Here is a 53,106-nt window from a genome sequence, read left to right on the forward strand (position 1 = left end):
TCCAGCCCTTCACGTTTTGCTCGAAGTGCTGGCGTCGCAGCGCCTTGCGCTCGTGGTAGTCCATGCTCGATCTCCCAGCGATTGGTCCGCCAGTACAGATCGGACTCGGACCAGAGACGGTCGCTAACCCGCACGCGGGCCAGCATCTCTTCGTGCTCCCTGCTCATCGCTCCAGCTCCGCCAGCTCGACTTCGAGCGGGTGATAGTCCTCGAACCTGGTGTTGGCCCAGCCGCCGCGGGACAGGTCCGACAGGACGCGGATGATCGCCAGCCGGCGCCGCCTGCGCTGCTTTGCACTCATCACAGCCGCCAATGGTTCATGCGGGCGCGGATGTCCTCGCGCTCGTTGCTGTTGGCCGGAAGCGGTGAGGGTCGCTCCGCTCCGGCAAACTCGGCGCCGGCAACGAACGCCGCACGCATGGCGCGGTGCTCGACCGTATCCAGGTTCCAGCGGCGGGCCGCCGCTTCCTCGGCCTCGGACAGGAGGATGCTCATGCTCGCCCCATCTCGCACCAGGGCAGATCGAGAGCGTGGACCATGTACGCCGAGGTGAAGGCGACGAAGGCGTCGAACTCCATGCAGCGCATGGCCTGCGCCCGGTTGACGACGTAGTGCCGGCCGCCGTCGTCCTTGAACTCGAAGGCGTCCATGCCGCTCTCGCAGAATGTCCGCGTCGTCCTGGCCGCCCGGTGCTGGCTCTCGATGATGGCCGGATCGCTCTGGAAGGGATCGGCCGGGTGGAATGGAAGTGACGTCAACATCAGCGCCTCCCGACGTGCAGGGTGGTGGTTTCAGGGGTGAGGATCGAGCGAATGCCGTTGACCAGCTCGGTGTCGTCGCAGCCGTTGGCGATCAGCTTCTCGGCATGGGCGTAGACTCGAGGGATCGAGGTCATGGGGATCAGGATGCCGGTCACGGCGCGCTGGATCCGAGCGGCGTCGGCCGCCTGCTGTTTCTTGGTGCGCTTCACGGCTCAAGCCTCGACGAAGGCCCAGCCGCGGGGGACGCGGGGAGCGGGCGGTTGGAGGCGAGCGAACACGGCGCGGTAGTTGCCGCCATCGTTCAGGACGTGGGCGGCTTCACGGGCGATGCGGAGCGAGCGCATGCAGACCTGTGCGACTGAGCCGTCCTTGGTGACGACGGTCAGGGTGGGTTGAGGACGTGGGACGAGTCTGGTCACGAACGTTGCTCCTTGAGCGGTGGGGAAGGCATTTGCACGAATGCTAAAGCAAATGCAAGAGCAAATTCGCCCTAACAAAGCCAAACTTTCATGCGAAAAGATGAGGGTCCGGAAGGCGCTCAGCGCCCGCCCGGAAATTCGAGAATATTTCCCGAATAAATGGGCCGCCGACGAATTTCGGACCGCCCCGGGGTATTTTCGAAGGCCGCCTCTAGGGCCTCGATCGTGGCTTGGATCACCTGGTCCTGGACACGGGGAGAGAGGACCACGGAGCCGGCTTCCATCAGGATCGCCGACTGGCTCGGGGTCCGATTGGTGCGGGTAGAGTACGCACAGAACAGAGCGCGCAGACGCTCACGCATTGGGTTCCTCCATGCGGTTCAGTTTCACGTTTCAGCTGGAAATCACGGGATATCGGGGCCGCCGCCATTCGCGGGCCGCCGGACCTCCACCACCTCAAGCAAGAGGCACAGGAGGAGGAGCAGCAGGGACAGGAGACACAGCCAGTAGGGATGGCTCAGGGGAGGGTGCAGACACACGAGGAGTCCACACCGGCCTGTTTCTGGCACTCACCAGCACGCAAACACACGGATTTCGAGCGTAGACACGTACGGGCCGTCGTCTCGAAACTTCGCTCGCCATAAAAGAGCGGATTAATTTTCACGTCGAAATGGGACAAACGGCCCCCTCGGACACAAGATATAGTGCCCGAGGGGGCCAAAATGATCACGAAAGCGGGGTCCAGACCCTGTTTTGGAGGGGTCACCTACCAGATCTTGTTATCTGGTCAGCTGCGCTATGTGCGCCTCCAGCCCTGAGGCTGCGACTTTGCCTGCCAGTGTCCAGCCGGCGTATGCAAATGCACACAGGAAGGCAAATGCGACGGGGACGGGGATGACGAGTGCGGAGAGTCTTCTCATGGGATTTCCTTTCAGGGGTTTTGGTCAGGGACCGCCAGTGCGCCGGGACGTCGACGGGGCGCACGCCGCCAATTCGGGGTTAGCGAGCGCGGATCTGGAGCGCGGCATCGAGCGGAGGGGTGGCGCGCATCCGGGCGCCGGTCAGCACGGCGTCTTCCAGATCGTCGGTGTAGTAGGCGGAGGGCTCAGCCTTGGAGTAGGGCAGCTCGGCGAAGGCGACGCGGAACTCGCGGTCACGGCGAGTGAGGCGCATGCCGGACAAAGCGAGGCGCTGACGGGCTTCGGTGATGGTGAACATGGGACGGATTCCTGGCGTGTGGTGAATCGGTGTTGCGGGGATGGGGTGGAGGCGTGCTCAGCCGGCCATGATGCGGCCGACGATCGGCGAGTGGCCGGAGCGCAGGAGGCGATTGGGGCGCGGGTAGACGATGGGCGCGAACCACTCAGCCGGCTTCTTGCGGATGAGCGGGCGCACGGGTGGCGTGGCCTCGACCGGCTCATGTCCGAGCATGGTGCGGACCTGCCGCACGGTGGCTTTGGTGACGAGCGTACGCCCGGTGCGGACGCACACGAGGCGTGCGTTGGCTGGCGAGGTCTCGATCTGGCGGAGCGTGGCGCGGGACAGCACGAACTCAAGGCGCTGGCCGGAGCTGTCGCGTGGGGTGACCCATGACCCGTCGTGTTGGGTCTGGAGGTAGCCGATGGGTGGTCTCATGGCGTGTGGTCCAAATAGAAACCCCGCCCGGAGACGGACTCCGAGCGGGGGTTGAGGAGGGACGGCAGTGGTGGGGTGGGGTTACGCGGCCTGCGCAACCGGGGCGGACGCTGCCGGAGCGGTGGCGGGGGTTGCCTTGGCTTCCTTCGGAGCCTTGGCGCCGCGCGCAGCGGTGGCGTTCTGCTTCTGGCGCTCGACCGCGGTCTCGTCGCCTTCCGGGCGAATGGCGAGGAGCTTGGCGATCATGCTGGTATGGTCGCGGCCGGTCTCCTTGTGGTCGCGTTCCATCTTCTTGACGAGCGAGTCGATGGACTTGGCGATGTCCATGGGCACGTAGTCCGCCTCCGGCTTGAAGGCGTAGAACGGCTTGGCCATGGCGTCGCCCAGCTTGACCGGGTTGGCGCCATTGAACTTGATGTCGCCACCTTCCGCGAACGTGACGGGACCGAAAAATTCGAACCACGCCTTGACGGCATTCTTGCGCGTCATGTCGGGCAGCGACGAAAGCAGTTCCGTCACGAGGCGGATGTCGGAATGCTTGCCGACATGGGCGAGCACGGAGCAGCAAGCGACATGGATGTCGCGTTGCAGGGTCGCACCTCGAGTCTTGATCGAAGCGAGCGCCTTCTTGATGGCGGTTTCGCCGTCAATGAGCTTGATGACGGACGGAGTAGCAGCCTTAACGGTCGTGGTCTTGGACATAGTCGGACTCCTGATTGACTTGGGGTTTAGATGGGGGTCACGCCCATCGGAAAACGCGAGCGTTAAGCAGCGCTTTGCGAGAGGCATGCAGACACACTCCGAGCGCAGACAGAGTCGGCGCCCGGAGCGGTTCGGTTTTGGGGAATTTCGAGAGTTGTTAGCCGGGGGAAAGGCTAGGCCTAGTTCCTCGCAAGTCCGGCCAAGCAAAAACCGCGGTTAGAATTTCGTCGCGGTCCGTCACTTGGCTAACCTTGAAAGGCTATTGAAAAGCTTCACTGTCCCGGCGGACCGTTGCGCCTCAAAGCATGCCATTGCGGATAGAGGCGGACTCAACGGTCCCGGTTGAACCACGCTACCAGAGGCCGCAGCATTGCGTTATGTCATGGAGTCGGACCGTGACGGCGCAACGTGTCCCGGATTATGTGCCGTTGTTTGGCTTTAGTCCCGGGCATTGGGCTTGCATTTGAGAGTCGCGCATTGTCCGATTACTAGCCGGGCAATGCGCCATTCCCGCAAACGTACAGGGTTGATAGCGTAATTTCCGATACTCTCATATGCCGGGTTACCTAACTTAATAGGCCTTCCCATGTGACAGGTCCGTCACTTGAGCGAGAGGCGTTGCCATGAACGCGGGAAACTTGCCGGACCATATCGCCACTTAAGGCCGCTACTGTGAAACCCGCTTAGAGCATGCTGGCAAGCCGCGCATATCTCTAGACCGTTTCACCTAACCAAGCCGCCAAGCTTGGCCGGTAACTTCCTTTCCCTCACAACCCGCGATCTAGTGGCACAATGCCAAGCCCGACTAAGGGGACTCTAGATCGCCGATTGCTACCGGTAACCCTGTTAGGGTTAGGGCTTTCGGCCCTACTTGGAAGCGGTAGCTATGTCCCGAAAGTTTCTCGCCTAGCTTTGCTGCCGGTTCCTACCCGGGCAAGCCCGGGACCAAACCATATTGCAAACGCGGTGCAAGAAACCAAAAGCGAAAGGACTTTGAAGGTAAGTCCGAAGTCCGTTTCGTTTCGGTCCCGAAGCTTCATTGCTTCAGTGACAACAACGTAGCATCAAAAACATGGTTGGAAAGCGAAAAAAATATTCAATGAAATCAGCAAGTTAGAAGCCCGAAAATTGCATCTCTTGCATTCTCAGAGCAAAAATCGTGCAACAAAAATGCAAGCAAATCAAAGACTTAGCAGAGTGAAACGACGAGTCGGCAAGTCTGATTTGCATTCCCTTTGGAAAGTCCCCTGAAATGAATACGAAATGAGAACAAACCTTAGACTTTGGTCTAGTCTCTGATCATTTCGAGTATTCATCCGGGCGAGAAAAAGATTTCAAAGTTTCGAAAAGAAGAGGATTTTTTTTATTGACATGGCCCCCTCGTGTGGCCGTCCGCTCCAAACTTCCCACGCCCAAAAGGCCATTTATCACAAGCGCTTGGACCCCACCCGCCCAAACGGCAGCCCCGTGCTACAGCTGCGGCCCGCCATGCGTTAAATCGCTCCCCGAGCTGGCTCAGTGCCCCCGATCTGGGAGGCCGCTCCTGGGGCTTCTCTGGCCGTTTGCATTCTAGGGGTGGCCTGCAAAAAGACCCCACCCCGTTTTGGGGCCCCATCGGGGCGGCCCGCGTCCCAAAAGGCCGATTTCCGAGTGTAGCGAGGGCTTCGCCCTGATACATGAGACCGAACGCCCGCCGCCCATGGGTAGCGAGCGCTCCGCGCTGATAGGGAGAACCATGGCCGGCCTCGGGCAACACGACACCATCATCGGCTACCGCGTCGACGAGCTGCGCCGGCTCCTCGCCCTGCGGGACGAGGTGATGCATGTGCTCAGGCCTGGCGCCGATCGGCCGCGCCGCATCGCGGAGTATCTGTCGCAGCGGCACCTCGCCAGGCGCTTCAAGAGCGTCGAGCCGGCCAACGATCCGTAGCTGGGTGGCGAGCGCTCCGCGCTAACCGGAAGAGGTTGGTCCCGGCCGCGTGGCCCCGGGGAAGGGGACCACATCGCCGTCCGCTGCGCGTATCACCGCCTTGGCCATCCGCATCGGGTCGAACCCGAGATCTGCGACCGCGTCGGCTACGCCCTGGCGCTCCAGCTCGGCGACGATCGCCTCGCTCACCTTCATCAGCCTGGCCAGCTCGGCGGAGCTGTCGGTCATGATCATGCCCTCGGTAAAGCCGAGACCATGGTATCACGCCGGCCGTGGGTAGCGAGCGCTCCGCGCTGATGGTATCGAGCCGGCATGTGGCAGACCAGGCAATGCGAACACTGCGAGACCCCGTTCACCCGTCGAGACCGGCCGAACCAGCGCTTCTGCTCGCACGACTGCTCGGTGGCCTTCAAGATTAAGGGCCGCCCGACGAGCCGCCGCTGCGAGTGCTGTCCGACCGTCTTCCCGATCGGTGCCCGGCAGAAGAACAAGCGCTTCTGCTCGATGCACTGCGTCGGTCTCTGGCGCGAGCGCGAGAAGCGCCTGAACCGGAAACCGGAGCCGCCGAGGATCCGCCGCAAGCCTGGCCGCCTCGAATGGAAGATCTCCGGCGGCCAGAACAGCCGTGGCATGGCGCCGAGCCCGCGGTCACCGTCGTCGTCGCCGCCCCGCTGGGCTGACCTTCTGACCAGGCTCGGCTACGCCCGGGTCAGAACCGGGCATGGGTAGCGAGTGCTCCGCGCTGGACTATTGCAACACTGTCGCGGCGCTGGCAGGAATGCGTCCATCGTTTTCGGGAGGGGGCAATGGCATCCAGCGACGAACGCGCCAAATTACTCCGAATAAGCCGAGGGCTCGACCGACTAAACAACCCATGTCAATTGTGTAAGCAACGGGGAGCTATTTCGTCGAAAACACACTTTGCTGCAAATTTCGGATTGGCGTTTACGCGGACTGAAAACCATCTGGAGGGCTACTTTTGCGGGCCATGCATCCATAAGAAATTTCTGCTTTTTACTTTTATCAATTTGATTGGTTGGTTCGGAATAGTGTCCATCATCAAGGTTCCCATGTTTTTGCTGTCCAATATTGCGGAGTATGAATTTGCGATCAGGGCTATGCTACGAAAGCGCAAGCAGCGCCTCGCCCTGATTGAGGACTTGCTTGAGAAAGACGCGCAAGCCCGTCGGAATTTGAGTTCTCGAGGATCCTGAATCCGATGACGAAACCACCCAAAGAATTGCGCGATCTCGACAAGCAATTTGAGGCGACCCTAATTGCTGTTCGAGACCTCTATACTAGAGCGATGGAGCTTGGTGTCAGAGACATCGAACGAGCCTCTGAAGTTGCCCACGATGCCCTTGTAGTTTGCAAGCTAGCTCGATTACCCACGTCGTGCCGGACGCCCAGAAGTCGAGGGCATGGGTAGCGAGCGCTCCGCGCTGATCTAACCGAACTGATCCGCCACCCGGCTGAACGCTGGGTGCTTCCGGTTCTTCACCTTGAACCAGTTGCACGTCGGCGGCCGGTATCGCCGCTCGCCGTGCTTGGAGACAAAGAAAGGCCCTTGAAACTATCGGGCAATCCGTAGATCAGTGTGGCCATGGAAGACTCCTCGCCCGAAATAATTATTTGTGCTGCTGTTCGTGCTTCCAATGGAAAGGTCATCAGGGGCCATCGACACATTGATGCTGTTCGCGCACTTCAAGCGATGGACGGATATCAGGGTGAACAACCGCATGGTGACGACCAGGGCTTCGTCACGTCAACTAACAGGTTCGTAGATCGACGGGAGGCCTATCGGCTACATTTTCCAGACAGAGAAGAACCAGACGAGCTTCGCAGCGACGACCTGTACTGACTGGGGAAAGAACGCAAAGATGAAAACTCCAAGACTAAACCTTGTCGTTATTGCTGGCTTGCTCGCAAGCATTTCAGGGGTGAATGCCGGTGATGTGGCTGATAAGCCCGCTGTTTTGTCTGTCACTTGGTTTGTGGAGGGGCAGCCTCCAGCGACAACCAACACTCCCATGAGCAGCTTAAAGGCGTGCTTGCTGGCGAAGGCTCATGCCGAAGCTGCCGGTGAGCAGGCTCACAACGAGCGTATTCGTTTGAACGAACAAGATAAGGCTGATGTTTTAGAAGGCCGAGTTTCTAAAGCAGATGAAAAAGGATATTGGCAAGAAGCCCCCGGCGTTTATGCAGTTGACAAAGAAGGTCAACCGCTCAAACCGAGACCTCCTAAGAAATGGGTAGTCACTGAACTTTCGTCAGAAGCAAAGCGAAAACTCAAGGGTGTTGCCCCACCTCAACTGAGTGCGTTTTGTATAGAGCAGTGATCTGGGATCGCAAAGGACTGGCAAGTCAGGCGCCGCTTCAGAACTGGTCGGCCACGCGGCTGTAAGCCGGATGCTTTCGGTTCTTCACCTTGATCCAGTCGCAGGTGCGTGATCGGTAGCGCCGCTCGCGGTGCTTCGAGACGATCCCCTCCAGCTCCATGCGGCAGGCAGCCTCGAACAGCTGCGGGCCGATCTCGCCCTGTTCGAACGGTGCCACAAAGATACCCTCGGGCCGGCGGTGCAGGACTTTGGCAAGCTTTCCCTTGCGCTCGAACAGCGGCAGTTCCCGCAGGTCATCGCCTTCGAGCGCCACGATGTCGAAGGTGTAGAACTGCGCCTCGTCATTGTGACGGTTGGAGTGCAGCGCGTTGAAGTCCGAGACCCCCCGCACGTCGAGCACGCAGATCTCGCCGTCGATCACGAAGCTCTTCTGCTTGATCTTCAGCGCGGCCTCGACGATGAACGGGTAGCGCCAGGTCCAGTCGAGGCCCGACCTGGAGAACACCTTCACGTCCTTGCCATCGCGGACCACGCGCCCGCGGTAGCCGTCGTACTTGATCTCGTGGATCCAGTCCGGCCCGCTCGGCACCACCTTGCGCATTACAGGTTTGCAATACTCAAATCTAAACATGCGCGGCAGATATGCATGATCGCCGGAGAGTCGAGTCTGTCCGAAAAACGTACCCAATTTTCTGACAGTCACAGCTGCAGCGGCAGCGGCAGCTGCACGCCGATTCTCCGGCCGACCTGGCTCTCGATGAAGTCCTGCAGCGCGTCGGATATCTCCCGGCCCTCGGTGCCTATCCGGCGCTCCAGCTCGCGGGCGACGTCCTCGCTGGCATCCCTCGACCAGCCCTCAGCCGGATTGAAGGCGACGACCCGAAGCACCTGGTCGTACTCGCCCCGGAGGAGGTCTTCGATCAGCGTGGAATAGTCGATCCCTTCGTCGGTCTCGCGGAAGGCCGCGCCGCTCCTGAAGTCCTCCAGCACAAGGTAGAAATCCTTGTCGAGGCGATCGTTCGGCACGATTGACGGCGAGGCCATACGCATGAACTCCACTGACCGGAGTCCAAGGTATGGGACCGTTAACCCGAACGCGAGTCGTTGCTGTCGAGAATCCGCACGTAGGTTCCGCTCTCGTGCATCTCCAGGAACTTGCGCCCGATCAGGAAGTCGAGGCCGGCCTTGTACTCAGCCGGGCTGGCGCCGTCGCGGAACAGGAAGGGGTAGTTGATCTTCTCGATGTGCAGCCGGCCGTCCTGCACGGGCTCGACCTCGCGACAGATATGCATCAGCCGTTTCGCCGCGGCCTCTGGCTTGGCGTAGGGCCGGTCCTCTGCGAGCTTCATGCGCCAATCCCCCGGTGGGCACAGTGAATGTGCTCGTCCTGAGACGCGATGGTGATGAACTCGCCGCAGAAGCACCTGGCCGGCGCTCCTCGTGTCTGCGTCGGCAAGAACAGCTTCTCCTCGTGCATCTTGTCCTTCCAGGCGTGAAAATCTCGAGACCGTCGCCACTCCTCGAAGTGTTCTTCGGTGCGGGTGGCGAGCAGCTTCTCCCAGTCCCTCTCGAACCCGGCTCTGGCTTCCTCGAAGCTCTCAGCTGTCCCGGTCGTCGACTGGCCCGGCTCGCATCCGGGGTAGAAGCCGCAGCTCCAGCCCCACTGCGGAGTGTGGTTAGGGATGCCGGCTCGCTTTGCGATGTGACCGACCCGCACGTCACCCCAGTAGACGAACCAGCCGCCGGCTCGGTGTGGGTCCTTGTCGGGCTTGCGATGCAGATGGCTCATGATTTCTCAGGTGTGATCGGCATTCACAGGTGTGATCCTCGTTCACAGGGGGGGTGTGATCCTTGTTCACACCCGATGTGAACCTGGTTCACACCTTTAACCTCCCTATAGAACCTTCCACCATAAGAACCATATCCCCTACCCCTTACGGGGCAGGGCGCTGGCTGGTCATTCCGGTTCCTTGATGTAGAGCTGGCCGCCGGCCTCGTAGACCATCGCTTGGTCGTTCTTCACCAGCTCGGCCGCGGCGACGAAGCTCTCGATCGTGACCCGAACGCCATGCCGGTTCCTGCCAATGGCAGCCAGCAGGGTGGTCTTCAGCTTCTCGAATGCGATCTCGTCCTCGGTCATGACCAGTTCCTATTCCTGCCGGCCGGCGGTTTCAACAGATCGGCCGGAAATACCTCCGAGGTGTTGAAACCGGTCCCCATTTGCATTTTCATTTGCCGGACTTGACAAACAGGGGGAGGGTGCTGTACCAGATCAGCTACCGTTAGCATTCGTGCAAACGGGAAACAAGCCCCAGGACATGGCCCGGAACATACGCCGGGACGTTGGGCGGCGTCCGGACCCACAAACCCCATGCTGCCGCCGCGATGGCGCCCGGCGAGGCGACACGAGTTCGGCATGTCCAGGCGCTTGCATGAATGCAAACGGAGGAGGACATCGTGACGGCAGACATCGAGTTCCTGATGGTTCTCAGCAGAACCATCCTGCAGCTGATGCTGCTCTCGGGCAGTGCCATCGTCACGGTCCTGGTCGTCACCCTCGTCGTCTGGCTGTTCGGAGGTCTGCGTGGCTGACCTCCTGCGCGGCGTGTCGCCCGAGCGCAAGGAGAAGATCCTGGCGCGGGCCGAGGAACTCATCCGCGAAGAGCGGATGCGGCGAGGGCGCTTCGCGCCCCCAGACGAAATCCAAAACGCCGCCGACCCGTTCGAGCTGCGCCCCGCCAACTGGGTGCTGGCCTCGATGCTCGCCATGGGCGCCGCCACCATCATTGCGCTGATCGCTACCGCCCTGCGTGCGGCAGGCTCCAAAGTTTAACCAGAGCCCGCGGCCTGCCCCAGGCAGCCCGGGTCACCATTTGAGGCGTGCATGTCTGTGCCTGACGAACTCGTCGATCTCGCGCTCGAAGCGCTGGAGGCCGAAGTCGCGTGCTGGCGCAAGGTGCCATGGCGCCCAGACTACACCCGCCTGATGCGCTTCTCGGACACCTGCCGCGGTCCCGTTGGACCTGCGGAGGTTACCGAGGAGGAGGCGACCATCACCTGCCACGACGTGCCAACGCACATGGCTGACGACATGATCGTCCGCTTCGCGATGGAGAAGGTCGTAGAGGCCGTCATCGGCGCCATCTCGGTCGGAGGTGAGTGATGGCGCGATCGTCTTACGTCTACGTGGTCATGACCAACGGCTCGCCCGAGGCGGCCTTCACGGTCAAGCACGAGCTGGCCACCTACCTGAACAAGCGCGACCCCATGAAGCCGCCGTACACCATCTGGCGGCTGCGCGATGGCGGCAAAGAACCCGAACTCACGCAGATCATCGAGCTATGACCACAATCGCCTACAAGGACGGAGTGCTCGCTGGCGACACCCTGATGATCAAGGGCTCGACCATCACGGGGCACATCACCAAGATCGTTCGCCGCGAGAGCGACGGCGCGCTGTGCGGCGGCTCCGGCAATCTCAACTGGCTCCAGGCCTTCCATCGCTGGTTCCTGGACGGCGAGAAGGACGACGAGATGCCCGAGCCGAGCGAGTATGACAATGCCATCATCGCTCGCAAAGACGATCCCGAAGTCGAGATATTCGAGTTCGGCGGCTCCTTCGTCTTCGAGCCCAACTTCACTGCGATCGGCTCCGGCAAGGAATACGCATTCGGCGCCATGAGCGCTGGCGCGGACGCCGAGGAAGCCATCCGGATCGCATGCCTCTACGACCCGGGCACGGGCGGCGAGGTCCAGGTGGTCCGCCATGACGGCTGACAGCTGCGGATACTGCGAGACCAAGCCGGCCAAGGACACCTGTTCGAAGTGCGGCAAGACACAGGGCGGCATCGACTGGTTCGGCGCCGCCTTCCGCAAGCTGCGGCTCCGGAAGGGTCATCCCGACCCGGGCATCCTGTGCGGATCATGTGCCGGCGCAATCACCGGCAAGGAAATTGGGGAGAAGGTCCTTGGCGGAAAAGATTGATCCGATCTCGACCAGCCCCAAGGCGATGCAAGCCTACCAGCTCATGAAGATCCTCGACCCGCTGGTCGGGGTGGCTGAGGCCGCGTTCTTCATGCAGCGTGCAAACGACCTATGCGGCGGCGTCACGCCCGTCACGGCAATCAAAGAAGGCCGGATCGACGAGGTTACGCGAGCCGTGCAGGCGGTCGCCTGCGAGAAGGGCGTCTTCGCCGACCCGTGGCTGCCGCCGAAGACGCGACGCTGAATTGCTGGGGTAGCTCAACGGTAGAGCGCCTGGCTTCCAACCAGGTGGTTGTGGGTTCGAGCCCCACCCCTCGCTCCAAAGGATCAGAAAATGAGGAACGTCAAACCGTGGTGCGCGATCATCGCCGCCTCGGAGGATATCGCTGCGCAGTACCGCGCCGCCTTCGGTCTCTCGGACGAGATCTGGGCTGTGATCCGCCACGACGCGGACACCCGCGGTCAGCAGTTCGACCGCGTCGTCGTCATCCGGCCGCACTGGCAGATCGACGCCGAAGAGGCTGCTCGCTTCGAAGAACAGATCACGACGCAGTGGCGGACGATTGTACGCCCCGGCGGCTGGCTCACCATCATCTGAGGACACCATGGGCTTCTGGGAAGCAATCATCATCGGCATCGCGCTCTACGCGGGCCTCAACTCCATCGCCGAAGCGTTCGACAACATCGCTGTCGGCATTGAACAGGCGGGTCTCCACCTCGCCGCGGCTCTCGAAGAGCCGGTCGCAGAAGAGGACGAGGACTGATGCCATTTCCGTTCTCGATCCTGATGTTCAGCTACGCCATATGGCAGGCGTCCATCGAGCGGGCTTTCCACCCGTTCGAGGTGCGCCATGTGGAGCCGAAGCACATTTGACGATCTAATCATCCTGGCGCCTCTGCTGTTCGTCTTCTTCCTCGTCGCGATGGCGCACCTCTTCAGCTGACGAATAGCCGGCTCCCAAAAACCCGAGCACAACAATGAAGGCTCTAGCACTGGCCCTTGCGGGCCTGGTGATGACTGCTGCCGTGTCGCCATCCCACGCGCTGCTCATCGAGAAAGACCCCGGTGGGGTGATCGTGGACTTCGTCAAGAAGTATTCGAAAATTCGGGACAGCGGCGAGAAGATCGTGATCAACGGCGAGTGCGATTCGTCCTGCACCATCTTCCTCGGCATCGTCCCCAAGAAGAACGTTTGCATCACGTCGAATGCCAAGCTCGGATTTCATACGGCTTCGCTCCGTACCGTCGACCCTGATGGCTCCGTGACTTGGTCGCACGCCGAAGAGTTCTCGGCGCTCATGTGGAATCTCTATCCAGGCAAGTTCCGCGCTTACCTCAAGCGCGTCGGCTGGAATGGTGATGACCCCAAGATCGCACATCCCGACATCGTCTATGTCGGACCGCGCGCTCTGCATGCGCTCGGCATCCGCTACTGCGGCCTGGAGAGCTTGCTGTGAGCCGGTCCCGAAAGCTTCCCGATCGCCGGAAGCTGCCGTCGATCATCAAGATCGGCATCTTCGTCTACACGCTGGTGCATTGGGATCCAGCCGAGGCTGAGGAGAAGGAATGCCTCGGTCTGTGCGACCGTCTCAACTTTATCATCTACGTGCGCGACGACCTGCCTGACAGCGGTTTCGCTGAGGTCCTTGAGCACGAGATCAACCACGCCTGCTGGCACGCAGCAGCGCTCAAGTCCCGGGCAAACGAAGAGACGGTCGTGAACCGTCTGACGCCGGTCATGATCATGGCTCGCCGGGACAACCCGGAGATCTACGCCTGGATCGACCGCGCCGTCGCCCAGAAAGCCTGATCCATGCTGAACGCAATGGTCGCCTCTACGAAGAGGCAGGCAGAAGCGATGATTGCTCTGCTGAAACTCAACCCCAACGAATGGGAGCCCGTCATCTACGGGCAGCCCATCAAGAAGCTCATCGGGCACGCCAAGCTCGTGCGGCCCAGCGAGGGCGTCGAACGGTCTCACTGCGACTGGGTGCTCGGAGTGCTCGTCCCGAACCTGTGCCTGTCGGTGACTACCGTGCCGCCGCACTGGAAGATCCCTCAGGAGCACGTCGCCTAGTTAAGAAAGAAAAATGGCCAAGAAGCACGTCAAAAAGGTGTCTAAGAACACCAAGCTCACGGAGCTGCGCATCGAGCGTAAGCGCCGCCGTCGTCGCCAGAAAGCTGGCGGCTAACCGAACCACCATCCCCGGAGTCGCAGACAGGGAGCAGGGATTATAGAAGCCCTGACCGTCTGCTCGTGGCCCGGCCTGCGGCGGGGGTTTCTCCTCCTTTACCCCGCCGCGCCCGAGGACAAATCAGCTTACTGCAAAACCTCGGGCACCCAACCGTTTCAACCATCGAAGGATCTGTCATGGACGCCGTGAAGTCCGTCTACAACTATGCGACCGCCTGGGTCGCAGCGCATCCGGTCGCGACCGTCAACGCCATCCTGGCGGTTGTCGTGCTCAAGACCGTTCTCGTCATTCTCTGATCTCGCTTCGTTCGATTTCGGAAATAAGTTGCCCGTTTCTGGAAAGACCTTTCCGGTCGCGAAACGTCTCAAGAACACAGGTGGTCTACCGCACCGGCAACGGTGTCGGCTCTAACGGGTAAGCCAGTAGCCCCGCAGCCCTCGTAATTCCTCAAAGCGGCCCCTGAGGGGGAACACTGATCCTGTTAAAACGCGATGCGGTCGAGGCAAGATCGATCGACTTCTGGATTGGATCGATCCCACCTGGAGAGGCCTCCGGCTCGCGCGCACGTCGGGTTAAATCCATCTGCCGTAAAACACGGTGGAGCCTCTCATACATTTCCCTCGGTGCCAGCCGATCGTCACCTGAAGACATAGGGGTGGCTGGTTAAATGCAGGCCATGCGTCAAGCCGAGCGCTCGCGTTGTCGAGCACAGCCCGTCGCCCATCGGCGGCGGGCATCGCCTGGGTAGCTCAGCGGTAGAGCAGCGGGGTCATAATCCGCTTGTCGTAGGTTCGATCCCTGCCCCCGGCACCAAATTCAAGCCGCAAGGCGCACGCTCCCCCGCGTACCGACGACTGGTCACTCCGTCGCGTGAAGAAATCGGAGAGGGGGATCAACACACACGCCATTGAAAATTCATGCATCGGGGTCCTCCGGCGTAGGCGGCCGGTCTCCAAAACTGCGCTGCGAGAGTTCGAGTCTCTCCCCCGGTGCCAATAAAAAAACAAGAAGAGCCATGGCCACGAACAACTCATCGGAAGTGCAGGATGCGACTGTCAGCGACACGTCGGCGTCCAATCCGGCGACTGCCGGAACGTCGCGCTACCGCGTCATCGCCCCGCACGGAATCCACCTCGGGCTCGATTTCTTCGGCGTAAATTCGATCATCAATCTGACGGCAGGCGGCGCCAAATATCTGCTCCTGAACAGCCAGATTGCGCTCGCATCCGAGCAGGCCCCTGTGGGCGTGCCGGATGGTCCAAGCGAAGACGACGTCAAGATCGATATCTACGTCAACAGTGCGGCGAAGACCGTTTCGCTCACGAAGCTCCGGGAGATGTTCCCGAACATCCAGGGTCCTGCTGGCGATCCCGGTCTGCCGGGACCACGCGGCGCCCGTGGTGAGAAGGGCGACAAGGGCAGCGACGGTCACAGCATCTACCTGAAGGGCGTTGTCTGGAGCGTGGACCTTCTCCCGGCGGGCGCGAGCCAGGGCGACGTTTATCTTGTGCAAACCACGAGCCATTGGTGGGCGTGGCTGGACTCCAGCTGGGTCGACCTGGGCTCGTTCAGGGGAGAGCAAGGCCCGCAAGGTCTGCGCGGACCTGAGGGCGAGCGCGGAGAAAAGGGCGAGCGAGGTCCACTCGGCGCAGTCGATCCCGCCGACATGCTGACGATCGCAAACAATGTTCTGTCGGCGCAAGCCTACGCCGATTCTGCTCATACGTCTGAGACGAATGCGGCTTCGTTCAAGAATGGCGCGGCAAGCTCGGCGACGGCGGCGGCTACGTCCGCGACGAATGCCAGCGACAGCGCAGCAGCGTCTGCCGGATCGGCATCCGCCTCGGCCATGAGTGCCTCGGCAGCTAGTTTGAGCGAGACCAATGCTGCCGTCAGCGCATCAAATGCGGCAACCAGCGAAGTCAATGCTGCGGCTTCTGCCGCCGCGGCTGCGTCGTCCAAAGGCGATGTAGAAACCGCACTGGCGGAAATGACCACCCTGGCTGCGGATGCGTCAACGAGCGCCTCCAACGCTCATACCTCGGAGACGAACGCGGCTGCGTCAAAGAGCGCTGCTGCTGCTTCGGCTTCGGCGGCGGCTACGTCCGAGACCAATGCGAGCGCGAGCGCGACGGCTGCCGCTGGATCGGCATCATCCGCATCCGACAGCGCCGCATCGGCTCTGGGAAGCAAGAACGCAGCCAGCACCAGCGCATCGAATGCGGCCACCAGCGAAAGCAACGCAGCTGCTTCCGCCGCGGCGGCGGCTGCATCAGCGGGCGCGATGACGCCTGCCTCGGCCTTGCCGCTCGTGGATGGCGCGGCCGACGTTGGTACGTCAGCGAAATACGCGAGGGAGGATCACAGGCACGGCACGGATACCACTCGTGCTCCTGTTGCGTCGCCGTCCTTCACCGGAAATGTCAGTATTGAGGCGGGCAGCTATCTCAGCTTCGGTGCAACACCCGGCACCAGCGGCTACGGCATCCGCGACAATGCGGGTGTCATCGAGACCAAGAGTTCCGGCGCAGCCTGGTCGCCGGTCGCTACCACCGCCTACGTCTCTTCGGCTGTGGCGAACATCGTCAACTCGGCTCCGAGCACGCTCGATACTCTGAACGAGCTGGCTTCGGCTCTCGGCAACGATGCGAACTTCTCGACCACGGTTTCGGCCGCCCTGGGCAACCGCCTCCGGGTCGACACCAACGCGCAGGGCCTGGATGCCACCCAGCAGAGCAATGGCCGGACCAATCTCGGCCTCGGCAACGCCGCGACCCAGAACGTCGGCACGACCGCCGGCACCGTCGCTGCGGGTAACGACTCTCGTTTCACGGCTGGCGCCTTCACGACGCTGACGGTCGGTGGCAACGCCGTCTGGCACACCGGCAACTTCGCTCCTGGCAACTACATGCCGCTCGGTGGCGGGACGATGACCGGTGTGATGTATGGCGCCACGCTCAATTTGGCCATGGTGGCGGGCGACGGCAGCTCACTTGGTAGCTTCGTTTGCCGAGCCGCCGGTACCGGCGATGGCGGTCTGGCCGGCTTGACCTTCTACAACAACGCTTATGCCATCAAGCTTGGCATTCGTTCGGACGGCTACTTCGGCCTGGGAGGTTGGTCGCGAGCAGCTTGGTCCTGGTACTCGGCGTCAGACGGCTCGATGGTCGCAGCCGGCAACATCTCGGCGTACTCGGATCCAGATCTGAAGGACGATGTGAGCGTCATTTCTGATGCGCTCGACATCATCAGCAAGCTCGATGGTGTCCGGTTCACCTGGAACCACAAGACGAAGCTGATTGGCCGTCCTGGAGAGCGCGACGTTGGTGTCCTGGCCGACCAGGTCGAGGCGGTCCTGCCCGAACTCGTTGGTCTTTCGATTCCCGATGACGACAACGATGGCAAGCAGTGGCGCGTGGTCGCCTACGACAAGCTCGTGCCCGTCCTCATCGAAGGCATCAAGGCGCAGCAGGCGAAGATCGACGGGCTCCTGAGCTGGGCGCGATCCAACGGCTTCGACGGATAACACACTCAACCCAACCGGAGCTGCCTCACCGCGGCTCCGGTCAACATGGCTAGAACGATGTTCGCCCTCCTATCCCTCATCCCGGGTCTCGTCTCAGGACTTCTGAACTGGCTCAACAAGAAGACAGATGCCGACCTTGAGAAGTGGAAGGCTGCTGTCGGCGGAGACGTGACGCTGAATGTCGCCGAACTCCGATACAAGGTCGAGGTCGCCAGAATGGCGGCCGAGATGCGCAAGGACGACCGCGACCACTGGTTCACCGCCTGGATGGTGCCGACCGCCTTCGCAATCTTCATCATCCACGTCGCCGCTGTCGTTTTCGACAGCATCCCGTTGCTCGGCCACGAGGTCGGAAGCTGGCAGGTCGCCAAGTTGCCGGGCCTGTATGCCGACATGCAATACAACATCGTCATGACGATCTGCGGCGTCGCCGGCGTCTCGGCGATCAAGAAGATTTTCTCCCGATGAAGCCCATCACCGACACCTCGATGGTCTCCGAACTCTCGGCGGCCAAGAAGCCCATCGTCATCAAATTCGAAGCCAAATGGTGCGCGCCATGCAAAGCGATGACCCCGATGCTCAACGCTATCGAGCAAGAATACGGGGACCGCGTTCAATTCTTCACGGCCAACGTGGAACACTGTCAGCTGATGGCCCAGCGGTATCGGGTCTCTCAGATCCCCGCGCTTTTGGCTTTGGACGGAGGGATCGTGACAGGAACACGCACCGGCTCAGGATCAAAAGCGGAAGTCGTGGAGTGGATGAAGCAGTCCATCGCAGGCCTCCGAAATGAGCGATGAGGCGAAGCAAGGCTTCGTCATCGACTTCAACTCCATGAACATCGTCTTCGAAGGCGGGTTTTCCGCGCCGATCGTTGCAATGATCGATCGGTTCGACATGGAGACGGACGATCCCCGCGAGGCTGAGGAAATTCTGATCGAGATGCCTCCGGAAGGCATCGTCGTGACCATGCTGATGAGCGACCTCGCACCCGTAATCGAGGCCACTCGCAACTAACAAGAAGAAGAAAATGAGTGATCTACCGCCACGTCGCCGGGGACGGCCGACGAAGGAGGAGGCGGCTGCCTATGCCGCTGCCGCCCAGGACAAGCAGAAGAAGGACAACAAGGAGACCGAGTACCTCGACGAGGTGTTGGCCCAGCCGATCAAGCGACGCGCGGCGCAGGCAAAACTGCAGCCCGACGAGGCGACTTTGCGCACGATCGGCGAGCTGGGCAAGCTTTTCTGTACCCAGGAAGAGGTCGCAGCCGTGCTCGGCGTCTCCCGCCGCACGTTTCAGACCTTCATCTCCGAATGTCAGGAAGCCCGGGACGTCTGGGACGACGGCCTGATGCACGCCAAGGTCTCGCTCCGACGCAAACAGCTGTCGCTCGCCGACAAGAATGCGCCGGCCGCCATCTTCCTCGGCAAGAACTACCTCGGCCAGAAGGACGAGAGCACCACCAACATGAACATCTCCAAGCCCGTCGCTGAAATGAGCGAGGCGGAGCTGATGGAGATTGCCCAGCGCAAGTCGGCCGAGCCGAAGCCCGAGGCGAAGAAGGAAAGCGTCCACTGACGATCGAGCACCGGTCGTAGGAGAGATCCCAATGACCAACGACCGGCGCCGAACTCGAGCCGTCACCGAGACCATTCGCCAGCAGCGTCGCGACGCTATGGAGAAAAGCCTTTGGCACTCGAAGAACCTCTCCGAGGCCAAGCGAGAAGTGGCGGCTCCCGCTGCACCTCGACACGAAGAGCCGTTGGAAGTCCCGCAGGAGCAGGACATCCCGGCCATTGAACCACCCACGAAAGGAGAACTGATAATGGGACTTCCCCACCTGGTCATCGTCGGCGCCGATAAGGGCGGCGTCGGCAAGACCGTCGTTGCGCGCACCGTGCTCGACTACTTCAAGAGCGTCGGCGTCGATGCCCGCGCCGTCGACACGCAGCAGCCCGCCGGCAACCTGATCCGCTTCCACAAGGACGTCACCGAGGTGATCGACCTGTCCAGCTCGGACGGCCAGATCAAGGTGTTCGACTCGCTGCCGAAGCATCCGGTCACCGTGATCGACATCCAGGCAGGCCTGCTCACCCCGACGCTGACCCTGCTGAGCGAGATTGGCCTGCTTGCCATGGTGCAGGACGGCAAGATGAACGTGACCACGATGCAGGTCATCGGCAGCACGGTCCAGTCGCTCAGCGAGATCGAGGTCGCTGCCAAGATCCTGACCGGATCGCGGCACTTCATCGTCAAGAACCACACCAACGACGCCGCGTTCTTCGCCGGCCTCAATGTGGCGACCGACGCGATGAAGGCCGGCACCGCGCTGATCGACATCCCGAAGCTGGATGAGCGCGCAACCGAATACGTTGAGGCCGCGGCCACGTCGTTCTCGGAATACGCCAAGACCGGCGACTCCTTCGTCATGAGGGGGAAGGTCGGCCACTGGCTCAAGAGCGTCTTCGCCCAGTACGAGGCTACCAAGCTGAACATCGTCTAATGGCCCTCGTCATCAACCTCATCGGAGGCCCGGGCTCGGGGAAGAGCACGACCGCAGCCGGTCTGTTCTTCCTTATGAAGCTCGCCGGGCTGAAGGCGGAGTTGGTGGTGGAGTACGCCAAAGAGCTGTCCTACGACGAGAACTGGAGCACGTTGAAAAACCAGCTCCACGTTCTCGCCGAGTAGGAGAGACGACAGCGATGCCTGGTCGACAAGGTCGACTACATCATCACGGACTCGCCATTGCTGACCAGCATGGCCTACGTCTCGGACCCGCGGGATTGCATGCCAGTGGCCGAGGCGGCGACCGTCCTCTTCTCCACCTACGACAATGTCAACTTCGTCATCAAGCGGGTCAAGCCGTACGCCACGTACGGGCGCAATCAGACAGAGGACGAAGCCAAAGAGCTTGATCAACGCCTGGTCGAAGGGATCTGGGCGAACGAAGTGATCGACCTCATCGTGTCAGGAGACGTGACCGCGCCACAGGTGATCTTCGATCATCTGAAGCGAACGCGGATGATTTTCTGACAGGCCGAGAACAAGACCCCTGACGGGATCGCGCAAGCGACCGCAACACTAAGTTCTGAGCTTACAGGACGATCCGCTTGGCCAGCGGGCGTGGGGTCCTCCTTTTTCGACGCGGTGGCCGAGCGGCCAGGCAGCAGATTGCAACCCTGCGGAGGCTGGTTCGACTCCAGCCCGCGTCTCCATTCACTCTGGTCGAGTTGCCGCTTCGGGGGCATCAGCGCCTCGCGCCTCGACCGGAGTCTAAACTCCGGAAAGCACCGTGAACGAACTTATCGACGTCTCCCCCGAGGAGGCGGCGGCCGAGATCCTGCGTCGTAGGAGGGGCCGCGAGCACCTCATCGACTTCACCCAATACACGCTCCCCAAATACAAGGCCGATCCGTTTCATCGTCTCGTCGCAGAGAAGCTGGAAGCAGTCGAGCGCGGGGAGATCAAGCGACTGATGCTGTTCGCGCCGCCGCGGCACGGCAAGTCCGAGCTGTCGACCAGGCGCTTCCCGGCCTTCTTCATGGCCAGGAACCCCGAGAAGAACGTGATCTCGGCGTCGTACAACGGCGACTTCGCGACCACGTTCGGACGCAACGTCCGCGACATCGTCAAGGGCAAAGAATTTCAGACCCTGTTTCCGAATGTCGGAATCAAGTCCGACAACCGAGCGGCCGACGAATGGGCGCTAGAGCAGGGCGGGCAATACTTCGCGGTCGGCGTCGGCACAGGCACGACAGGTAAGGGCGCCCATCTCTTTCTGATCGACGACCCCATCAAGGACCGCAAGGAAGTCAAATCAGCCGGCTTCCGCGACGACCAGTGGGATTGGTATCGCGACGTCGTTTACACCCGTCTCGAGGAGGATGCCGCAATCGTCCTCACGCTGACGCGGTGGCACTACGACGACATCGCCGGCCGGCTCATCGAACTGATGAACGACGGCAAGGGCTTGCCCTGGGAGATCCTGTATCTACCGGCGCTGCCCTACACGAAGAAGACCGAGTCGGGTGAGCTGATCCTCAACGACGACGGCACATGCCCGGGCGATCCGCTCCGGCGCAAGCCGAACGAGCCGCTGGCTCCGCAGCGCTTCTCCTACAACGCGCTCCAGGATCGTCTCGACGTTCTCGGCGAGCGCTCGTTCGCAGCGCTCTATCAGCAGCAGCCGATGACCGACGACGGCGGCATGTTCAGGTCCGACTGGTTCGCGCCATGTCCGGTCGCTGAGCTTCCCGCTCGCCGCGTCAAGGTTCGTGCCTGGGATTTGGCGGCAACAGCTGACGGCGACTACACGGTCGGCGTCCTGATGTCGCGCGACGCTCAAGGCATCTTCTACATCGAGCACGTCATCCGCTTCCGCGGCTCGCCTCTCGAAGTCGAAAAGAAAATCTTCGAGACGGCCAAGAACGACGGTCGCTCGACGCAGATCTTCATCCCGCAAGACCCAGGCCAGGCCGGCAAGAGCCAGGTCCAGGGCTTCATCCGCCGGCTCGCCGGCTACATCGTTAAGACTGCACGCCCCACCGGATCGAAAGAAGTCCGCGCTGCCGCATTCGCGGCGCAGGCTGAGAACGGCATGGTGAAGATGGTTCCGGGCTCCTGGAACAACGTCTTCACCGATGAGCTGGAGACGTTCCCACTCGGCACCTACGACGACCAAGTCGACGCAGCTGCTGACGCATTCAACGCTCTGCTCGGTCCCAAGAAGGCCGCGGTCCTTGACTGGTAACGTCAGGACACCCCCGCCAAATGGCTGATAACAGCAACCAATTCGTCTACGTCCCTTCACCCCAGAGTGGCAACCCAGGTCAGACGTCTGCCGCTTTCACGACCATGCAGACCAGGACCTCATTGCTCCGCGCCGTTTACGGCGGCACGGAGACGATGCGCGCCAAGGCCCAAGAATTTCTTCCGCAGTATGAGAAGGAATCGGACGCTCGCTACCAAGCGCGACTGAAGTCCACGTTTGCGCTGAACAAGCTGCGTGAAGCGGTCGACGCCGCTTCGGCGAAGCCCTTCCGCACCATGCTCAAGGTTCTGGATCCGAGCAATGACCAGGACCTGCCGCTGTGGGTCCAGGACATCGACTTGCAGGGCAATCACCTGCACGTCTTCGCTCACCAGCTCTTCAACAACGCCATGCTCGACGGCATGGCTCACGTTCTGATCGACCATCCGTCGACGTTCAACATGCCAAACCTGGCGGCGCAGAAGGCGTCGGGCGCTCGTCCGTTCTTCAAGCTGTACAAGGTTGATGACGTCGCTGCCGCCTACGACGCTTATGTCGGTGGTGACGTCAAGACGTGGCATGTCCGCATCCGCGGCTTCCGCGCTGATCGCGACGGGTTCAAGGAGAAGAGCTACAACCAGCTGCGAGTAATCGAGATCGACCCCACGAAGGGGACCGGTATCGTGCAGCTCTGGGAGCAACTTGCAACGTCGGGCGGCGGCAGCTGGACCTTCATCAGCGAAGAGCCGTTGCAGAACATGCCAGAGGTCCCGTTCGTCACGCTCTATGCCGGCGAAAAGGAAGCCGACTACCAGGTCAAATCCGTCTTCCAGGACCTTGCCTATAAGCAGATCGAGCACTGGATCTCCAGCTCGGATCAGCGCTCCATCCTCTCGGCTGCCCGCTTCCCGATGCTGGCGTGTTCCGGCGTCCAGATCGACCCGGAAGACGAGGCTCAGTTCGCCATCGGTCCGTACAAGGTGCTCTACGCGCCCGAGGCCAATGGCCGCTGGTATTACGTCGAGCCCCGCGGCACGGCGATCGAGAGCGGCGCCAAGGATCTCGACCGACTCGAGATGCAGATGGACATGATGGCGCTCAACCCGGTCACGGGCACGCACCGTCAGTACGTTCCGCAGAACGAGCGCGACATCCAGGAGACTCGCGTTCACTCCGTCGTCCACGACATGGCAATCAACTGTCAGGACGCCATTGAGCGGTGCATCCAGTTCATGGGGCAGTGGACCAATAAGGACCTGACCCAGGCCAAGGCGATCCTCAACACCGAGTTCTCGAACACCAAGGACCGGCTGCTCGAAGTCGCCCAGCTCGTGAAGATGTGGGAAGAGCGCGGCCTGTCGCGCAAAGCCCTGTTGACCGAAGTGGTGAACAGGAACTTGCTCGGAGACGATTTCAGCTTGGATGACGAGCTGGCCTTCTGGGCCAAGATCGACGAGCTGAACATGCAGGCCGCTGACGGCATGCTGCCCGGCCGCTGGACCCAGGCCGATCCGACGAAGGAGCCGGCAGGCGGTGGCGGCAGCAGCAGCTCCGACCCGAATGCCTCTGCAAACGGAAATGGAACCGGCACCGGAACCAACCCCGCGCCGAAGACATTCGATTTCCCGAAAGGTCAGACGCGCCCGACAAAGCAAATCTGATTGACTCGCTGCAAACGGCAATGCTAATTACCGCGCCCCATGGCTGACTTGACCCTGAAGCTCGAAGCATCCGAATATCGATGTGAACCCTGCACGTTGCGGCAGGGGACCGTCGTGCGCGAACTCGTGCGGATGATCCCCAAGTCGGTCGTGGTGTTCGGCAAGCTGGTGGGGCCGGAGTATTACTGCTGCCCGATCTGCTACGAACCCAAGTTCGATGCAAAGACACGGAAACCAGTGAAAAATGGCGTCAAATCAGCAGCAAAATCCAAACGGATCTCAGTGGTCAAATAGTCCTCCTCCGATCCAGACAGACCCGTGGGTGAAGCTGGCGGCCAGGATCTACGTTTTCAAATCGATGGCGCCGGCTTTTGCCATCCTGCTCCTCGTCGCCTTCACGTATTGGTTCTTCACCCGCCCCTGATGGGGCGGGCTTGCCCTCCATTTGCATTTTCAGACCCCCCTCTTGACAAACATGGGGGGACTGTGCTTATACATTTGCTCAAATGCAAATGGAGTGACCGTGCAGCTCTTCCACCGCAACAGCCTCGTTTCCGCCTTCAAAATTCCGCTGTGGGGGCAGGTTGCGGAGGAAACCCCGCCGAATTGGCTGGTTTCGCGGCTGCAAACGGGCGAACTTGAGATCAACCGCCTTGGCGGCCTGACCGTGAACACGCCGTTCGGCGTTCAGCAGAGCCTCCCTGGCGACGTCGTGATCCTCTTTGCAGACAATTCGATCGGCTTCGAGAAGCCTGAGAAGTTCGAGCGGGACTTCGCGCCCGTCAAGGAGCTGCCGCTGGCAGCCTGATCCAGTTTCCACCCGGTCCTCGTGACCGGGTTTTTTTCTGTCTCACTCACTCCAACTTCCTCACCCGCCAGGGACCTCTCTGGCGGGATTTTTTCTCGCGCCACGGGTTCGCGCTCCTGGGTTCTTCCAGTAGAGCGCGATTTCGGCGGTCTCAGCTCGCATCCCGCACAAGACGAGCAGGGATATCCAAGAGCGCGCCGCACGCCCGCGCCGCCGCCGAACTAGACATGGGTGCCGGTAAGCCGGCTTGGACCTCCTGAGAGGTCGGTACAGCAGTTCGCTGCCAAGGCCAGCCCACACTCAAAAGTTTCGCCAGCAACGCACCACCGAGCGCCGGGACGGCCTCGGAACGGCATCTGCTGGCTTCCAGAGATTCCCCGGTCCTCGGGGATATCACCGGCCCTCAGGCGGGATGCTTGACGGGCCTTTTATCACGAGGGGCGGGACGCCCCGCATTTCCGGGATGGATATGCTTAAAGCAGTCGTAACTGATCTCAACGAACTCGATGAGGGCCTCCGAGGCTACTACGTCGCGAAGGACGGGAAGTTCTTCCTGAACGTGACGCCGGTCGAAGGCTTCCAACTCGACAACACCCAGGGCCTGAAGACGGCGCTCGGTGCGGAACGCAACAACGTTTCCGTGCTCCAGGCGCAGCTGAAACCCTACGAAGGACTCGATGTCGCCGCGGCCAAGACCGCGATCGAGCGCATCGCTGCCTTCGGAGACATCACGCCGGAAGCCGCCAAGCAGGCGGTGGAAACGGCGGCTCGACTGACTGCACTCGATCCCGAGAAGCAGGCCGAGCAGATCGCGAACACCAAGCTCGACACCATCAAGGGCCAGCTCTCCGCTCAGTACAATCTGAAGGAGACCGAGTGGTCCACGAAGGTCAAGGGCCTGGAAGACACGAATGCCAGCCTGGTGGGGCAGCTGAAGAAGATCAAGGGCGAGAGCCTGATCCAATCGGAAGTCGCCAAAGCCAACCCCCTGGACGACGCGCGGGATGCCGTCGAACTCCTGGTGGGCAAGTTCGTCCGCACGTCCTTGAAGGACGGCGAGGTCGTCACCGAAGTGATCGACACGAACGGCAACCCCCGCATCAAGGACGTGAACGGCACGCCGTTTACGGTCGCTGATCTCGTCAACGAGATCCGCGAAAAATCCGCGTCGCTCTTCAAGCCCGACGAGAAGCGCGGTCTGGGGACCAACCCCGGCAATCAGGGCGGCGCTGCGCCGGCCGGTGGGGTTGTGAACCCCTGGGCCGCGGAGACGCGCAACATCACCCAGCAGATGGTGCTGGAAAACACCAAACCCGAATTGGCCAAGCAGCTGAAAGCAGCGGCCGGCGTGACCGACTAAGGTCCTCACGCCTTCCAACATGCATGCGCCCGGCACCCGTGTGTCCGGGCGTTTGCTTGAATGCAAACCAGCGGCGGCCAGTCAACAACCTCAAGAGTGAGAAATGACTGCAACTGCTCTCGCGGACATGATCGTCCCGACCAAGTTCAACAAGTACGTCCAGGTTCTTTCGACGCAGAAGTCCGAACTGTTCCAGTCGGGCATCATCACCGACCTGACCTCGGTGATCGACAGCGAGATCGAAGGCAAGACGGTCAACATGCCGTTCTTCAACGACCTCGATGCGTCCGACGCCGAGCAGGTGCTCGACGACTCGACCGACCTGACCGTCAGCAAGATGACGACCGGCCAGGACGTGGCCGTGAAGCTCCTGCGCGGTAAGGCGTTCGGCGCGACCGATCTGGCGGCCGACCTGTCCGGCGCCGACCCGATCGACGCCATCGCGAACCGTTTCGCTGACTGGTGGAACAAGCGCATGCAGACCGCGCTGCTCGCCACCCTCGCGGGTGCGATGGGCTCGGCCGACATGGCTGCCAACGTCAACGACATCTCCGCCCTGACCGGTGGCGCCGAGAACTTCGACGCCGACTCGTTCATCGACGCCGCGTTCTTGCTCGGCGACGAACAGGGCGGCCTGAACGCCGTCGCCGTCCACTCGCTGACGCTGAAGGCGATGGTCAAGGCGGACCTCATCGACTTCGTGCCCGACAGCCAGGGCAAGCTGACGATCCCGACCTATCTCGGCAAGACCGTGATCGTCGACGACAGCATGCCGGTGACCGGCGCGGGCGCGAACCGCGTGTTCACCACCTACATCTTTGGCCCCGGCGCGATCGGCTACGGCGAGAAGTCGCCGAAGACCCCGGTCGAGGTCGAGCGCCAGGCTCTGAAGGGCATGGGCCAGGAGTACATCGTGAACCGCCGCCAGTGGGTCATGCATCCCCGCGGCATCAAGTGGCTCGGCACCAACCAGGCCGGCGTCACCCCCGCGAACTCCGAGCTGGCCGACGTCGCCAACTGGAAGCGCGTGTACGATCCCAAGATCGTCCGCATCGTCGCCTTCAAGCACAAGCTGGCGGCCTAATCGTCTCTGACGGTTAGATCTGAAACACGAGATCCCTCCTCGGGCAACCGGGGAGGGTTCTTTGTGACTCTGGAGACAATCATGATTGGAGCTAAGGGCTTTCGAGCCCGTGAGGCGGCTGCGAACTACAAGCGCCGCGATCGACGTCTGGTCTCGGACGAGGTCCGCGCCATTCGCTTCGCCAACCTGCACGGCAACGACGAAAAGCCGGAAGCGCCGGTCGAGCCGGAAGTGAATGTCGAGGCTGAAGCGCCCGACGAGCAGCCGGAGACGCAGGTCGAGCAGACCGAACAGTCTGAAGGCGATGCGACCGACGAAGCTGGCGACGAGGCCGGCGACGAAGGTGAAGGCGAGGGTGAGGCTGAAGGCGAGGCTGATGCCGGCGCCGACAAGACCGCCGCCCCGAAGAAGAAGGCCGGCAAGAAGTCGGCGAAGAAGTAAGGATTTGTGATGGGCTACGCCAGCAAGGAAGATATCGACGAGCTTTACGGCACCGATCTCCTGGTCCGCGTAGCCGATTACAACAAGGACGGCACGCCGGACCCCGAGGTCATCGCCAAGGGGCTCCAGGCAGCCGACGAGATTTGCGACGCCTACCTGTCGGCGCAGTACACGATCCCAGTAGTCCCCACGCCCGGCGTGGTGAAGAACTGCGCGATCGACATCGCCGTCTACAAGATGGCGCTCGGCCGCACCGGCCGCACGGACGAAATGCGTGTGCGTTATGAGGACGCGCTAGCGCTGCTGGAGAAGATTTCCACCGGCAAGGTCGGCCTCGGGCTTCCGCCTGAGACGGTCGACAACGGCGACGGCACGAGCACAACGACCAACCCGAACGTCCGGCGCTCAGGAGGCTCGTTCGACTGCGGGAGGGCCTAATGGCCGGCCTTAAGCTCGACGTCGACGATCATGATTTCCGCCGCCTCACCCGGCGCATCGGCGACCTGCTGCACGACGTGCTCGAAATGCACACCGTGTACGCCCAGGCCGCGGAATACATGAAGCGGTCCACCGAGAACCGCCTGCTGCGCAGCAAGACCTCGCCAGACGGCGAGCGTTGGGAAGCGCTGCGCGACGTGACCGTCAACCTGAAGGGTCACGACACCATCCTGTTCGAGACCGGCGAGCTGGCCAACAGCATCCAGATCGGCGACGTCAGCAATGACGGCTTCGAGCTGATCTCCAACGCGCCGCACGCCTCCTTCATGCAGGAAGGCATCAAGCGGACGCGCGGAATGATCAAGAACAAGAAGGTCCCCGCCCGTCCGTTCATGGGCTTCTCGGAAGAAAACAAACGACGGATCGCCCTGATGATCCGTGACTATCTGGCGCATGGAGGCGACTGATGAGCAAGATCGTCGACTTCCGCCAGCGGATTATCGACACGGTCAAGGCGATGTACCCCGACATGGATGTCGAGTGGTACGACGGCCTTTTCGACGAGCATGACATCGCTGAGTGGACGCTGAAGACTCCGTGCGCCCGCGTCGCGGTCATGAACTCGACCGGCGACCATGAAGCGACCGGCGAGCTGAACGCGCGCCTCCGCTGCCTGATCGTCATCATCGACGAGAACCGGTACGCCGCCCTCGATGGCGACGCCCGTGCCTGGGAGTACGTCGAGAGCATCGCCATCATGGCGAACCTGAACCAATTCGGCGACCCGAACGCGGCGCCAGCAACCAACGTGAAGTTCCGGCGGATCAGTCAGCCGGTGCTCCGGCGCGAAGGCGTGTCGGTCGGCGTGGTGGAATGGGAAAGCGACCTGACGATCGGCCACAACCGCATCGCCGAGCGTGAATACTTCTACCGGCCGGATGGCTCCCGGATCACCCAGCTGCCTCTGACGGCCCACACCCGCGGTCATGTGCATACCGCGGCCGGCGTGGTGTCCGACGAGACGACGGACTTCGACGTCGAGAGGTAACGATGAAGGCCCTTCTCGCCATCGAGCGGCGCTTGCAGGACATCGAACGCAAGTTCGAGAACAAGGAGCGCCTCGGCAAGATCACGGCGGTCAAGTTCGAAAAAGACCGCTGGTACGTCAAGATGAACGACGGCGAGGACCAGACGCCCAGCGGATCGCAGTCAAGCGCCAATCCGATGGACGGCGAGGGCACCTTCAAGAGCGACTGGCAACCCTGGCTGGCTCACTCTCACGGCACCATCAAGTTCTCGATCCCGCCGAAGGTTGGGCAACAGGCGCTGCTGCGATCGGCCGGCGGCATCCCCGAGCTTTCCACGATTGAGCCTCATCACTACGGCCCGCAGGCGCCTTCGCCGCACGGCAAGCAGGATGAGACTGTCGGCCTGATCCACGAGAAAGAGGATCAGCAGCACTGGCAGCACGCGACCAAGGACACGAACCACCTCATCATCAAGTCCAAGAAGAAGTCGGGCAGCATCGGCGGCCTCGGCGACATCGGCGGGCTCGGTGATCTCGCAGGCATCGGCCAGATGGCAGGCCTGAGCGGCATGGACTTCTCCGGCATGCTCGGCAGCCTCGGCAACCTCGATATGAGCAGCCTGGGCAACCTGGCGAACCTCGACATTTCGAGCATCACCAACATGACGGGGCTTGGCGGCCTCGGTCTCGGCGACCTCTCGCAGCTCGCCAACGTCGGCGCCATGGCCAAGCTCGCGGGTCTCCCCGATCTGGCGCAGCTCGGCAACATCGCCAACATCGCGCAGCAGGTCAAAGCCGGCGGCCTTATGGGCGTCGTTGGCGGCATGATCGGCGGCGGAGCGGGCGGCGGAGCAGGTGTCCCGGCCAGTCAGGGCGGAGGCCAGAAGGCTGAAGCGCCCAAGCTTCCGGAAGTCCCGGAGGACGGTGACGACGGCGTCACCCAGGTCAAGTCGACCAAGGAGTTCATCCTCAAGACGGTCGGCAAGAACAAGTCCTACTACCGGCAGGACGAAGAGAAGGTCCACATCCGCTACGGCGAGAAAGACGCCAAGGGCGACGTCCTGATGGACGAGAACCAGGTCAAGGTCCAGTTCAAGGACAAGAAGGCCATGGTGAAGTGGACCGAGGAAGATCTCACGGTCCAGATGGGCGACGACGACAAGTCCCGCATCCACATGACCGAAGAGGCTGTCCATCTCTCGCAGGGCGACAACGCCCACATCGAGATGAAGGAAGACGGCATCCTCTACAAAGTCGGCGATGCGTCGATGTACCTGGAGGATGGCGGCCTGACCGTCACGATCGCCGGCACCTTCTGGAAGTTCTCCGGCAGCGGTCTGCATCAGACCGGCGGCGACATCGGCCACAACAAGAAATCCATCGGCTACATGCACATCCACGGTGCGACGCCGCCCCCGAGCTTGCCCTTCCAGGGCGACGAAGGCTCCGCTCATACGGGCGGGCCCACGGACGCTGGCGGCGGACCTGATCCGGGGACGGGCACGGCCTAAAAGGGAACACCCACATGAAAGACTACACCGTCGTGCGCGACTTCTGGCGCAACGGCATCCTGCAGCCTGCCGGAAAAGTTCTCCGGCTGGCGGCGTCGGAAGCCAAGTATCTGGCGCACGCTGTCGAAGAGGCAGCAATCGAGGTCGAGCAGAAGGTCGAGACCGCTGTGAAGCGCGTCCGCGGCCAGAAGCCGCTCGCGGTCGCCGTGGTGGAGGCGCCGGCCGATGGCGACGACGTCTCCAACTGAGCATCTGATCGACATCGATCGGACGACCGGCGAGTACGTCCAGGGCTGGCCCCGGATTAAGCAGAGCATCTACACGATCCTCACCACACGGCTGCGCACGCGATTGATGCGCCTGTGGTGGGGCTCGAACTTCATCGACATGCAGGACAAGCCTGGCAACCAGGAAGTCCTCATGACCGGCATGATGGCTGCTATCGCCGCGATCAACACCTACGAGCCCGAGTTCAAGGTGACCCGCGTCACCATCGACGACTTCGACGCGACCGGCGACATCACGATCACGATCGAGGGCATCGATCTGGTCGACGCCGCACTGAAGAGGGTTCGTCAAACCATCTCCTGATTTCACGGCGAGGGATAAATGCCGAGTTTCGAGTCTCCCGCGCTGTACATCGACTTTGCGAGGCTTCCGCCTCCGCAGGTGATCGAGGAAATCGACTACGAAAAGCTTCTCACGGGCTACCAGCAGCAGGTTCTCGCAAAGAACTCTGCACTCGAAGCCGCGCTGAAGCTTGAGCAGTCGCCCACGAACATCATCCTGGAGGCCGAGGCCTACGGAGAGATGATCGTCCGCGAGCGCATCAACGCCGCGGCTCGCGCCTCCATGCTGCCGTTCGCCACGGGGTCTGACCTCGACGTGATCGGCGCCCGGTTCAATGTGCAGCGAATGGACGGCGAGTTGGATCCTCGCCTCCGCAGGCGCATCCAGCTCTCGATGGAGAGCTACACGACGGCCGGCAGCCCCGGCTCCTACATCTTTCACGCGCTGAGCACCTCGACGAGCGTCAAGGACGCCACCGCGGTCGCCGAGCGCGGCACCGGCCGGGTCACCGTCACCATCATGGCGGACGGCACCGATCCGGTACCTGGCCAGCCGCTAGTCGACGCCGTCTACGACCGACTCATGTCGGACGGCATCAAGCCGCTGACCGACGACATCTCCGTCCTGCCGGTCACCAAGATCTCGGCCGACATCACCGCCAACCTGACGCTTTACCCTGGCCCTGACGCCTCGCTCGTCGTTGCCGACATCAACAAGGCGCTGACTGCGCTGCGCGCCCGCGTCTCTCAGATCGGCCGCGACCTGAAGCGGTCCGCCGTCCTCGCCGCCCTCACGCGAGAGGGCGTGCAGAACGTCGAAACGGACTTTCAGGACATCAACGTCGGCACGGGCGCAGTCGTCTGGATCACCTCCGCCAGCGTGAACGTCTCAAGCTTCCGCGAGGAGTAATCCATGGCAGCTCGCCTGCTGGACCACATTCTTGCGCCGAATGCGACGCTCTACGAGCGCACCCTGGCTTCGCAGGTCGATCGGCTCCTCTCGCTGGACACCGATCGACTGCGCCGGCTCTGGGATCCCTACCGATGTCATATCGACGACCTGCCGTACCTGGCCTGGTCGTTCTCGGTTGACCTCTGGGACACGGGCTGGCCCGAGGCCAAGAAGCGCAAGGTCGTCGCCGACGCAATCTCTCATCACCGGATCAAGGGCACGAAGGCCGGCATGGCCACGTACCTTGACCTGGTCGACTGCGCGCTGAATGATCTGATCGTTCCCCCGGCGCGTGGTTACCGCATGCCGGCGATGACGAACGACGAGTTCATGTCCTGGCTGGTGCATCTGCCCCAGATCAGGATGTATCCGTACGTTATTCGAGACCCCGCGGGCCCCCGCGAGTTCCGGATGAAGGACGTGTACTTCCGGAACGATAACTTCCGCGAGCCCAGCATCGGGCCTCAGATCTACGGTCGGAAGGCGTCCATCTACAAGGATGGTATCGAGACCTTCATCAAGCTGGAAGCCATGACCGAGCTTGGCGGCCAGCTCGTCGAGCGGGTCTCGTTCGCCAACAAGTCGACCCGCGACTATCACAGCGATGGCTTTCGCGGTCAGAAATTCTACGAGCCGACCGACGCGGCCGACAACATCGTCACGGTGCGGCTCAACCAGGCTGCATCCGATCTGATCTCGGTGACGCCGGGGCTTACGCCTCAGGATGTTCGCCCGACGCAGATCTCGGAAAAGCACACCGCCTATTCGGCGCAGCACTTCCACGACTACAATGCCTCGTTCCGCGGGAAAAACTTCCGCTGCGAGACGGACGCAGCCCACTGGATCTACGATCGAGTGTCTCTGCACAGCAAGGAAGACCTGCCCGCAGGCCTGGCCGTGAAGTCCTACCGCGGACACATCCGATACGGCATCCAGCCCTACACGGCTCAGGCAAGGGTCAGCGTTCCCACGGTTCGCTCAAATGCTCTGGGCTTCGGCGGCAGATTCCGAAACGGCTTCCGCGTCCCCAGCGACATGTCGAAGCTCGACGATGCCTGCGGAGCAATCGTCGCCGTCAAGCCTCTGCGAGACACGGTCCTCGTCGACACGGTCAACTACCGAGTCGTGCGCCTCAAGGATCGTCGCCGCCTGGGAACGTTCAGGCTCGGCGAAATCAAGAAGGTCGCGTGAGCGACTAGGACCATCAAGATCAACCCCAAGCCGCCCCTCACCCGGGCGGCTTTTGAATTTTGGGAACACCAGTGGAAAACAAAATCATCTTCCATGCGAACATCGATGATGATCCGACCGACTTCACGCGGTTGCAGGATTTCGCCGAAGCTTCGCTCGACCACGTCGTCCTCGACGGCATCAGCAGCCTGACCAAGTACGTCGGCTTCGGCGTCACGAAGTCGGCTGTGACGCAGATCTCTGTCGCGACTGGCCGTCTCTATTCGGCCGGCAAGGTCTACTCCTCGGCGGACAACGCCTGGAGCAAGGACTTCATCACGCAGCTGCCGGTCGCCGGCAAGCGCATCGCTTCGGTCGTGACCTGGGGGCAGGAGTCGGACACCGACATCCGTCCGCGCCAGTTCCTGATCAACGCTGAGACGCGCCAGGCTGAGCCGCAGGCCGTTCCGCTGGTTCACTCCCGCGTCGCGAGCCTCAACGTCGTGCTCGGTGCCGAGGCTCCGGACCCGACCGCGCCGCTGGTGGACGCCGGCTACACGGTCATCGCCAACGTCGTCCTGACGCCGACCGGCGTCGACACGATCACGATGGTCACCGACAACCAGCTGCCGAGCGTGCAGGCGCACGAGCAGCGAATCGACGACCTCGAAGTCTTCGAGGAGACCGCCGGTCTCCAGATCAAGACGCTCGCTTCCGACATCGCGGCCCTCAAGGCTGCCGGCTCGAAAGGCGACGTCGATCAGGCCACCATGGGCCGCACGCTGGTTCGTCTGGCCGTGCTCGAGTCCAAGAACGGCGTGGTCTACAACGCGATCGACTCGGACGCGAACTTCTTCCTCGACACCACGAAGTCGCAGCTGGATGACCCGCTATCGCATGTGAAGGTGGAAGAGGGCATCCGTATGCCGCACGCCGCCGAAGGCGCCGCGGCCCTCCAGATCTTCAACCCGCTTGATCCGAGCGCGACGATCAAGAACGGCATCATGTTCCCCGCCTACACGCGGGAAGCCTGGCTCCAGTCCGGCAACATCAGCGGTGAGCTGCAAGTCGCGGCTTACTCGGTCCAGTCGTTCGACATGGTCCAGAAGATGATGTCGAAGACCCGCATCCGATACGGCGACGAGTTCTACGTCTGCACGAACAGCTTGTTCTGGCAGACCGGACAGTACAACGGCGCCGGCCTGTTCTTCCGCGACGGGGCGACCTACGAGGTCGAGAACCCGCAGGACACGCCGTACCACGCCTTCATCCGCCTGCGTCAGATCTGGATCGACCGCTGGGATGAGCCGTACTGGGAAAAGGTGACGACCACCACCACGGTGACCGGCACCCAGATCGCCGAGACCTGGCTCCAGGGCCAGAACATGTGGCTCGATGCCGTTGGCGTCTGGTTCACCCGTCTCGCGGCCTCCGGCTCGGCTCACTTCGCCATCGTCGAGGTCTCCGACTACGGTCTGCCGAACCTCAAGGCGTGTATCGCTCAGACCACGGTGCTCCGCGAGAACCTCGTTCTCCAAGGAGAGACCAAGGTCTCGTTCCAGCCGACCTTCCTCCAGGCCGGTAAGCGCTACGCGGTCGTCGTGACCACGGCAGCCGACCACTGGGTCGCCACGGTCCCGGGTCAGCAGTTCACGTCCGGCACGTTCTTCTACGTGCTCGATGGCGCCTACGCCCAGGGCGATGCGTTCAAGGATCTGTGGATGCGGCTCTACCGCTGCAAGTTCAACCAGGCCCGTGCGGTCATCACGTTGAACCCCCTGCAGCTGGCCGGCGGCATTCTCGCGATCGACCTGCTCACCGGCACGGTCGTCCCGGACGGCACCTCGCTCACGTACGAGATCCAGGTCGGTTCGACTTGGTACAACTTCCTCGACGTGGACAAGTACATGCTCGGCCAGGGCGGCACGATCCCGCCGCTGCTCCCGCTGCGAGCCGTCTTCATGGGCTCCGTCGACTGCATGCCGTGCATCAACCTGGCTGACAGCTCGGTCTACGTGTCCCGCCCGGATGTCTATGCGCAGCACGTCTCCAAGACGCGCACGCTGCCGGCGGCCTCGACCTCGATCCGAGTCATCGAGCGCTACGAATACTTCGATCCGGCCTACCACACGGCAAGCTGCAAGCTTCTGACCGGTGCGGGCTTCACGACGCAAGTATCTCCGTCCTCGGTCTCCACCTGGATCGATCCGGACGATGGCGCTTACGAGAAGACCTACGTCTTCAACCTCGGCGCAGCGATCACGCAGTTCAGGAAGCTGACCCGTCTCGACACCTCGACCAACCAGCGTGTGTTCCACGTCGGTTGGCAAAAGGACTACGCCGTCTAAGGCGGAAAGGACAACTCCAACATGACCGACAACACGAACGCGGCCACCCCCGAGGTGGTCGCGAGCGAACCCGCGCCGGCTCCCGTCTACTACGACGTGAAGCTGAACGCCCGGTTCACGCTGCAAGACTTCAATTACCTGCCGAGGGACCATCACATCGTGGACAAGACGGTCTACGACGCGATGGAAGCCGCGGGGGTGGTTGCCGATGTCAAGCAACTTTCCTGAGCTTGTATTCAGCGAGGATGAAGACTTCACGGCTGATCGTTTGAACTCGGCGATGGAGGTGCTCGATAAGCGCCTCCGCGCCCTGGAGCCCTTCACGCCTTCTTGGCAGCAGGCAGTCAACGATCTGCGTGACGTCGGTCTCTCTCGTTTGAACGACGCCATACTGCCGGCGTATCAGCGCATCCAGCTGCTGTCCACGCTCGGCTTCCTCTTCGCTGGTTCGTCCAGCGAAGTCACTCTCACCAACGACATGACTGCGACGTTCATCATCGACGGTGAAACGCAGAAGTCTCTATTCACGCCTACGCCATTCCTGGCGCTGACGCGCTCCTCGACGGTCGATGACTGGGCTATCGCCCAGCTGATCTCCTACGAGGCTGCGACCGGCACCTTGATGGTGAAGGTCAAGGCGATCACCGGCAACGCCGGCCCGCACACTGATTGGCAGATCGGCGCATGCGCGGGTAATACCGCCGCTGCGATGGCGTATTTCGCCCAGATCGATGCGGCCCGCAACCAGTCGAACGTTGCCAAGGCGGCGACCGCAGCTGATCGCGTGCAGACCGGACTTGACCGGGTCCAGACTGGGCTCGACGTTACGGCTGCAAACATTGCCAAGGAACAGGCGCAGGCGGCTGCCTCGGGTGCAGGCACCTGGGATCCGACGAACTACGCGCTGAAGACCTACGTCGACAACGCCATCGCCAACCTGATCGGGGCAGCTCCGTCCACATTGGACACGCTGCAGGAGATTGCGCAGCGGTTCGTCACGGACGAGAACGCGCTCAACTCTCTGACCACCACGGTTTCTGGAAAGCTCCAGAAGTCGATGAACCTCAGCGACTTGACGGATACGGTTGCTGCAAAGGCAAACCTTGGCATCTCGTTCGCCAATCCGACATCGAAGTCGGGCCTTGCTGCCGTGGCCGGATCGGCCGTCACCTACATGCGCTCGGATGCTGCTCCGGCAATCGATGTCTCGATTTCGCCGACCTGGACGGGAAAGCACATCTACCAGTATTCGTCTGGACTGAGCTACGTCCATCAGACGAGCACCTGGGGTGGGCTCTCGGTCTACGCTCCCGACCAAGGAACCGCCTTCATCAGCTATCATCGCGGCGTTTATGCGGTGAACGCTGGTCTCGACGGCGACAACTGGTGGCGCATCGGCGGTTGGTCTGATGGCGCTGCCTGGCGCTTCGGCGTCAGCCCGGCTGGTCTGATGCAGTCCGCAGGCTACGGCGCAAACACCACGCCAGTGGCAAGCCAGGTTCGAGCCGCAGGCGACATCATCTACGGCGTCTCCGATGTGCGTCTGAAGAAGGACATCGAGACGATCGAGAACGCTCTGGAGAAGATCCGGCAGCTGCGAGGCGTCACCTGGGATCAGAGCGATCTGGCCAAGGAGCTGAAGGCGCCTGATCAGCCCCGCCGCAAGGCAGGTCTGCTGGCTCAGGATCTGCAGAAGGTTCTGCCTGAAGCGGTCGGCCTCGCGCCGTTTGACACCGACAAGTTCGGTAGGAGCAAGTCGGGGCTCGACCTCCTGAACATCTACTACGAGCAGCTCTCCGGCCTCTTGGTCGAGGCTGTCAAGGAGTTGGCGGACAGGAATGATGCGCTCGAAGCGCGCCTGGCCAAGCTCGAAGCAAAACTGGGGGTCTAAGAAATGGCCGTTCCATCATCAGGAGCGGTCGCTTTCTCGACCGTCAACTCTGTCTTCGGCTACGGCGGCGCGATGAGCAGCTACGTCGGCAAGTATTACTACTGGTACGATCCAAACTGGGGTGTGCGCTCCGCCCAATTCCCCGGCTCGAACTTCCCGATGACGATGTTCTACGGCACGTCGGGCCACGACGAATGGAATTGTGCCTGCGACTGCAACTGCGCCTGCGGCAAATAACGGAGGTCACTGATGGCTATTGCTACCTCAGGCAGCATCGCAATGTCGACGGTCCAATCAGTTTTCGCCCGAGGCTACTCCATTAGCGGATATCGCGGGACGCAATACTACACGTCGGCGGGATTGGGAACTTTCCCGACTGGAGGCTTCCCATTCTCGGCGTTCTACGGGACGTCACCCAATAATGAGTGGGCTTGCGCCTGCGACTGTAACTGCAACTGCGGCAAATGAGGACACATGGAAAAGAAATTCAGCTTCAAAGTGAAGGACTGGAGCGCTGACGGCTCAGCGCGAGTGGAATACATCCACGGCACGCTCGGCACCATCACCAAGTCCGTCTTCATTCCGCTGAACTTCTCCGAGGAGGAGCAGCGCAGCGCGATCGCGATGCAGTTCCCGTCGACCATGTTCCACTCACGGTGGCTTGGTTATCTGCAACGCGAGGCACCTCTTCCGGCACCCGCCGCCATGGAAGGGGAGTTCACGTTCAGCCTCGATCGGCCGGATGACAATCTGGTCGAGCAGGCGCACGAGATCGAAAAGGTCTGATGCGCCGCAAGCGTATGCGGTTCGGAAGTTTTATGGTCACGCTCTTCACCTGCTACGCGGGTGAGGAGCGGATCATTCCTCCTGGCGAACTGAACCGGGGCATCACTGAAGCCCCGATCGATGATCTCATCGAGATCAACAAGAATGCCAAGCCGCTAAACCCCATCACGGTCTTCACCAAGGGATCGTTCGAGATGGATCTCGGCTGGGACAAACCATTCCCTATCAAGGCGGGTGAGGGTGGATACAGAGGCGCTTTTGCGGAGCGTCTGGACAACATTCGGCTACGTGCAGTCGAAGACGGCAGCGAATATCACTGCATTCTTCCGCTCGATCGAACGGCTCGATACTGGGACAGGCGCCCAGTGAGCTGTGACGAGGGTCAAGCGATCGAGCTTTCCGCCGGCCAGTTTCTATACATCGCGACGGGCGCGATCGAGATTGGCGGCAAGACCTTCACCGGTCCTGCCATGGTGGAGTCATCCAAGGACCAGACTGCAATGGCCACAGAGCGTGTGATCGGTGCAAAGATATGGATCTGAGTTTCAAACCCAAACACTACCTCCCGGTCCTGTACACGGGATTGGCCGCCGTTGTGCTCGGCGCAATTCTCGTGCTGATCGGCGTGGTTTGGTGGCCGTGGCTGCTCCTGACCTGGAGCGTCTACTGCTTCCTGGCTATCACCAATTCGGCCGGTCACCACCGGCTATTCTGTCATGGCTCATACGAGACATCGACATTCTGGGAAGTGTTCCTGATCCTGACGGGGACGCTGTCCTGCTATAGCTCGTCGCTGCAATACTGCGTGACCCACAGCTGGCACCACAAATACGCGGACACCGATGGTGATCCCCATCACTTCGAGTCGTTCTGGGACGTTTTCCGTGAGAGCTATCGCATGGAGAACGCCCCGCTCAGCAGCCGGAAGGCAATGGCCAGACTCCTGAAGCGTCCGGGCCATGCCTTCTTCCATCGCTACTTCTGGGCTTTCCCGGCCCTGATGGTGGTGATCCTGGCCCTCATCGGCTGGAAGGTGCTCCTGTTTGGATATGTGGCTCCGGTGGGCATCATCCTGTTCTCGGCAGCGATGTTCAACTTCCTGTCCCACGACGACGACGGTCCGAACAACAAAACAATCGCGCTGTTCGTCTCTGGCGAGGGTAGGCACAAGCTCCATCACGAGAACCCGCACCTTTGGGATTTGCGGCAGAGGTGGTGGCACATCGATCCGAGCGCCTGGCTCATCTCGCTCATCAAGAGGTAACAATGCCGACGATCCGCTTTCTGACGCCTGCGGACTATCCAGACATGTGCGATATCCTGGACAAGCACACCAGCGGTCCAGGCGCCTATGCCAATGACCGCACCGCCGCTCCGTCAGCGGATTTTAACTGGCATGCGAAGTGGTACATCGACACGCTCTTCGAGGCGGCGATGACCAACTTCTTCGGCTACTTCGATGACGAGGGGCGACTCGCGGCGTTCGTTTGCTTCATCCGGTGGGTTAACGACACCGATATCTCCATCAACATCAAGGTGGAAGACCCGACCATCGATCTCCCTCGTGCGGAGGGGGCTCGCTGGTCGGATGTCACCATCGACCTGATCAACTGGGGTGTCGGCTACTTCTACTCAGAAGGCGTGACGACGTTCTGGACGCTGATGATGAGTGGGCAAGAGGCCGCAAGCTTCGCCGCCCATGAGAACTGCATCCTCAACCAGTACGGCAAGGAAAAAGTCCTGTCGCTTCCGGCCGGCGAGTTGCCGCCGGAGCAATATCGGCGTGTGCAGTGGATGCCGATTTTTCAGGACTCGGAGATCTACAAATACACCGATCCGCTGCCGCTGTCTGAATACCTGAAAGTAGAGAATGATCCGACTGGACTTGCTGGATAGGGACGGGGAGGTCGTGCCCCTGTTCTATGATCAGCACACGTCACGACTGATGGACCAAAACGGCTGGCGAGCCATCGACTTCACGGGGCACCAGCTACTCGAGTCCGCGCCGACAGAGCGCCGCAAGTTCATTGCGGTCGACTACGACCAGCCGGGCAAGAAGGTCCGCGAGGTCACCAAGCTGAAGATCCAGCTCGGCCTCGGCTGCAACTATTCCTGCGCCTACTGCCTTCAGGCGGCGCAGATCCACAAGGCCGCAGCGTCATCGACGCGCGATGCCAGCGAGTTCCTCTCGAACATCGACAACTGGATCGGCGCTCCCGAGGGCATGGAGAAGGTCGAGCTGTGGGGCGGCGAGCCGCTGCTCTACTGGAAGAAGATCGAGGTTCTCGCGCCCGCGCTGAAGGAGAAGTTCCCGAACGCCCGCTTCTCGATCATCACCAACGGATCGCTCCTGACCCGTGAGATCGTCGATCAGCTGAAGGCGTGGGACTTCTCGGTCTCGATCAGCCACGACGGTCCGGGCCAGCACATCCGCGGCGATGACCCGTTCGAGGATCCACACAAGTTCGCCTTCATCCAGTATGCATTCAAGCAGCTGCATCCACGCTTCTCGTTCAACTCGGTCCTGACGCCGGCAAGCCACGACGTCAGCGCCATCATCGACTGGTTCCAGGACTACTTCCCGGGATGCAATGTCGCGTTCGAGGGCGTGGTTCACAGTTACGCCGCGGACGCTTCGTCGATCTTCACGATCGAGCAGCTGGAGCAGTTCAGCGACATGCTGTCGCGCCAGCTCGTCGACGGAAGCGCGTTGCGTTCGCCGGCAATGGCAGACAAGCTCCGCAGGGCGATGACCTCGCTCGTGAACGAGCGCTCGTCTGATACCTTGTTCCAGAAGTGCGGGATGGACACGCCGGAATACCTGGCCGTCGATCTCAAGGGCAACGTCATGACCTGCCAGAACGTGGGTGCCAACGGCAACCACAAGATCGGGCATGTGGACGACTTCGAGAGCATCGCGCTCAACACCTCGCGCCACTGGAGCAAACGCGCCGAATGTCAGAGCTGCCCCGTGCTGCAGCTTTGCCAGGGTGCCTGCATGTACCAGGGCGGTGACAACTGGACGCACAGCTGCAACGCCGAGTTCTATTACAACCTAGCCTTTCTCCGCGTGGCCCTCTACGGGCTGACCGGTCGATGGCTGACTGGGTTCTCTGGCGACATCGTCAGGCCGACCCTGAAAAAGGATCGACATGTCCAAGTTCGTTAAGCTGGCAGCCCAGCTGGACAAGATCCCGCACCTGAAGCTGGGGCCAGAGTTCTTCGTGCCCCTGCTCCAGGCCGAGCTGGCTGCGATCGACGCGGCGCTCTTCGTGCCGTATCGATCCAAGAGTCACAACACGGCGCACATCGCCAAGTCCTGGCACGGCCTGTCCCTAATCTCTCCGGGCGGAACGGTTCACGGCGACCTCACCGAGGAGCCTTATGCCGGCCGCACGGACTGCGCATGGACGCCGATCGCAGAGGCCAGCCCCTACATCAAGCACGTCATCAGTGAGCTTGGCGGCGAGGGCCAGCGGGCTCGGTTCATGTGCATGCGGGCAGGCGGGAGCCTCACCTGGCACCGGCACGGCACCGAGATTTCGATCGAGCAGGGCAACATCATGGGCCAGCTCAGGCCCAACTGGTACGAGGTCATCGTCCACGTCCCGGTGCGATCGAACCCGGAATACAGCTACGAGGTCATCGCCGCTCACGAGTACGAGCTGGGCGACTTCTTCGCTGCCGGCATGAAGATCCACTCGCAGAACTATCCGGAGGGAGAGGCGTGGGCCTTCAACGGCACCCACTACCACAACGTCTTCAACCGCTCGGCCACACAGGATCGCTACTCGATCATGCTGACAGCGGACATCCGGATGAAGAAGACCTTCGACATCGTGTCGAAAGCCATTGAGGCCTATGACGGGCCGCTGATCGAGAGGTCCTGATGTCAAAGTTCGTAGAGCTGGCCAGGAAACTGGACAGCATCCCGCATCTCGACCTCGGCCGAAGCTTTGAGGTGGAGAGGCTTCAAGCGGAGCTGGACTCAATCGACTCAGCATTGTTCGTGCCGTACCGCACGGTGAGCAGATACAAGCAGCTCATCGCGAACAACTGGCAAGGCCTGTCGATGGTGGCGCCACACGGCTCCATCCATGACGATCTGACGGAGGAGTTCAACGGGCCTCCGCTCGACGCTACCTGGACGTCGGTTGCCGAGCAGTGCCCTTACATGAAGCAGGTGATCACCGAGCTTGGCGGCGAGGGCCAGCGCGTGCGCTTGATGCGAGTGATGCCCGAAGGTCGCCTGACATGGCACCGTCACGGCAACGAGACTTCGGTCGAGAACGGCAAGATCCTCGGCGGCCTTCGTCCCAACTGGCACGAGCTGATCGTCCACGTCCCTGTCAGGACGAACCCGGAGTTCAGTTACGAAGTCATCGAAGTTCCTTCATATCAATTGATCGACTTCATGACCGAGCCGCTGGCGATCCACCGCAAGAACTACCCGGCCGGCGAGGCCTGGGGTTTCAACTCGGTCCACGTCCACAACGTGTTCAACCGCTCCAAGACCGAACCGCGATACGCTCTGATGCTGAGCCTCGACATCAGGATGAAGAAGACCTTCGACATCGTCTCCAAGGCGGTCGAGCGCTACATCGCGAACGGCGAGGGGCCTTTAATGCCAGGGCTCTGAAATGCAAACCATTCTGTCTTCGAAGCCCCCTGTCGTTCTCGAAGACGACTTCAATGTTGCCACCAACGAAGACTGGGTTCGTGAGTGGCAGCTCAAGAATGATGACGAAATCGTCCCGCTCGACACGTCCTGGAAACTGTACTCGCAGCTCCAGAGACAGAACACGGGCGACATCGCCGTCATGCTCTCAACCGACAACGGTCGACTCGTCGTCACCGATCGGCAAGCCGGCAAATTCGGCCTCAGGCTGAAGCAGGCTGACGCCAATCAGTGTCCGCCCGGGACGTACCTGTATGACATCGTCCTCGTTGCTGGCGATGGCATCTACCGCTTGGTCACAGGGACGATCATCGTCCAGCAGGGGATCACCAACGTCCCCGGCCAGGAGACGTGGAAGCATGTTCCGCTGATCCTCAGACCATAACCATCGACAACAAATCCAACCCTCCAGCCGCCCCTCCCGGGCGGCGTTTTTGTTTGGGAGAACCAAGTGACTGTTCAATACCTCCACGGCATCGAGACGATCGAACTCGATAGCCCCTCCGGCCCGGTCGAGACCGTCAAGTCGAACGTGATCGGCTTGGTCGGCACGGCGCCGAACGCCGACCCGGATCTCTTCCCGCTCAACACTCCGGTCGCTGTGTTCGCCGACGCCCTCAAGGCCGGCTCGCTGAAGACGGACGGCACGCTGCTCGACGCCGTGGACGCCATCTACAGCCAGAAGTCGGCTGTGGTGGTCGTGGTCCGCGTCGCAGAGGGCACGTCCACGGAAGAGACCTGGTCCAACGCTGTCGGTTCGCCGACCGGCAAGACCGGCGTCTGGTCGCTGCTCAAGGCGCGTCCGATGCTTCAGGTCATTCCGAAGCTGCTCGTCGCTCCCGGCCTCACCTCCGGTCGCCCGACCAACGGTCTGCGCAACCTGGTGATCGGTGACACGGGCGCGAACTACGTCCAGGGCACGACCGGCATCACCATCGCGCCGCCCCCGGCCGGCGGACGCCAGGCCACGGCCCGCGCGCAGGTGGTCGGCGGCAAGCTGACCGGCGCGATCATCACCGACCCCGGCTACGGCTACGACAGCATTCCCGCCGTCACCGTCACGGGCGCCGGCACGGGCGCCACGGTCACCGCAACCCTCGGCCACGTCGCCAACCCGGTTGGCGTGTCCTTCGCCTCGATCGTCGACCGCCTCCGCGCGGTGGCGTTCCTCGACGGCCCCGGCACCTCGTACGAAGACGCGGTCGAGTACCGCGGCGACTACGGCAGCCAGCGCATCTCGATCGTCGATCCGGGTGTCCTGAGCTGGGATACCGAGAACTCCATCTACGTGCAGAAGCCGGCGTCCGCCTACGCGGCCGGCATCCAGGCGCGGATCGATGAGGAGAAGGGCTTCTGGTACTCGTTCTCGAACGAGGTGATCCAGAATATCGGCGGCCCCGCCCGTCCGGTCGACTTCATGCCGAACGACCGCGACTGCGAAGCCAACATGCTCAACAGCCAGCAGATCACGACCATCATCCACGATGATGGCTTCCGGTTCTGGGGTGTTCGTGGCACCGGCACCGACCCGCTCTGGGCGCATCTGTCGGTCCGCCGCACCGCGGACATGATCTACGAGTCGCTGGAGCGTGCCGAGCGCTCCCGCATGGACAAGCCGTTCAGCCTTCAGCTGCTCTCCGGCATCCAGGGCGATGTCAACAAGTACCTCCGCCTGCTGAAGGCGCGCGGTGCTCTGATCGGCGGCCGGTCGTGGATCGATCCCCACGTCAACACCCCGGCGACCTTCGCCGCTGGTGAGCTGACGGTGGACTTCGACCTCGAACCCCCGGCGCTCCTGGAGCACCTGCAGTTCCGCGCGCAGCGTCGCCCGGACTACTACAGCGACTTCATCGAAGAGTTCACCCGCACCATCGCCAACAACGGCTAAGGCGCGGCTCTTCGAGCCAACCACACCCACCAACATCGCTAGTCGCGAGCCGCTCGGTCCTACGGGGCCGGGCGCGCTTTCGTCTGGCTGGAGACATCAATGGCAAATCTTCGCGACTCCAACATTTTCCAGGACTTCACGGTCTGGATCAACGACAACGGCAAGATCGGCGAAGCGCCGAACTTCCAGCCGCCCGAGATCAACATCCAAACGGAAGAGTTCCGCGGCGGCGGTATGGACGGCACCGTCGAAATCCCGATGGGCATCGAGAAGATCGAGTTCGACTTCGAGCTGCACACCTGGGACGAGGAGGTCTGGGCCAACCTCGGCTACGGCGTCGGCTCGCTCGACGTTCCGATCACCTTCCGCGGCTATCTGCTCACGGCGGGCGGCGCTGAGAAGGGCGTGATCATCGAGACGCACTCGCTGATCAAGTCGATCAAGCCCGGCAAGGTCGAACCTGGCAAGAAGGCCAGCATGACCATCAACCTCTGCGCCAACTACTACCGGCACGAGATCAACGGCGTCACCGTCACCGAAATCGATGTGTTCAACAAGATCAACATCATCGGCGGCACCGACAAGACGTCGAACGCGCGACGGATTCTCGGCTTCACCTACTAAGCCGTAGCGACCGTCCGACCAACTGGGCCCTGCCAATCCTGGCGGGGCCTTTTTCTTTTCTACCCAAGCAAGGTGTGCAAACCAAATGACCGAGAAAGTTTTCGAACTGAAATACCCCTTTGAGTATCGCGGTGCGCGGTACGAGAAGATGACCGCCCGCCGCCCGAAGGTGCGTGACCTCCGCAACTTCATCAAGAACGTCGAGAAGGACTCCGTCAACGCGATGGAGAAGGTGCTGGCTGATCTCATGGAGGTCGACACCCTGATCATCTCCGAGATCGACGTCGAGGACTTCGGCCCCATGAAGGCGTGGTTCGAAGGTTTTTTGAAGAGCATGCTGGGCGAGTCGGAAGATTCCTAATCGACTCCTTCCCGATCTTCGAGCGTTTCAAATGGACGCTCGAAGACGTGGAGTCGCTGGACTTCTATGACTTCTGTCTGATCGCAGACGGCGTCCAGGAACTCAATCGGCGAGATGCCGAAGAAATCGTGAAGATACGTCAGGCCCAGGGCAGCAAGTAGCCCTGGGTTTTCCTTTTTGTTTCGAGGAAGCGAATGTCCAACAACAATCTCGACATCAGGGCAAGGCTTACCGCCGAGGACCACGCGTCCGCGACGGTCGTCAAGCTCCTGGCGAAGATCAAGAGCCTCGAAGCTCAGATGGCGAAGCTCGGCAAGGCCGGCAACGCCATCACCGACATCCCTATGGAGGGCTACGTCAAGAAGATCAACGCCGCGGGCAAGGCGCTGAACGGACTGACGCAGAAGCACCTCAACTGGGCAAAGGCAAACGGTGCATCGGGCGACAAGGCCCAGTGGCACTGGACCAAGCTCACCAACGATATTCAGAAGGCGAAGGACGACCACGAGAAGTACGTCAACTCGCGCGTCCGCGGCCACAAGAAGCTCGCGAAGGCGGCTCAGGAGGAGCTGTACCAGCACTACAAGAACGCCCAGGCGTTCAAGTACATCTACAACAAGACCAACGATGAGCGCCTCGACCTTCAGCGCCGGTTCCACAAGGAGCTTGGCGAGCTTGAAGGATCCCATCTGCGGAACATCGAAAACTCCCACCGCGCTCACTTCCGCAACCTCGCTGCGATGCGACGGAGCGCGATGAACAGCATGCGGTCGATGTCCAACATCGGCAGCAGAGCGATCCCATACGCTGCGGCAGGCGCTGCGGCTTCCGGCTATGCCGGCGTGTCGGCTCTCCGCACCCGCATGCGGATCAACGACGCCGAAACCAACATGCAGATCTTCGGTGGCCTCGACCCTGAGGCCGTCAAGAAGATGCGCAAGGAATGGGGCAACGCGGACGCCATCAAGTTCGGCCTGTCGCCGGACGCGATGATGAACTCGTACACCGAGGTCATCAAGGCCGGTATTCCTGAGGCAATCGCGAAGGCGGTCACCGAGTCGATCGTCAAGTCGTCGATCGGCCTGGAAATGGACTCGCTCCAGACGACCAAGCTGGCCGGTTCGGCCGCGACGCTGCTCGGCGACATGAAGAACCTCGATCCGAAGAAGATCGACTCGATCATGGGCGCCATCGCAATCGCAGCCCGCGACTCGAGGGCTGACGCCAACGAAATCGTCGCCGCCAACAAGCGCGGCAGCTCGGTTATGGCCATGGGCATGTCCATGGAAGATCTGTCGGCGTTCACGGCCGGCGGCATCTCCGCTGGTATCCAGCAGGGCAAGGCCGGTACCATGATGGACCACATCGTGTCCGAGTTGCTCGGCGCCAGGTTCAAGAATGGGAAGCGCGGCCAGGATCTCGGCAAGGCCGCGAACCTGTTGGGCATGGGTGGAAAGCAGGGCTTCTCTGCCCGTATGGCTTCAAACCCGACCGAAACCTTGATGAAAATCTTGGATAAGGTCGGCACCATGAAGCCGATGCAGCAGGAGCAGATTGCTCAGCTGATCGGCCAGGACCAGTGGAGCGGCGAGTTCCTGCAGATGGTGCAGGCTCGCGAGAAGATCCGCGAGATCCTCGACAACATCAAGAACCCGAAGAACGCAAACTTCAACGACGATGCTGCCGCGAAGAAGATCAACAGTCTGACCGGGCGCTGGAAGTCGATGGTGACCGCTTTCACCCTGCTGTGGGAAGCGGTTGGCGCCGGTTTGGAGAAGATGTTCGGCCAGTTCGCCAGCTTCTTCATCGACTACGCCGGCAAGGCCGACACCTCGAAGATCACAGAGACGGTCGAAGCGTTCACTGACGGTATCATCCAGGGGCTCGGATACGAGAGCTGGACGGCAATGCTCAGGGACGTCTTCGGCGATCCGGCCAATATCCGCAGCTACGGCAAGGAGTTCGGCGGATTCGCCAAGGGCTTCATGGCCGGCATGAAGGAGATCTACGACGGCGTCAAGTTCGTCATCACCGGTCTGATCAATGCCTTCGGGCTTGACTCGAAGGACCCGGAAGCGATGGGCAAGTTCACCGCTCGCATCATCGAGTTCGCGGCTGCCATCAAGACGATCGGCTCGGTCGCTGATGTCCTCGCCAGCATCGTGACTTTCCTGGAAGGGCTCGCTGCGGTCGTCGCATTGATTGTCGCGCCCGAGGTTGCCGTGCCCATCCTGGGCGTGGGTATCGGCGCGTATCTGGGCAAGAAGCTGCACGACTATTGGTACGGACCAGACAGCAAGGCTCCGCCGCCTGTGGGAGAGCCGAAGCGCAAGCCGGGAACGAGCCAGCAGGAGTGGCAAAAGCAGATCGACGACTACACGCGCGATCGGCTGAAGCACAACAGCAGCTACACCGGGCCGACCGACTTCTCGAGTCGCGGTCGCAATCGTGACCTCGCGCAGAGCCTCGACAAGTTCACCGGAAGGGTTGAGCTTGCGGCGTTTCGCGGTGGAACGGGCGGCATCCAGAACGCCTTCTACGGCGGCAGCAGCGGCGGCGGCGGCCTGTCAAGGGCATCGGCCGGTGGCGGCCTCGGCGGTGGCGGCATTGGTGGCGTTCCGGCCTTGCTCAAGAGCACGCCTGGCGGCGCTCTGCCGAGCATGGGTGGCGGCATTATCCGGCGAGACAACATCCCGAACTTCAGTGGATCGGGTGGCAGTGTCGCATCGGCTGGAGAGCTGAACCGCTCTGGCTTCGACCGGGTGTTCGGCGGCACGCCGCTTGCCGGCAAGTACGACCAGATCGTTGCCGCGGCGAAGGCCAACGGCATCTCTCCGGCGCTGCTTGCAGGCGTGATGGCGCAGGAATCCGGCAGGGGCAAGTTCCTGTCCGGCAATAACCCTGGCGGCGTCATGGATCCGGCTACCGGCTGGTCCAGGAAGATGCAGTTCGCCGATCTGGATGCTGGCATCAGCAAGACCGCTCAGACGGTCGCCAAGAACTACGCCCGCGCAGGCGGGGACATGAGCAAGCTCGCGGGCATCTACGCACCGCTGGGCGCGGCAAATGACCCCAATGGCCTGAACAAGAACTGGCTCCCAGGGGTGAATAGCTTCATGGGCCAGATGGGCGGTGGAAATGGTGCGGCAGCCGCGGCCGGTGTAACGCCCGGCCTGGCCGAGCAGCTTGGTCTGAAGGGTAAGGCCAACTTCATGCATGGCCAGTACGGCGGAGTTGGTCAGAACCTACAGACCATCACGCTGGCTTCGGGCAAGAAGCTGACGGTCAACGCAGCGGCGGCAGAGTCCTTCAAGGGCTTCGTCGATGAGCTTGAGGCTTCTGGCTACAAGATCGGTGACATCGGCGGCTTCTCCATGCGTGGCAAGAGGAAGGGCGGAGGCTGGTCGCAGCATGCCTACGGCAATGCGATCGACATCAACCCCGGCAAGAACGCGCAGGACGGAACTGGCCGAACTGACATGCCGTCTAACGTCCGCGACATGGCGGCGAAGTACGGCCTGTCGTGGGGCGGTGACTGGTCGAGGGCCTACAACGACCCGATGCACTTCGAATGGAACGGCTCGCAACCTTGGAAGCAGAAGGGCATCACCGATCAGGTGCCGTCCAGCCTGATCCAGAACGTTCCGACGCCTCCGCCCCAGAATGCGCCTGGCCAAGGAGCATCTGGTTACGGTGGTGGTGGTCCGGTCCAGATCCACATCAACGGCAACAGCCACGATCCGGAAGCTCTGGCAACGTTGGTGCAGCGTCGCGTCGACGAGTCGATGAACTGGCGCACGCACGATACCGCGTCCGAGTACACCTAAGCGAAACTGACCCTGGCCCTACGGGGCCGGGGTTTCTCTTTTCATTCACAGAGGAAGTAATGGCTGACGTTCTGCTTGGTCTTGGCTCGCAAGACCCCAACGCTACCAATGAGACCGGACTGATCCTCTTCTACGTGCCGCAGAAGGGCATGGACACCCCAAACTTCGAAACAATTGCGCGGGACACCCAATACACCTGGACCTCGGCCGATCGCCTCTCGCGCGATCCTGCGATGCAGTTCACCGGCCCCGGTGAGGACAATATCCAGATCGATGGTCGGATGTTCCCGTATCACTTCGGCGGTCTCTCCACGATCGAGCGACTGCGCAAGGCTGGCCGCGCCGGCAAGCCGATGATCATGGTTCGCTTCTACCCGCTCGCCGACCCGTCCGGATATGGCTCGGAGGTGATTGGCAATTACGTGATCCGCCGCGTGCGGACTCAGGAACAGAAGATCGGCGTCTTTGGCATCGCCCACAAGATCGACTTCACCGTCGAGCTGCAGCGATACGGTGACGACCTGAACCAGGTGAGCAACGTCCTCAACGACAACATCCGGCAGTCCGAAAGGCTCAACACCTGATGTCCACCTACATCACCAAGATTTTCGATCGGCTCGATCGCATCTGCTACGACCGCTACGGCTCGACCAGCAACCAGATCGTCGAGTGGGTGATCGAGCAGAACCCTGGCATCGAGGAGCAGCCAATCATCCTCGCCGCCGGGCTCGCCATCAATCTTCCGGAGCCGCCGCGTGAACTGACCGCGCCTCCGGTAATCCAGCAGATTTTCCTCTGGAGATAGTTCCCCCTGGCTCCGCGTGAGTCAGACAGGCCGTCCTTCGGGGCGGCCTTTTTCTTTCTGGAGGCGTGCGTGACCACGGGCTACACCCCGATCTACAGGATCATGAAGGACGGTGAGGATATCACCGGGAACTTCAACGACCGGACCTTGCAGATCAAAGTCGATCTCCAGGCCGGCAACGGCAATGACGACCAATGCACCATCCTGATCGATGACCGTGACTGGCGCGTTGCGCGCCCGTACACCGGAGACATCATCGCGGTCTGGCTTGGCTACGTCGAGGTCGGCATGGCCTACATGGGTTCGTTCGAGGTGAGCGACGTGTCTTTCATCGGACCGCCGCGCCAGATCAAGCTCCTCGCGAAATCGACCGGGGCCAACGACATCCACAAGGCGCCTGCCATCAAGGAGTTCGCCAACAAGTCGATCGGCGACATCCTCGGCGAAATGGCCGGGCAGACCGGACTGGGGCTCGCCATCTCCGGAGACCTCGCCGGCATCAAAATCCCCTTCAAGAATCAGGGCGTCAGCAACCTGCATATGATCCACGAGCTGGAGCGCCTGGCTGGCGCCGTCGCCAAGGTCGTGGACGGCAAGCTGATGTTCATCAAGCGCGACGACGGCACGACCGCGAGCGGCGTGGACTTGCCGACCCTCGTGCTGGTGCCGGAGCATTTCGGCACCTGGGACGTCCGTTACGCCAGCAAGCCCGGCTACGGCAAGGTCAAGGCAGCCTGGTTCGACAAGGATGAGATGGTCCGTAAGTGGGTCGGAGCGGCGGTCGGCGGAGAATCCGGCGGCCCGGGACTCGCCAACAAATTCGGCGGAGCATTCAACATCGGCCAGCTCTTCAACTCGAAGGAGGAGGCGGAGAAAGCCGCTGCCTCGCAGGCTGAGAACCTGAAGCGTGCGGAGGTGCTGGCCACCTTCGATCTCGCGAAGGGAGACCCCTGGATCCGAGACCAGCAGACGCTTCTCGTTCGGGGAATGCGCGACGCCATCAACGGCTCGTACGTCATCGACAAAGCCTCCCACACCTACATCAAGAGCACCGGCATCAAGTCATCGCTTGAATGCAAGGCGCCGGGGAATGGCACCAACTTTGAGGAAGCATCGAAGGAGTTCATGCGTCCGGGTCCAGGCGAGTTGCTCGGCGAATATCTCCGATCCCACCCCGACATAAACCCCAACGACCTGTCGCAGTCGGACATCGACGCGATCAATCAGGGCGGGTTTACAACCGACTAACGAGTATCAAATGTTCAGTGCAGAAATCATCGACGCCATCGTGCGGGCGGCGAAGGCGAACGGCTGGCCTGCGTCAGCCCTACTCGCCGTCGTCGAGTGCGAAACGTCGGGCAAGCCGTTCGAGCAGGACGGCCACACGCCCTCGCTGCTCTTCGAGCGGCACAAGTTCTATTCCGAACTCCAGAAGCATGAGCCGAGCAAGCTGAAGAAGGCTATCTCGCTCGGCCTCGCGATCCCCAAGTGGAGTCGGAACACCCAGTACAAGGACCAGGGCACCTCATCCGGCCGCCTCGCAGTGATCGCGAAAGCAAGGGCGGTAGACGAGGAAGTCGCCAACAGAGCGGCGTCCTGGGGCCTTGGCCAGACCATGGGGTTCAACGCCGAGTCCCTTCACTATCCGAACGCCACGGAGATGGTCGAGGAGCTGTCGAAGGGTGTCGACGAGCAGATTGACGCGCTGGTTCGCGAGATCAAGGTGAACCACCTCGACAAGCACCTCGTGTCGAAGAACTTCACGGCCTTCGCCAAGGGCTACAACGGGCCCGGCTACGCCCAGAACAACTACGACAGCCGGATGCGTACCGCCGATGCGCGCTGGGTCCGAAAACTCGAGCAAATCGAGAAGGGCGACTTCGAGCCGAAGCCGGGCAAGACCATCACGATGGTCTACCAGACCAAGCTCAAGTCCCTCGGTTTCAACGTCGGCAAGATCGACGGGGACTGGGGCGATCTGACCACGGGCGCCACGTCCGCTTTCCAGCGGCGCGAGGGCCTGAAGATCACCGGCCATCCGAACGACGAGACCACCGCCTTGCTCGATAAGAGCGAGGACAAGCGCGAGATTGCGCCGGAGCGAACCCAGGCCACCGTTGACGATCTGCGCGCTGTCGGCTCGCAGACGGTCGCCGCGGCCGACAAGGGCTCGCTGATGTCGAAGATCCTGGTCGGTGCCGGCGCTCTCGGCGGCGCCTCGCAGACCGGTGTCCTCGATCAGGCGCAGGGCATGGTCGACAAGGTCAACCAGCTTAAGGGGATCATGGACTCCGTCCATGACCTGGCGCACGCGCTCGCCCCCTACTGGTGGGTCGGCGTGATCGCGGTCGGCTTCGTCACCTGGAAGCTCTACGGCGACGTCATCAAGCGCCGCCTCCAAGACCATCAGACTGGAGTCCACCTTGGATAACCTCACCAACAAAGCCGCGGTCCTCTGGGCCGCGGTCCAGCTCCGCTGGGCGCAAGCCCGGGAGCTTGCTGCCACCAAGGGCAAGGCCATCCTGGCCGCGCTCGTGGTGCTCACCGTGTTCGGATTTGCCTTCCACCTCGGTGGCAAGGGAAAGCCCGAGCTGAAGGCCGAGGTCGTTGAGCTGAAGCAGCAGCTCGCCGATG

77 protein-coding genes and 4 tRNA genes (2 of these 81 running past the window's edge) are annotated in these 53,106 nt (G+C 61.6%); 65 read left to right on the top strand and 16 right to left on the bottom strand.

Features of this window, described 5'->3' with window-relative positions:
• The 10 genes from FXV83_RS16205 to FXV83_RS16245 all read right to left on the bottom strand — a co-directional run.
• Nucleotides 1-64 carry the 5' portion of a hypothetical protein gene (locus tag FXV83_RS16205; protein ID WP_148740411.1) on the bottom strand. Its footprint begins 119 nt before the window's first position, so only the first 64 of its 183 coding nucleotides appear in the window; the start codon lies at nt 62-64; the stop codon falls past the left edge of the window.
• 99 nt (nt 65-163) lie between these two features.
• Nucleotides 164-301 carry a hypothetical protein gene (locus FXV83_RS42750; protein ID WP_187435948.1) on the bottom strand — a complete coding sequence of 46 codons (138 nt, stop codon included), beginning with the start codon at nt 299-301 and terminating at the stop codon, nt 164-166.
• Entirely contained in the window at nt 301-495 is a 195-nt protein-coding gene (locus tag FXV83_RS16210; protein WP_148740412.1) for a hypothetical protein, read from the bottom strand. The genes FXV83_RS42750 and FXV83_RS16210 overlap by 1 nt, the downstream gene beginning before the upstream one ends.
• A complete protein-coding gene (locus FXV83_RS16215; protein ID WP_148740413.1) occupies nt 492-761 on the bottom strand; it encodes a hypothetical protein in 270 nt (89 codons plus the stop codon). The genes FXV83_RS16210 and FXV83_RS16215 overlap by 4 nt, the downstream gene beginning before the upstream one ends.
• A complete protein-coding gene (locus FXV83_RS16220) occupies nt 761-970 on the bottom strand; it encodes a hypothetical protein (protein ID WP_148740414.1) in 210 nt (69 codons plus the stop codon). Before FXV83_RS16220 ends, FXV83_RS16215 begins: the two co-directional genes overlap by 1 nt.
• 3 nt (nt 971-973) lie before the next feature.
• Entirely contained in the window at nt 974-1,180 is a 207-nt protein-coding gene (locus FXV83_RS16225; protein ID WP_148740415.1) for a hypothetical protein, read from the bottom strand.
• A gap of 119 nt (nt 1,181-1,299) precedes the next feature.
• On the bottom strand, nt 1,300-1,542 hold the full coding sequence (locus FXV83_RS16230; RefSeq protein ID WP_148740416.1) for a hypothetical protein: 243 nt from the start codon (nt 1,540-1,542) through the stop codon (nt 1,300-1,302).
• A 637-nt stretch (nt 1,543-2,179) separates the two neighbouring features.
• Entirely contained in the window at nt 2,180-2,398 is a 219-nt protein-coding gene (locus FXV83_RS16235) for a hypothetical protein (protein WP_148740417.1), read from the bottom strand.
• A gap of 57 nt (nt 2,399-2,455) precedes the next feature.
• The gene (locus tag FXV83_RS16240; RefSeq protein WP_148740418.1) at nt 2,456-2,815 is read right to left on the bottom strand and encodes a hypothetical protein; all 360 of its coding nucleotides are present in this window, start codon (nt 2,813-2,815) and stop codon (nt 2,456-2,458) included.
• Between the two features lie 81 nt (nt 2,816-2,896).
• The gene (locus FXV83_RS16245; RefSeq protein ID WP_148740419.1) at nt 2,897-3,517 is read right to left on the bottom strand and encodes a hypothetical protein; all 621 of its coding nucleotides are present in this window, start codon (nt 3,515-3,517) and stop codon (nt 2,897-2,899) included.
• A gap of 1,735 nt (nt 3,518-5,252) precedes the next feature.
• On the opposite strand from FXV83_RS16245, the gene FXV83_RS16250 reads away from it, so the two are divergent.
• Nucleotides 5,253-5,447, top strand: coding sequence for a hypothetical protein (locus tag FXV83_RS16250; protein ID WP_148740420.1), 195 nt, complete (start codon nt 5,253-5,255; stop codon nt 5,445-5,447).
• 21 nt (nt 5,448-5,468) lie between these two features.
• Here FXV83_RS16250 and FXV83_RS16255 read toward each other — a convergent pair whose 3' ends face one another.
• The gene (locus tag FXV83_RS16255; RefSeq protein WP_148740421.1) at nt 5,469-5,675 is read right to left on the bottom strand and encodes a hypothetical protein; all 207 of its coding nucleotides are present in this window, start codon (nt 5,673-5,675) and stop codon (nt 5,469-5,471) included.
• Between the two features lie 174 nt (nt 5,676-5,849).
• On the opposite strand from FXV83_RS16255, the gene FXV83_RS16260 reads away from it, so the two are divergent.
• The 4 genes from FXV83_RS16260 (at nt 5,850) to FXV83_RS16270 (ending at nt 7,786) form a co-directional block, all read left to right on the top strand.
• On the top strand, nt 5,850-6,176 hold the full coding sequence (locus tag FXV83_RS16260) for a hypothetical protein (protein ID WP_148740422.1): 327 nt from the start codon (nt 5,850-5,852) through the stop codon (nt 6,174-6,176).
• Nucleotides 6,177-6,253: 77 nt separating this feature from the next.
• Nucleotides 6,254-6,661 carry a hypothetical protein gene (locus FXV83_RS16265; RefSeq protein WP_148740423.1) on the top strand — a complete coding sequence of 136 codons (408 nt, stop codon included), beginning with the start codon at nt 6,254-6,256 and terminating at the stop codon, nt 6,659-6,661.
• Nucleotides 6,662-7,050: 389 nt separating this feature from the next.
• A complete protein-coding gene (locus tag FXV83_RS45665) occupies nt 7,051-7,308 on the top strand; it encodes a Y16D family protein (protein ID WP_488226262.1) in 258 nt (85 codons plus the stop codon).
• 19 nt (nt 7,309-7,327) lie between these two features.
• On the top strand, nt 7,328-7,786 hold the full coding sequence (locus FXV83_RS16270) for a hypothetical protein (RefSeq protein WP_148740424.1): 459 nt from the start codon (nt 7,328-7,330) through the stop codon (nt 7,784-7,786).
• Nucleotides 7,787-7,823: 37 nt separating this feature from the next.
• On the opposite strand, the gene FXV83_RS16275 is transcribed toward FXV83_RS16270, so the two are convergent.
• The 5 genes from FXV83_RS16275 to FXV83_RS16295 form a co-directional block, all read right to left on the bottom strand.
• Nucleotides 7,824-8,387: an ATP-dependent DNA ligase gene (locus tag FXV83_RS16275; RefSeq protein WP_235939704.1), complete on the bottom strand. Its 564-nt coding sequence runs from the start codon at nt 8,385-8,387 to the stop codon at nt 7,824-7,826.
• Nucleotides 8,388-8,485: 98 nt separating this feature from the next.
• On the bottom strand, nt 8,486-8,830 hold the full coding sequence (locus tag FXV83_RS16280) for a hypothetical protein (RefSeq protein WP_347341064.1): 345 nt from the start codon (nt 8,828-8,830) through the stop codon (nt 8,486-8,488).
• Nucleotides 8,831-8,871: 41 nt separating this feature from the next.
• The gene (locus FXV83_RS16285; RefSeq protein WP_148740427.1) at nt 8,872-9,135 is read right to left on the bottom strand and encodes a hypothetical protein; all 264 of its coding nucleotides are present in this window, start codon (nt 9,133-9,135) and stop codon (nt 8,872-8,874) included.
• Nucleotides 9,132-9,575 carry a hypothetical protein gene (locus FXV83_RS16290; RefSeq protein WP_148740428.1) on the bottom strand — a complete coding sequence of 148 codons (444 nt, stop codon included), beginning with the start codon at nt 9,573-9,575 and terminating at the stop codon, nt 9,132-9,134. Before FXV83_RS16290 ends, FXV83_RS16285 begins: the two co-directional genes overlap by 4 nt.
• Nucleotides 9,576-9,743: 168 nt before the next feature.
• Nucleotides 9,744-9,926 (bottom strand): hypothetical protein, encoded by a 183-nt coding sequence (locus FXV83_RS16295; protein WP_148740429.1) that lies wholly within the window; start codon nt 9,924-9,926, stop codon nt 9,744-9,746.
• A 296-nt stretch (nt 9,927-10,222) separates the two neighbouring features.
• Between FXV83_RS16295 and FXV83_RS42755 the strand changes: the two genes are divergently transcribed.
• The 60 genes from FXV83_RS42755 to FXV83_RS16585 all read left to right on the top strand — a co-directional run.
• Nucleotides 10,223-10,378 (top strand): hypothetical protein, encoded by a 156-nt coding sequence (locus FXV83_RS42755; RefSeq protein ID WP_187435949.1) that lies wholly within the window; start codon nt 10,223-10,225, stop codon nt 10,376-10,378.
• Nucleotides 10,371-10,619 carry a hypothetical protein gene (locus tag FXV83_RS16300; protein WP_148740430.1) on the top strand — a complete coding sequence of 83 codons (249 nt, stop codon included), beginning with the start codon at nt 10,371-10,373 and terminating at the stop codon, nt 10,617-10,619. The genes FXV83_RS42755 and FXV83_RS16300 overlap by 8 nt, the downstream gene beginning before the upstream one ends.
• 51 nt (nt 10,620-10,670) lie before the next feature.
• The gene (locus FXV83_RS16305) at nt 10,671-10,949 is read left to right on the top strand and encodes a hypothetical protein (RefSeq protein ID WP_148740431.1); all 279 of its coding nucleotides are present in this window, start codon (nt 10,671-10,673) and stop codon (nt 10,947-10,949) included.
• Nucleotides 10,949-11,131, top strand: a complete 183-nt coding sequence (locus FXV83_RS16310; protein WP_148740432.1) for a hypothetical protein — start codon at nt 10,949-10,951, stop codon at nt 11,129-11,131. Before FXV83_RS16305 ends, FXV83_RS16310 begins: the two co-directional genes overlap by 1 nt.
• Nucleotides 11,128-11,562 (top strand): Ntn hydrolase family protein, encoded by a 435-nt coding sequence (locus tag FXV83_RS16315; protein WP_148740433.1) that lies wholly within the window; start codon nt 11,128-11,130, stop codon nt 11,560-11,562. The genes FXV83_RS16310 and FXV83_RS16315 overlap by 4 nt, the downstream gene beginning before the upstream one ends.
• Nucleotides 11,552-11,770: a hypothetical protein gene (locus FXV83_RS16320; RefSeq protein ID WP_148740434.1), complete on the top strand. Its 219-nt coding sequence runs from the start codon at nt 11,552-11,554 to the stop codon at nt 11,768-11,770. Before FXV83_RS16315 ends, FXV83_RS16320 begins: the two co-directional genes overlap by 11 nt.
• On the top strand, nt 11,754-12,014 hold the full coding sequence (locus tag FXV83_RS16325; protein ID WP_148740435.1) for a hypothetical protein: 261 nt from the start codon (nt 11,754-11,756) through the stop codon (nt 12,012-12,014). The genes FXV83_RS16320 and FXV83_RS16325 overlap by 17 nt, the downstream gene beginning before the upstream one ends.
• 3 nt (nt 12,015-12,017) lie before the next feature.
• A tRNA-Gly gene (locus tag FXV83_RS16330) sits at nt 12,018-12,092 on the top strand.
• Between the two features lie 12 nt (nt 12,093-12,104).
• Nucleotides 12,105-12,368, top strand: coding sequence for a hypothetical protein (locus FXV83_RS16335; RefSeq protein ID WP_148740436.1), 264 nt, complete (start codon nt 12,105-12,107; stop codon nt 12,366-12,368).
• 7 nt (nt 12,369-12,375) lie between these two features.
• The gene (locus FXV83_RS42760; protein WP_187435950.1) at nt 12,376-12,534 is read left to right on the top strand and encodes a hypothetical protein; all 159 of its coding nucleotides are present in this window, start codon (nt 12,376-12,378) and stop codon (nt 12,532-12,534) included.
• A gap of 214 nt (nt 12,535-12,748) precedes the next feature.
• Nucleotides 12,749-13,228, top strand: a complete 480-nt coding sequence (locus FXV83_RS16340) for a hypothetical protein (protein WP_148740437.1) — start codon at nt 12,749-12,751, stop codon at nt 13,226-13,228.
• Nucleotides 13,225-13,581, top strand: a complete 357-nt coding sequence (locus tag FXV83_RS16345) for a hypothetical protein (protein WP_148740438.1) — start codon at nt 13,225-13,227, stop codon at nt 13,579-13,581. The genes FXV83_RS16340 and FXV83_RS16345 overlap by 4 nt, the downstream gene beginning before the upstream one ends.
• A gap of 3 nt (nt 13,582-13,584) precedes the next feature.
• The gene (locus tag FXV83_RS16350) at nt 13,585-13,848 is read left to right on the top strand and encodes a hypothetical protein (RefSeq protein WP_148740439.1); all 264 of its coding nucleotides are present in this window, start codon (nt 13,585-13,587) and stop codon (nt 13,846-13,848) included.
• An 856-nt stretch (nt 13,849-14,704) separates the two neighbouring features.
• Nucleotides 14,705-14,779, top strand: a tRNA-Met gene (locus tag FXV83_RS16355).
• A gap of 108 nt (nt 14,780-14,887) precedes the next feature.
• A tRNA-Trp gene (locus FXV83_RS16360) sits at nt 14,888-14,961 on the top strand.
• 20 nt (nt 14,962-14,981) lie between these two features.
• Nucleotides 14,982-17,492 carry a tail fiber domain-containing protein gene (locus tag FXV83_RS16365; protein ID WP_148740440.1) on the top strand — a complete coding sequence of 837 codons (2,511 nt, stop codon included), beginning with the start codon at nt 14,982-14,984 and terminating at the stop codon, nt 17,490-17,492.
• A 57-nt stretch (nt 17,493-17,549) separates the two neighbouring features.
• The gene (locus tag FXV83_RS16370; protein WP_148740441.1) at nt 17,550-17,960 is read left to right on the top strand and encodes a hypothetical protein; all 411 of its coding nucleotides are present in this window, start codon (nt 17,550-17,552) and stop codon (nt 17,958-17,960) included.
• Nucleotides 17,957-18,292 (top strand): thioredoxin family protein, encoded by a 336-nt coding sequence (locus tag FXV83_RS16375; RefSeq protein ID WP_148740442.1) that lies wholly within the window; start codon nt 17,957-17,959, stop codon nt 18,290-18,292. The genes FXV83_RS16370 and FXV83_RS16375 overlap by 4 nt, the downstream gene beginning before the upstream one ends.
• Nucleotides 18,282-18,509: a hypothetical protein gene (locus tag FXV83_RS16380; protein ID WP_148740443.1), complete on the top strand. Its 228-nt coding sequence runs from the start codon at nt 18,282-18,284 to the stop codon at nt 18,507-18,509. The genes FXV83_RS16375 and FXV83_RS16380 overlap by 11 nt, the downstream gene beginning before the upstream one ends.
• Nucleotides 18,510-18,522: 13 nt before the next feature.
• The gene (locus FXV83_RS16385; protein WP_148740444.1) at nt 18,523-19,071 is read left to right on the top strand and encodes a hypothetical protein; all 549 of its coding nucleotides are present in this window, start codon (nt 18,523-18,525) and stop codon (nt 19,069-19,071) included.
• Between the two features lie 247 nt (nt 19,072-19,318).
• On the top strand, nt 19,319-19,996 hold the full coding sequence (locus FXV83_RS16390) for a P-loop NTPase family protein (protein ID WP_148740445.1): 678 nt from the start codon (nt 19,319-19,321) through the stop codon (nt 19,994-19,996).
• Complete coding sequence (locus FXV83_RS16395) at nt 19,996-20,181, top strand: DEAD/DEAH box helicase family protein (RefSeq protein WP_148740446.1); 186 nt, start codon at nt 19,996-19,998, stop codon at nt 20,179-20,181. The genes FXV83_RS16390 and FXV83_RS16395 overlap by 1 nt, the downstream gene beginning before the upstream one ends.
• A gap of 57 nt (nt 20,182-20,238) precedes the next feature.
• Entirely contained in the window at nt 20,239-20,526 is a 288-nt protein-coding gene (locus tag FXV83_RS16400) for a hypothetical protein (RefSeq protein WP_148740447.1), read from the top strand.
• Nucleotides 20,527-20,634: 108 nt separating this feature from the next.
• Nucleotides 20,635-20,708, top strand: a tRNA-Cys gene (locus FXV83_RS16405).
• 77 nt (nt 20,709-20,785) lie between these two features.
• Nucleotides 20,786-22,243 (top strand): phage terminase large subunit, encoded by a 1,458-nt coding sequence (terL, locus tag FXV83_RS16410; protein ID WP_210250738.1) that lies wholly within the window; start codon nt 20,786-20,788, stop codon nt 22,241-22,243.
• A gap of 20 nt (nt 22,244-22,263) precedes the next feature.
• A complete protein-coding gene (locus tag FXV83_RS16415) occupies nt 22,264-23,904 on the top strand; it encodes a DUF4055 domain-containing protein (protein ID WP_148740448.1) in 1,641 nt (546 codons plus the stop codon).
• Between the two features lie 39 nt (nt 23,905-23,943).
• Nucleotides 23,944-24,198 carry a hypothetical protein gene (locus FXV83_RS16420; protein WP_148740449.1) on the top strand — a complete coding sequence of 85 codons (255 nt, stop codon included), beginning with the start codon at nt 23,944-23,946 and terminating at the stop codon, nt 24,196-24,198.
• Between the two features lie 229 nt (nt 24,199-24,427).
• On the top strand, nt 24,428-24,712 hold the full coding sequence (locus FXV83_RS16425; protein WP_148740450.1) for a hypothetical protein: 285 nt from the start codon (nt 24,428-24,430) through the stop codon (nt 24,710-24,712).
• 469 nt (nt 24,713-25,181) lie between these two features.
• Entirely contained in the window at nt 25,182-26,072 is an 891-nt protein-coding gene (locus FXV83_RS16430) for a hypothetical protein (RefSeq protein ID WP_148740451.1), read from the top strand.
• A 103-nt stretch (nt 26,073-26,175) separates the two neighbouring features.
• A complete protein-coding gene (locus FXV83_RS16435; RefSeq protein WP_148740452.1) occupies nt 26,176-27,156 on the top strand; it encodes a major capsid protein in 981 nt (326 codons plus the stop codon).
• 81 nt (nt 27,157-27,237) lie between these two features.
• Complete coding sequence (locus FXV83_RS16440; RefSeq protein ID WP_148740453.1) at nt 27,238-27,597, top strand: hypothetical protein; 360 nt, start codon at nt 27,238-27,240, stop codon at nt 27,595-27,597.
• 9 nt (nt 27,598-27,606) lie between these two features.
• A complete protein-coding gene (locus tag FXV83_RS16445; protein WP_148740454.1) occupies nt 27,607-28,035 on the top strand; it encodes a gp436 family protein in 429 nt (142 codons plus the stop codon).
• Nucleotides 28,035-28,502: a phage virion morphogenesis protein gene (locus tag FXV83_RS16450; RefSeq protein WP_148740455.1), complete on the top strand. Its 468-nt coding sequence runs from the start codon at nt 28,035-28,037 to the stop codon at nt 28,500-28,502. Before FXV83_RS16445 ends, FXV83_RS16450 begins: the two co-directional genes overlap by 1 nt.
• On the top strand, nt 28,502-29,083 hold the full coding sequence (locus FXV83_RS16455) for a hypothetical protein (RefSeq protein WP_148740456.1): 582 nt from the start codon (nt 28,502-28,504) through the stop codon (nt 29,081-29,083). The genes FXV83_RS16450 and FXV83_RS16455 overlap by 1 nt, the downstream gene beginning before the upstream one ends.
• A 2-nt stretch (nt 29,084-29,085) precedes the next feature.
• Nucleotides 29,086-30,573 carry a hypothetical protein gene (locus FXV83_RS16460; RefSeq protein WP_148740457.1) on the top strand — a complete coding sequence of 496 codons (1,488 nt, stop codon included), beginning with the start codon at nt 29,086-29,088 and terminating at the stop codon, nt 30,571-30,573.
• A 14-nt stretch (nt 30,574-30,587) separates the two neighbouring features.
• The gene (locus FXV83_RS16465; RefSeq protein WP_148740458.1) at nt 30,588-30,821 is read left to right on the top strand and encodes a hypothetical protein; all 234 of its coding nucleotides are present in this window, start codon (nt 30,588-30,590) and stop codon (nt 30,819-30,821) included.
• A complete protein-coding gene (locus FXV83_RS16470; RefSeq protein WP_148740459.1) occupies nt 30,799-31,164 on the top strand; it encodes a GPW/gp25 family protein in 366 nt (121 codons plus the stop codon). Before FXV83_RS16465 ends, FXV83_RS16470 begins: the two co-directional genes overlap by 23 nt.
• An 18-nt stretch (nt 31,165-31,182) precedes the next feature.
• Nucleotides 31,183-32,052 carry a baseplate assembly protein gene (locus FXV83_RS16475; RefSeq protein WP_148740460.1) on the top strand — a complete coding sequence of 290 codons (870 nt, stop codon included), beginning with the start codon at nt 31,183-31,185 and terminating at the stop codon, nt 32,050-32,052.
• Between the two features lie 3 nt (nt 32,053-32,055).
• A complete protein-coding gene (locus FXV83_RS16480; RefSeq protein WP_148740461.1) occupies nt 32,056-33,285 on the top strand; it encodes a phage tail protein I in 1,230 nt (409 codons plus the stop codon).
• 71 nt (nt 33,286-33,356) lie between these two features.
• Nucleotides 33,357-35,612, top strand: a complete 2,256-nt coding sequence (locus FXV83_RS16485) for a hypothetical protein (protein ID WP_148740462.1) — start codon at nt 33,357-33,359, stop codon at nt 35,610-35,612.
• Nucleotides 35,613-35,633: 21 nt separating this feature from the next.
• Nucleotides 35,634-35,840: a hypothetical protein gene (locus FXV83_RS16490; RefSeq protein WP_148740463.1), complete on the top strand. Its 207-nt coding sequence runs from the start codon at nt 35,634-35,636 to the stop codon at nt 35,838-35,840.
• Nucleotides 35,821-37,503, top strand: coding sequence for a tail fiber domain-containing protein (locus FXV83_RS16495; protein WP_148740464.1), 1,683 nt, complete (start codon nt 35,821-35,823; stop codon nt 37,501-37,503). The genes FXV83_RS16490 and FXV83_RS16495 overlap by 20 nt, the downstream gene beginning before the upstream one ends.
• A 3-nt stretch (nt 37,504-37,506) precedes the next feature.
• On the top strand, nt 37,507-37,740 hold the full coding sequence (locus FXV83_RS16500) for a hypothetical protein (RefSeq protein ID WP_148740465.1): 234 nt from the start codon (nt 37,507-37,509) through the stop codon (nt 37,738-37,740).
• Between the two features lie 237 nt (nt 37,741-37,977).
• A complete protein-coding gene (locus tag FXV83_RS16505; protein WP_148740466.1) occupies nt 37,978-38,289 on the top strand; it encodes a hypothetical protein in 312 nt (103 codons plus the stop codon).
• Nucleotides 38,289-38,831 carry a hypothetical protein gene (locus FXV83_RS16510; RefSeq protein ID WP_148740467.1) on the top strand — a complete coding sequence of 181 codons (543 nt, stop codon included), beginning with the start codon at nt 38,289-38,291 and terminating at the stop codon, nt 38,829-38,831. Before FXV83_RS16505 ends, FXV83_RS16510 begins: the two co-directional genes overlap by 1 nt.
• Nucleotides 38,822-39,553, top strand: a complete 732-nt coding sequence (locus tag FXV83_RS16515; RefSeq protein WP_148740468.1) for a hypothetical protein — start codon at nt 38,822-38,824, stop codon at nt 39,551-39,553. Before FXV83_RS16510 ends, FXV83_RS16515 begins: the two co-directional genes overlap by 10 nt.
• Before the next feature lie 2 nt (nt 39,554-39,555).
• Nucleotides 39,556-40,185 (top strand): hypothetical protein, encoded by a 630-nt coding sequence (locus FXV83_RS16520; protein ID WP_148740469.1) that lies wholly within the window; start codon nt 39,556-39,558, stop codon nt 40,183-40,185.
• 13 nt (nt 40,186-40,198) lie between these two features.
• On the top strand, nt 40,199-41,458 hold the full coding sequence (locus FXV83_RS16525) for a radical SAM/SPASM domain-containing protein (RefSeq protein ID WP_187435951.1): 1,260 nt from the start codon (nt 40,199-40,201) through the stop codon (nt 41,456-41,458).
• Entirely contained in the window at nt 41,442-42,179 is a 738-nt protein-coding gene (locus FXV83_RS16530; RefSeq protein WP_148740471.1) for an aspartyl/asparaginyl beta-hydroxylase domain-containing protein, read from the top strand. Before FXV83_RS16525 ends, FXV83_RS16530 begins: the two co-directional genes overlap by 17 nt.
• Nucleotides 42,179-42,928, top strand: a complete 750-nt coding sequence (locus tag FXV83_RS16535) for an aspartyl/asparaginyl beta-hydroxylase domain-containing protein (protein WP_148740472.1) — start codon at nt 42,179-42,181, stop codon at nt 42,926-42,928. Before FXV83_RS16530 ends, FXV83_RS16535 begins: the two co-directional genes overlap by 1 nt.
• Before the next feature lies 1 nt (nt 42,929).
• Nucleotides 42,930-43,352 (top strand): hypothetical protein, encoded by a 423-nt coding sequence (locus FXV83_RS16540; protein WP_148740473.1) that lies wholly within the window; start codon nt 42,930-42,932, stop codon nt 43,350-43,352.
• A gap of 66 nt (nt 43,353-43,418) precedes the next feature.
• Nucleotides 43,419-44,855: a phage tail sheath subtilisin-like domain-containing protein gene (locus FXV83_RS16545; RefSeq protein ID WP_148740474.1), complete on the top strand. Its 1,437-nt coding sequence runs from the start codon at nt 43,419-43,421 to the stop codon at nt 44,853-44,855.
• Nucleotides 44,856-44,954: 99 nt separating this feature from the next.
• On the top strand, nt 44,955-45,479 hold the full coding sequence (locus tag FXV83_RS16550; RefSeq protein ID WP_148740475.1) for a phage major tail tube protein: 525 nt from the start codon (nt 44,955-44,957) through the stop codon (nt 45,477-45,479).
• An 85-nt stretch (nt 45,480-45,564) separates the two neighbouring features.
• A complete protein-coding gene (locus FXV83_RS16555; RefSeq protein WP_148740476.1) occupies nt 45,565-45,840 on the top strand; it encodes a phage tail assembly protein in 276 nt (91 codons plus the stop codon).
• Nucleotides 45,841-46,034: 194 nt separating this feature from the next.
• Entirely contained in the window at nt 46,035-49,667 is a 3,633-nt protein-coding gene (locus tag FXV83_RS16560) for a M15 family metallopeptidase (protein ID WP_148740477.1), read from the top strand.
• 59 nt (nt 49,668-49,726) lie between these two features.
• Nucleotides 49,727-50,251, top strand: coding sequence for a phage tail protein (locus tag FXV83_RS42765; RefSeq protein WP_187435952.1), 525 nt, complete (start codon nt 49,727-49,729; stop codon nt 50,249-50,251).
• Entirely contained in the window at nt 50,251-50,472 is a 222-nt protein-coding gene (locus FXV83_RS16570) for a tail protein X (protein WP_148740479.1), read from the top strand. The genes FXV83_RS42765 and FXV83_RS16570 overlap by 1 nt, the downstream gene beginning before the upstream one ends.
• A 69-nt stretch (nt 50,473-50,541) precedes the next feature.
• Nucleotides 50,542-51,720 carry a phage late control D family protein gene (locus tag FXV83_RS16575; RefSeq protein WP_148740480.1) on the top strand — a complete coding sequence of 393 codons (1,179 nt, stop codon included), beginning with the start codon at nt 50,542-50,544 and terminating at the stop codon, nt 51,718-51,720.
• Nucleotides 51,721-51,730: 10 nt separating this feature from the next.
• On the top strand, nt 51,731-52,903 hold the full coding sequence (locus tag FXV83_RS16580) for an N-acetylmuramidase domain-containing protein (RefSeq protein ID WP_148740481.1): 1,173 nt from the start codon (nt 51,731-51,733) through the stop codon (nt 52,901-52,903).
• Nucleotides 52,896-53,106: the beginning of a hypothetical protein gene (locus FXV83_RS16585; protein WP_148740482.1), read on the top strand. Its footprint extends 266 nt past the window's final position; only the first 211 of its 477 coding nucleotides appear in the window; it begins with the start codon at nt 52,896-52,898; its stop codon lies off the right edge, out of view. The genes FXV83_RS16580 and FXV83_RS16585 overlap by 8 nt, the downstream gene beginning before the upstream one ends.

The sequence above is a fragment of the Bradyrhizobium hipponense genome (assembly GCF_008123965.1).
GTDB classification, from domain to species: Bacteria; Pseudomonadota; Alphaproteobacteria; order Rhizobiales; family Xanthobacteraceae; genus Bradyrhizobium; species Bradyrhizobium hipponense.

Coding starts and splice junctions, on each gene's coding strand:
- FXV83_RS16270 (WP_148740424.1), top strand. CDS start 7,328: ATGAAAACTCCAAGACTAAACCTTGTCGTTATTGCTGGCTTGCTCGCA.
- FXV83_RS16245 (WP_148740419.1), bottom strand. CDS start 3,517: ATGTCCAAGACCACGACCGTTAAGGCTGCTACTCCGTCCGTCATCAAG.
- FXV83_RS16430 (WP_148740451.1), top strand. CDS start 25,182: ATGCTTAAAGCAGTCGTAACTGATCTCAACGAACTCGATGAGGGCCTC.
- FXV83_RS16295 (WP_148740429.1), bottom strand. CDS start 9,926: ATGACCGAGGACGAGATCGCATTCGAGAAGCTGAAGACCACCCTGCTG.
- FXV83_RS16315 (WP_148740433.1), top strand. CDS start 11,128: ATGACCACAATCGCCTACAAGGACGGAGTGCTCGCTGGCGACACCCTG.
- FXV83_RS16380 (WP_148740443.1), top strand. CDS start 18,282: ATGAGCGATGAGGCGAAGCAAGGCTTCGTCATCGACTTCAACTCCATG.
- FXV83_RS42755 (WP_187435949.1), top strand. CDS start 10,223: ATGCAAACGGAGGAGGACATCGTGACGGCAGACATCGAGTTCCTGATG.
- FXV83_RS16370 (WP_148740441.1), top strand. CDS start 17,550: ATGTTCGCCCTCCTATCCCTCATCCCGGGTCTCGTCTCAGGACTTCTG.
- FXV83_RS16285 (WP_148740427.1), bottom strand. CDS start 9,135: ATGAAGCTCGCAGAGGACCGGCCCTACGCCAAGCCAGAGGCCGCGGCG.
- FXV83_RS16460 (WP_148740457.1), top strand. CDS start 29,086: ATGAAGGCCCTTCTCGCCATCGAGCGGCGCTTGCAGGACATCGAACGC.
- FXV83_RS16415 (WP_148740448.1), top strand. CDS start 22,264: ATGGCTGATAACAGCAACCAATTCGTCTACGTCCCTTCACCCCAGAGT.
- FXV83_RS16540 (WP_148740473.1), top strand. CDS start 42,930: ATGCAAACCATTCTGTCTTCGAAGCCCCCTGTCGTTCTCGAAGACGAC.
- FXV83_RS16240 (WP_148740418.1), bottom strand. CDS start 2,815: ATGAGACCACCCATCGGCTACCTCCAGACCCAACACGACGGGTCATGG.
- FXV83_RS16480 (WP_148740461.1), top strand. CDS start 32,056: ATGGCAGCTCGCCTGCTGGACCACATTCTTGCGCCGAATGCGACGCTC.
- FXV83_RS16530 (WP_148740471.1), top strand. CDS start 41,442: ATGTCCAAGTTCGTTAAGCTGGCAGCCCAGCTGGACAAGATCCCGCAC.
- FXV83_RS16390 (WP_148740445.1), top strand. CDS start 19,319: ATGGGACTTCCCCACCTGGTCATCGTCGGCGCCGATAAGGGCGGCGTC.
- FXV83_RS16560 (WP_148740477.1), top strand. CDS start 46,035: ATGTCCAACAACAATCTCGACATCAGGGCAAGGCTTACCGCCGAGGAC.
- FXV83_RS16420 (WP_148740449.1), top strand. CDS start 23,944: ATGGCTGACTTGACCCTGAAGCTCGAAGCATCCGAATATCGATGTGAA.
- FXV83_RS16470 (WP_148740459.1), top strand. CDS start 30,799: ATGGCGACGACGTCTCCAACTGAGCATCTGATCGACATCGATCGGACG.
- FXV83_RS16310 (WP_148740432.1), top strand. CDS start 10,949: ATGGCGCGATCGTCTTACGTCTACGTGGTCATGACCAACGGCTCGCCC.
- FXV83_RS16450 (WP_148740455.1), top strand. CDS start 28,035: ATGGCCGGCCTTAAGCTCGACGTCGACGATCATGATTTCCGCCGCCTC.
- FXV83_RS45665 (WP_488226262.1), top strand. CDS start 7,051: ATGGAAGACTCCTCGCCCGAAATAATTATTTGTGCTGCTGTTCGTGCT.
- FXV83_RS16455 (WP_148740456.1), top strand. CDS start 28,502: ATGAGCAAGATCGTCGACTTCCGCCAGCGGATTATCGACACGGTCAAG.
- FXV83_RS16305 (WP_148740431.1), top strand. CDS start 10,671: ATGTCTGTGCCTGACGAACTCGTCGATCTCGCGCTCGAAGCGCTGGAG.
- FXV83_RS16350 (WP_148740439.1), top strand. CDS start 13,585: ATGCTGAACGCAATGGTCGCCTCTACGAAGAGGCAGGCAGAAGCGATG.
- FXV83_RS16580 (WP_148740481.1), top strand. CDS start 51,731: ATGTTCAGTGCAGAAATCATCGACGCCATCGTGCGGGCGGCGAAGGCG.
- FXV83_RS16495 (WP_148740464.1), top strand. CDS start 35,821: ATGTCAAGCAACTTTCCTGAGCTTGTATTCAGCGAGGATGAAGACTTC.
- FXV83_RS16375 (WP_148740442.1), top strand. CDS start 17,957: ATGAAGCCCATCACCGACACCTCGATGGTCTCCGAACTCTCGGCGGCC.
- FXV83_RS16275 (WP_235939704.1), bottom strand. CDS start 8,387: ATGCGCAAGGTGGTGCCGAGCGGGCCGGACTGGATCCACGAGATCAAG.
- FXV83_RS16475 (WP_148740460.1), top strand. CDS start 31,183: ATGCCGAGTTTCGAGTCTCCCGCGCTGTACATCGACTTTGCGAGGCTT.
- FXV83_RS16510 (WP_148740467.1), top strand. CDS start 38,289: ATGCGCCGCAAGCGTATGCGGTTCGGAAGTTTTATGGTCACGCTCTTC.
- FXV83_RS16210 (WP_148740412.1), bottom strand. CDS start 495: ATGAGCATCCTCCTGTCCGAGGCCGAGGAAGCGGCGGCCCGCCGCTGG.
- FXV83_RS16490 (WP_148740463.1), top strand. CDS start 35,634: ATGACCGACAACACGAACGCGGCCACCCCCGAGGTGGTCGCGAGCGAA.
- FXV83_RS16290 (WP_148740428.1), bottom strand. CDS start 9,575: ATGAGCCATCTGCATCGCAAGCCCGACAAGGACCCACACCGAGCCGGC.
- FXV83_RS16465 (WP_148740458.1), top strand. CDS start 30,588: ATGAAAGACTACACCGTCGTGCGCGACTTCTGGCGCAACGGCATCCTG.
- FXV83_RS16235 (WP_148740417.1), bottom strand. CDS start 2,398: ATGTTCACCATCACCGAAGCCCGTCAGCGCCTCGCTTTGTCCGGCATG.
- FXV83_RS16335 (WP_148740436.1), top strand. CDS start 12,105: ATGAGGAACGTCAAACCGTGGTGCGCGATCATCGCCGCCTCGGAGGAT.
- FXV83_RS42765 (WP_187435952.1), top strand. CDS start 49,727: ATGGCTGACGTTCTGCTTGGTCTTGGCTCGCAAGACCCCAACGCTACC.
- FXV83_RS16520 (WP_148740469.1), top strand. CDS start 39,556: ATGCCGACGATCCGCTTTCTGACGCCTGCGGACTATCCAGACATGTGC.
- FXV83_RS16265 (WP_148740423.1), top strand. CDS start 6,254: ATGGCATCCAGCGACGAACGCGCCAAATTACTCCGAATAAGCCGAGGG.
- FXV83_RS16340 (WP_148740437.1), top strand. CDS start 12,749: ATGAAGGCTCTAGCACTGGCCCTTGCGGGCCTGGTGATGACTGCTGCC.
- FXV83_RS16365 (WP_148740440.1), top strand. CDS start 14,982: ATGGCCACGAACAACTCATCGGAAGTGCAGGATGCGACTGTCAGCGAC.
- FXV83_RS16550 (WP_148740475.1), top strand. CDS start 44,955: ATGGCAAATCTTCGCGACTCCAACATTTTCCAGGACTTCACGGTCTGG.
- FXV83_RS16385 (WP_148740444.1), top strand. CDS start 18,523: ATGAGTGATCTACCGCCACGTCGCCGGGGACGGCCGACGAAGGAGGAG.
- FXV83_RS42760 (WP_187435950.1), top strand. CDS start 12,376: ATGGGCTTCTGGGAAGCAATCATCATCGGCATCGCGCTCTACGCGGGC.
- FXV83_RS16515 (WP_148740468.1), top strand. CDS start 38,822: ATGGATCTGAGTTTCAAACCCAAACACTACCTCCCGGTCCTGTACACG.
- FXV83_RS16535 (WP_148740472.1), top strand. CDS start 42,179: ATGTCAAAGTTCGTAGAGCTGGCCAGGAAACTGGACAGCATCCCGCAT.
- FXV83_RS42750 (WP_187435948.1), bottom strand. CDS start 301: ATGAGTGCAAAGCAGCGCAGGCGGCGCCGGCTGGCGATCATCCGCGTC.
- FXV83_RS16280 (WP_347341064.1), bottom strand. CDS start 8,830: ATGGCCTCGCCGTCAATCGTGCCGAACGATCGCCTCGACAAGGATTTC.
- FXV83_RS16505 (WP_148740466.1), top strand. CDS start 37,978: ATGGAAAAGAAATTCAGCTTCAAAGTGAAGGACTGGAGCGCTGACGGC.
- FXV83_RS16250 (WP_148740420.1), top strand. CDS start 5,253: ATGGCCGGCCTCGGGCAACACGACACCATCATCGGCTACCGCGTCGAC.
- FXV83_RS16435 (WP_148740452.1), top strand. CDS start 26,176: ATGACTGCAACTGCTCTCGCGGACATGATCGTCCCGACCAAGTTCAAC.
- FXV83_RS16255 (WP_148740421.1), bottom strand. CDS start 5,675: ATGACCGACAGCTCCGCCGAGCTGGCCAGGCTGATGAAGGTGAGCGAG.
- FXV83_RS16445 (WP_148740454.1), top strand. CDS start 27,607: ATGGGCTACGCCAGCAAGGAAGATATCGACGAGCTTTACGGCACCGAT.
- FXV83_RS16395 (WP_148740446.1), top strand. CDS start 19,996: ATGGCCCTCGTCATCAACCTCATCGGAGGCCCGGGCTCGGGGAAGAGC.
- FXV83_RS16440 (WP_148740453.1), top strand. CDS start 27,238: ATGATTGGAGCTAAGGGCTTTCGAGCCCGTGAGGCGGCTGCGAACTAC.
- FXV83_RS16570 (WP_148740479.1), top strand. CDS start 50,251: ATGTCCACCTACATCACCAAGATTTTCGATCGGCTCGATCGCATCTGC.
- FXV83_RS16500 (WP_148740465.1), top strand. CDS start 37,507: ATGGCCGTTCCATCATCAGGAGCGGTCGCTTTCTCGACCGTCAACTCT.
- FXV83_RS16215 (WP_148740413.1), bottom strand. CDS start 761: ATGTTGACGTCACTTCCATTCCACCCGGCCGATCCCTTCCAGAGCGAT.
- FXV83_RS16555 (WP_148740476.1), top strand. CDS start 45,565: ATGACCGAGAAAGTTTTCGAACTGAAATACCCCTTTGAGTATCGCGGT.
- FXV83_RS16320 (WP_148740434.1), top strand. CDS start 11,552: ATGACGGCTGACAGCTGCGGATACTGCGAGACCAAGCCGGCCAAGGAC.
- FXV83_RS16230 (WP_148740416.1), bottom strand. CDS start 1,542: ATGCGTGAGCGTCTGCGCGCTCTGTTCTGTGCGTACTCTACCCGCACC.